Annotated in this window: 48 protein-coding genes (1 of these 48 running past the window's edge); 24 read left to right on the top strand and 24 right to left on the bottom strand. The window is 43.4% G+C overall.

All coding sequences use genetic code 11. From position 1 onward, the window contains the following. The 4 genes from M3085_RS10070 to xerD all read right to left on the bottom strand — a co-directional run. On the bottom strand, positions 1-574 hold the 5' portion of the coding sequence (locus M3085_RS10070) for a YifB family Mg chelatase-like AAA ATPase (protein ID WP_191710129.1). It extends 965 nt beyond the left edge of the window; only the first 574 of its 1,539 coding nucleotides appear in the window; it begins with the start codon at positions 572-574; its stop codon lies off the left edge, out of view. Positions 575-593: 19 nt separating this feature from the next. After that, positions 594-1,601 (bottom strand): thioredoxin-like domain-containing protein, encoded by a 1,008-nt coding sequence (locus M3085_RS10065; protein WP_249052939.1) that lies wholly within the window; start codon positions 1,599-1,601, stop codon positions 594-596. Between the two features lie 274 nt (positions 1,602-1,875). Further along, positions 1,876-3,552, bottom strand: coding sequence for a tetratricopeptide repeat protein (locus M3085_RS10060; protein ID WP_178256561.1), 1,677 nt, complete (start codon positions 3,550-3,552; stop codon positions 1,876-1,878). A 518-nt stretch (positions 3,553-4,070) separates the two neighbouring features. Beyond that, the gene (gene xerD, locus M3085_RS10055) at positions 4,071-5,006 is read right to left on the bottom strand and encodes a site-specific tyrosine recombinase XerD (RefSeq protein ID WP_178256562.1); all 936 of its coding nucleotides are present in this window, start codon (positions 5,004-5,006) and stop codon (positions 4,071-4,073) included. Between the two features lie 67 nt (positions 5,007-5,073). Here xerD and aroQ point away from each other — a divergent pair, with 67 nt between their 5' ends. The 7 genes from aroQ to M3085_RS10020 are packed head-to-tail and all read left to right on the top strand — an operon-like array spanning position 5,074 to position 10,267. Next, positions 5,074-5,493, top strand: coding sequence for a type II 3-dehydroquinate dehydratase (gene aroQ / locus M3085_RS10050; protein ID WP_178256572.1), 420 nt, complete (start codon positions 5,074-5,076; stop codon positions 5,491-5,493). A gap of 25 nt (positions 5,494-5,518) precedes the next feature. After that, complete coding sequence (pyk, locus tag M3085_RS10045) at positions 5,519-6,979, top strand: pyruvate kinase (protein ID WP_178256563.1); 1,461 nt, start codon at positions 5,519-5,521, stop codon at positions 6,977-6,979. A gap of 9 nt (positions 6,980-6,988) precedes the next feature. Next, positions 6,989-7,627 carry an O-methyltransferase gene (locus tag M3085_RS10040; RefSeq protein WP_178256564.1) on the top strand — a complete coding sequence of 213 codons (639 nt, stop codon included), beginning with the start codon at positions 6,989-6,991 and terminating at the stop codon, positions 7,625-7,627. A gap of 11 nt (positions 7,628-7,638) precedes the next feature. Continuing rightward, the gene (rbfA, locus tag M3085_RS10035) at positions 7,639-7,974 is read left to right on the top strand and encodes a 30S ribosome-binding factor RbfA (RefSeq protein ID WP_249052938.1); all 336 of its coding nucleotides are present in this window, start codon (positions 7,639-7,641) and stop codon (positions 7,972-7,974) included. After that, positions 7,971-9,194 carry an FtsX-like permease family protein gene (locus tag M3085_RS10030; RefSeq protein ID WP_204499327.1) on the top strand — a complete coding sequence of 408 codons (1,224 nt, stop codon included), beginning with the start codon at positions 7,971-7,973 and terminating at the stop codon, positions 9,192-9,194. The genes rbfA and M3085_RS10030 overlap by 4 nt, the downstream gene beginning before the upstream one ends. 12 nt (positions 9,195-9,206) lie before the next feature. Continuing rightward, positions 9,207-9,743 carry a methylated-DNA--[protein]-cysteine S-methyltransferase gene (locus M3085_RS10025; RefSeq protein WP_204499325.1) on the top strand — a complete coding sequence of 179 codons (537 nt, stop codon included), beginning with the start codon at positions 9,207-9,209 and terminating at the stop codon, positions 9,741-9,743. Continuing rightward, positions 9,740-10,267: a nitroreductase gene (locus tag M3085_RS10020; RefSeq protein ID WP_249052937.1), complete on the top strand. Its 528-nt coding sequence runs from the start codon at positions 9,740-9,742 to the stop codon at positions 10,265-10,267. The genes M3085_RS10025 and M3085_RS10020 overlap by 4 nt, the downstream gene beginning before the upstream one ends. Before the next feature lie 176 nt (positions 10,268-10,443). On the opposite strand, the gene M3085_RS10015 is transcribed toward M3085_RS10020, so the two are convergent. The 5 genes from M3085_RS10015 to M3085_RS09995 form a co-directional block, all read right to left on the bottom strand. Beyond that, entirely contained in the window at positions 10,444-11,499 is a 1,056-nt protein-coding gene (locus tag M3085_RS10015) for a SusE domain-containing protein (protein WP_249052936.1), read from the bottom strand. Positions 11,500-11,523: 24 nt separating this feature from the next. Further along, positions 11,524-13,107 carry a RagB/SusD family nutrient uptake outer membrane protein gene (locus tag M3085_RS10010; RefSeq protein WP_204499321.1) on the bottom strand — a complete coding sequence of 528 codons (1,584 nt, stop codon included), beginning with the start codon at positions 13,105-13,107 and terminating at the stop codon, positions 11,524-11,526. A 30-nt stretch (positions 13,108-13,137) separates the two neighbouring features. Continuing rightward, complete coding sequence (locus M3085_RS10005) at positions 13,138-16,176, bottom strand: SusC/RagA family TonB-linked outer membrane protein (protein ID WP_191710123.1); 3,039 nt, start codon at positions 16,174-16,176, stop codon at positions 13,138-13,140. Between the two features lie 194 nt (positions 16,177-16,370). Further along, entirely contained in the window at positions 16,371-18,551 is a 2,181-nt protein-coding gene (locus M3085_RS10000; protein ID WP_191710122.1) for a glycoside hydrolase family 97 protein, read from the bottom strand. Positions 18,552-18,722: 171 nt separating this feature from the next. Next, positions 18,723-20,576, bottom strand: a complete 1,854-nt coding sequence (locus M3085_RS09995) for a glycoside hydrolase family 13 protein (RefSeq protein WP_178255586.1) — start codon at positions 20,574-20,576, stop codon at positions 18,723-18,725. 128 nt (positions 20,577-20,704) lie between these two features. Between M3085_RS09995 and M3085_RS09990 the strand changes: the two genes are divergently transcribed. Beyond that, complete coding sequence (locus M3085_RS09990) at positions 20,705-22,327, top strand: DUF6377 domain-containing protein (RefSeq protein WP_225230925.1); 1,623 nt, start codon at positions 20,705-20,707, stop codon at positions 22,325-22,327. A 270-nt stretch (positions 22,328-22,597) separates the two neighbouring features. Here the strand turns inward: M3085_RS09990 and M3085_RS09985 are convergent, their stop codons facing one another. The 8 genes from M3085_RS09985 to M3085_RS09950 all read right to left on the bottom strand — a co-directional run bounded on the left by M3085_RS09985 (position 22,598) and on the right by M3085_RS09950 (position 29,629). Next, the gene (locus M3085_RS09985; protein WP_249052935.1) at positions 22,598-23,095 is read right to left on the bottom strand and encodes a hypothetical protein; all 498 of its coding nucleotides are present in this window, start codon (positions 23,093-23,095) and stop codon (positions 22,598-22,600) included. A 17-nt stretch (positions 23,096-23,112) separates the two neighbouring features. After that, on the bottom strand, positions 23,113-23,643 hold the full coding sequence (locus M3085_RS09980) for a hypothetical protein (RefSeq protein WP_249052934.1): 531 nt from the start codon (positions 23,641-23,643) through the stop codon (positions 23,113-23,115). Between the two features lie 7 nt (positions 23,644-23,650). Next, complete coding sequence (locus M3085_RS09975) at positions 23,651-24,853, bottom strand: hypothetical protein (protein WP_249052933.1); 1,203 nt, start codon at positions 24,851-24,853, stop codon at positions 23,651-23,653. Between the two features lie 23 nt (positions 24,854-24,876). Further along, positions 24,877-26,730 (bottom strand): WG repeat-containing protein, encoded by a 1,854-nt coding sequence (locus tag M3085_RS09970; protein ID WP_249052932.1) that lies wholly within the window; start codon positions 26,728-26,730, stop codon positions 24,877-24,879. 10 nt (positions 26,731-26,740) lie between these two features. Further along, positions 26,741-27,673 (bottom strand): hypothetical protein, encoded by a 933-nt coding sequence (locus M3085_RS09965; RefSeq protein ID WP_249052931.1) that lies wholly within the window; start codon positions 27,671-27,673, stop codon positions 26,741-26,743. Between the two features lie 16 nt (positions 27,674-27,689). Further along, complete coding sequence (locus M3085_RS09960; protein WP_249052930.1) at positions 27,690-28,646, bottom strand: DUF6175 family protein; 957 nt, start codon at positions 28,644-28,646, stop codon at positions 27,690-27,692. A gap of 6 nt (positions 28,647-28,652) precedes the next feature. After that, a complete protein-coding gene (locus M3085_RS09955) occupies positions 28,653-29,078 on the bottom strand; it encodes a hypothetical protein (RefSeq protein ID WP_249052929.1) in 426 nt (141 codons plus the stop codon). A gap of 77 nt (positions 29,079-29,155) precedes the next feature. After that, on the bottom strand, positions 29,156-29,629 hold the full coding sequence (locus tag M3085_RS09950) for a hypothetical protein (protein ID WP_249052928.1): 474 nt from the start codon (positions 29,627-29,629) through the stop codon (positions 29,156-29,158). Positions 29,630-30,012: 383 nt separating this feature from the next. Between M3085_RS09950 and M3085_RS09945 the strand changes: the two genes are divergently transcribed. Both M3085_RS09945 and M3085_RS09940 read left to right on the top strand, forming a co-directional pair. Next, a complete protein-coding gene (locus tag M3085_RS09945) occupies positions 30,013-31,023 on the top strand; it encodes a M20 family metallopeptidase (RefSeq protein ID WP_249052927.1) in 1,011 nt (336 codons plus the stop codon). Between the two features lie 16 nt (positions 31,024-31,039). Next, positions 31,040-31,465, top strand: coding sequence for a SufE family protein (locus M3085_RS09940; protein WP_178255584.1), 426 nt, complete (start codon positions 31,040-31,042; stop codon positions 31,463-31,465). A 77-nt stretch (positions 31,466-31,542) separates the two neighbouring features. On the opposite strand, the gene M3085_RS09935 is transcribed toward M3085_RS09940, so the two are convergent. The 3 genes from M3085_RS09935 to M3085_RS09925 form a co-directional block, all read right to left on the bottom strand. Then, positions 31,543-32,112 carry a hypothetical protein gene (locus M3085_RS09935; protein WP_249052926.1) on the bottom strand — a complete coding sequence of 190 codons (570 nt, stop codon included), beginning with the start codon at positions 32,110-32,112 and terminating at the stop codon, positions 31,543-31,545. Between the two features lie 10 nt (positions 32,113-32,122). Then, positions 32,123-34,393 carry a GH92 family glycosyl hydrolase gene (locus M3085_RS09930; protein WP_262921563.1) on the bottom strand — a complete coding sequence of 757 codons (2,271 nt, stop codon included), beginning with the start codon at positions 34,391-34,393 and terminating at the stop codon, positions 32,123-32,125. A gap of 241 nt (positions 34,394-34,634) precedes the next feature. Then, positions 34,635-36,680 (bottom strand): helix-hairpin-helix domain-containing protein, encoded by a 2,046-nt coding sequence (locus tag M3085_RS09925; RefSeq protein ID WP_249052925.1) that lies wholly within the window; start codon positions 36,678-36,680, stop codon positions 34,635-34,637. 89 nt (positions 36,681-36,769) lie between these two features. On the opposite strand from M3085_RS09925, the gene M3085_RS09920 reads away from it, so the two are divergent. Continuing rightward, on the top strand, positions 36,770-37,378 hold the full coding sequence (locus M3085_RS09920; protein WP_178255580.1) for a DUF4294 domain-containing protein: 609 nt from the start codon (positions 36,770-36,772) through the stop codon (positions 37,376-37,378). A gap of 42 nt (positions 37,379-37,420) precedes the next feature. On the opposite strand, the gene M3085_RS09915 is transcribed toward M3085_RS09920, so the two are convergent. Beyond that, positions 37,421-37,969, bottom strand: a complete 549-nt coding sequence (locus tag M3085_RS09915) for an RNA methyltransferase (RefSeq protein ID WP_178255579.1) — start codon at positions 37,967-37,969, stop codon at positions 37,421-37,423. Between the two features lie 453 nt (positions 37,970-38,422). On the opposite strand from M3085_RS09915, the gene nadA reads away from it, so the two are divergent. The 4 genes from nadA to M3085_RS09895 all read left to right on the top strand — a co-directional run bounded on the left by nadA (position 38,423) and on the right by M3085_RS09895 (position 42,987). Continuing rightward, positions 38,423-39,415, top strand: coding sequence for a quinolinate synthase NadA (gene nadA / locus M3085_RS09910; RefSeq protein WP_249052924.1), 993 nt, complete (start codon positions 38,423-38,425; stop codon positions 39,413-39,415). 403 nt (positions 39,416-39,818) lie between these two features. Further along, entirely contained in the window at positions 39,819-41,105 is a 1,287-nt protein-coding gene (locus M3085_RS09905) for a BNR repeat-containing protein (RefSeq protein WP_249052923.1), read from the top strand. Between the two features lie 4 nt (positions 41,106-41,109). After that, positions 41,110-41,814, top strand: coding sequence for a M48 family metallopeptidase (locus tag M3085_RS09900; RefSeq protein WP_249052922.1), 705 nt, complete (start codon positions 41,110-41,112; stop codon positions 41,812-41,814). 96 nt (positions 41,815-41,910) lie between these two features. Then, entirely contained in the window at positions 41,911-42,987 is a 1,077-nt protein-coding gene (locus M3085_RS09895; RefSeq protein ID WP_410554584.1) for a linear amide C-N hydrolase, read from the top strand. A gap of 85 nt (positions 42,988-43,072) precedes the next feature. Here the strand turns inward: M3085_RS09895 and buk are convergent, their stop codons facing one another. Together buk and M3085_RS09885 are read right to left on the bottom strand one after the other, a co-directional pair. Further along, positions 43,073-44,131 carry a butyrate kinase gene (buk, locus tag M3085_RS09890; RefSeq protein WP_249052920.1) on the bottom strand — a complete coding sequence of 353 codons (1,059 nt, stop codon included), beginning with the start codon at positions 44,129-44,131 and terminating at the stop codon, positions 43,073-43,075. A gap of 9 nt (positions 44,132-44,140) precedes the next feature. Further along, positions 44,141-45,061 (bottom strand): phosphate acyltransferase, encoded by a 921-nt coding sequence (locus tag M3085_RS09885; RefSeq protein ID WP_191710113.1) that lies wholly within the window; start codon positions 45,059-45,061, stop codon positions 44,141-44,143. 84 nt (positions 45,062-45,145) lie between these two features. On the opposite strand from M3085_RS09885, the gene M3085_RS09880 reads away from it, so the two are divergent. The 9 genes from M3085_RS09880 (at position 45,146) to M3085_RS09840 (ending at position 57,174) form a co-directional block, all read left to right on the top strand. After that, positions 45,146-46,903 carry a gamma-glutamyl-gamma-aminobutyrate hydrolase family protein gene (locus M3085_RS09880; RefSeq protein ID WP_249052919.1) on the top strand — a complete coding sequence of 586 codons (1,758 nt, stop codon included), beginning with the start codon at positions 45,146-45,148 and terminating at the stop codon, positions 46,901-46,903. A gap of 446 nt (positions 46,904-47,349) precedes the next feature. Next, complete coding sequence (locus tag M3085_RS09875) at positions 47,350-48,000, top strand: PASTA domain-containing protein (protein WP_178255571.1); 651 nt, start codon at positions 47,350-47,352, stop codon at positions 47,998-48,000. Positions 48,001-48,020: 20 nt separating this feature from the next. Next, a complete protein-coding gene (locus tag M3085_RS09870) occupies positions 48,021-49,091 on the top strand; it encodes an RluA family pseudouridine synthase (RefSeq protein ID WP_178255570.1) in 1,071 nt (356 codons plus the stop codon). After that, positions 49,088-50,062: a D-alanine--D-alanine ligase gene (locus tag M3085_RS09865; RefSeq protein ID WP_178255569.1), complete on the top strand. Its 975-nt coding sequence runs from the start codon at positions 49,088-49,090 to the stop codon at positions 50,060-50,062. Before M3085_RS09870 ends, M3085_RS09865 begins: the two co-directional genes overlap by 4 nt. 39 nt (positions 50,063-50,101) lie before the next feature. Further along, positions 50,102-51,256 carry an acyltransferase gene (locus M3085_RS09860; protein WP_178255568.1) on the top strand — a complete coding sequence of 385 codons (1,155 nt, stop codon included), beginning with the start codon at positions 50,102-50,104 and terminating at the stop codon, positions 51,254-51,256. Then, the gene (locus M3085_RS09855) at positions 51,253-51,900 is read left to right on the top strand and encodes a hypothetical protein (RefSeq protein WP_249052918.1); all 648 of its coding nucleotides are present in this window, start codon (positions 51,253-51,255) and stop codon (positions 51,898-51,900) included. The genes M3085_RS09860 and M3085_RS09855 overlap by 4 nt, the downstream gene beginning before the upstream one ends. Positions 51,901-51,903: 3 nt before the next feature. Continuing rightward, complete coding sequence (locus M3085_RS09850; RefSeq protein WP_178255566.1) at positions 51,904-52,302, top strand: rhodanese-like domain-containing protein; 399 nt, start codon at positions 51,904-51,906, stop codon at positions 52,300-52,302. Positions 52,303-53,332: 1,030 nt separating this feature from the next. After that, positions 53,333-56,167 (top strand): leucine--tRNA ligase, encoded by a 2,835-nt coding sequence (leuS, locus tag M3085_RS09845; protein ID WP_249052917.1) that lies wholly within the window; start codon positions 53,333-53,335, stop codon positions 56,165-56,167. Positions 56,168-56,277: 110 nt separating this feature from the next. Then, on the top strand, positions 56,278-57,174 hold the full coding sequence (locus M3085_RS09840) for a YitT family protein (protein WP_178257638.1): 897 nt from the start codon (positions 56,278-56,280) through the stop codon (positions 57,172-57,174). 309 nt (positions 57,175-57,483) lie between these two features. Here M3085_RS09840 and M3085_RS09835 read toward each other — a convergent pair. Further along, positions 57,484-57,671: hypothetical protein (locus M3085_RS09835; RefSeq protein ID WP_249052916.1), on the bottom strand; the 188-nt coding region annotated here is incomplete at its 5' end.

Raw genomic sequence — 57,671 nt, 5'->3', positions numbered from 1 at the left:
AAGGAAAATTTATCTGGTTCCGATAAAACTCTTCGCGGGTATTAACCACAGTGGGTTCCAAGCTGCGTACTCCGTTAAAAAAATCGATTACTTCTGTTATGTTTTCTACCCCATACACCTGAAGCCTGTCTACAACAGCCGCTTCACGAGCATTTTGTTTTGGAAGAATAAACCCTTCGAACCCTTGCTGACGGGCTGCAATGGCAATAGGCAAAGCCCCTCGTATGGGTTGCAGGTTACCGTCTAACCCAAGTTCCCCGATAATCAGATATTTGCTTAACTTATCGGCAGCCACCGTACCGGCAGCCGCCAGTATGCCGATAGCCAAAGGCAAATCGTAAGAAGACCCTTCTTTACGAATATCGGCAGGAGCCATATTGATTACTAACTGGCACGACGGAAATTTGTATCCGTTTACTTGCAAAGCGGAGATAATACGTTCGTGACTTTCTTTTACCGCAGAGTCGGGTAATCCCACCAAGAAGAATTTAATGCCGCGCGAACTGTTTACTTCGATTGTTACAATGGTTGCATCTATCCCCTGTACGGCAGCACCAAATAGTTTTATCAGCATGTTATTCAGGATATTAGTTTTAATCTTTATTTTGGGTCAGTTGCATCACTTTGTCGTAAAGTGCTTCTCCGTAAAGATTGGTACCTAAAATCTTACGGCTACGGTCTACCAGAATATTGGCAGGCAGACGCTTTATATTTTGTTGTTTGATGATTTGGTTCTCCCATCCTTTATTGTCGCATATTTCTATCCACTGTTCGCTATCGTCTTTACAGGCTGACAACCATGATTTTTCGTTGAAATCGAGCGACAAATTCAATACCCTGAATTCATCTTTGGGCAATCGTTTCACCTGTTCTGCCAGCGAATCGCGTCTTATTTTGCTAAGTTCGTTCCAGCTTGCCCAAAAATTAATCAGCGTATATCCTTCTTTCGAACTCCATGAAACATATTTACCGCTGCGGTCTTTACAAGAGAAATAGCTGACATTGGTTAATTGGGGTTCATTTTTCTGAGGAATGGTTTGCAAAACCGTGCTTAACACACGACAATCTTTTATATTTCCGCTCAACGGGTCAATCAGTCCCTTGATGCGTTCTACATCAGGGTCGGGAACTTGCACAAAGTAGCGGTCAATCAGATAAGCCGAGGCAAACGACTGGGGATGAGAACGGATAAAGTCTTCCGCCGCTTTACTCACTGCAGCCGAATCATGCTGTATGGATGCAATACGCTCACGAAACTCCTGATAATCGCGATTCGCTCCGTCGCCGCTGACTTCCGGTTGTTCAAAACTGCCTGTCAGTGTAACCCTATCGCCCTTATCGGCAAAGATAGGAATGGCTCTCCCCGCTTCGTCAACCAAACGGAACAAGTGTATTGTATCAGGAATGAGTTTATATAAGAATTTACCATCTTTCGGGTAAATGGTATCGAGTTTTACCTCCGGGTCATCGTACACGACAAGAATACGTTCCGACTTAAAGTTCTCAAGTTCACCCCGAAGTTCAAAATCCATCTTTTTTTCACACGAGGAAAAGCAAGACAAAAGTATAATCAGCGTAAGTAACGGATAAAGTTTCTTCATGAATCTCTTATTTTCTGCGAATGTACACAATTTTATCAGAACCTTTATCAGAGCCTGTCTAAATTTTCCGATGAAGTCTTTTTATCCGCCCCTTTTTGAGTTTGCTTCCGGTCTGTTTCCCTGTTTTCATCCTCGAAAACAATTCTCAAACCGCAGGCAGAGCAGAATTAAAACAAACTCTATACTTTTCTGATTTTTGTCTTATATAAAAAAGAAAGCCGGGATACCTTTACAGCATCCCGGCTTCAATATCAAAGTTTATACAAGAATCAAATTACTTGATTTCGTTTGCGTATTTAGCAAACTCGCGGTCGTTCTGAGCGCTTGCAGCCAATGCAGCGTCTTTCTGAGCCACTTTATCCATGCTTGATTTAACCAAGTCGGCGTTGTTAGTTCTTGCACCAACGATAGCCATCAGGTAGTCAGTGTAAGCATCCGGATTCTTAACTGCGCTCAGTGTGCTCTTAGCCTTGTTATAGTCTTTAGCAAGGATTTGAGCCAAAGCAGCTGAGTTAGTCTTCGTATCACCGAAAGCCTGAACAGCGCGGTCGTACTGACCTTGTTTGATGTACAGGTTACCCAATGCTTCGTTTGCAGTGTCGGCACCAGTAGATTTGCTCAAGTAAGTTTCAGCTTCAGCTACGTTACCTTTAACCAATGCGCACAAACCGAGGTTTGTATTTACTTCAGGAGCGTTAGCGTTTTTGCTTGCAGCTTGTTTGAAGTAGTTTTCAGCAGCATTCAAGTCACCGGCAGCATAAGCCATCTGACCCAAATCGTTGTAAGCACGGTAATCGTTCGGATATTTCTGGATAGTTCTCTTATAGATAGCTTCCTTACGTGCGTTGTCCTGAGTCAGGGTAGCAGCGTACAGCAATTCGTCTACGCTCAAAGAATCTTCGTTAGCATCGAATGCAGCGTTGATTTCTTCATCGCTACGGCCGATAGCATCGTAGTTAGCTGTCAAGCGTGCACGACGCAACTGCGGCAGGATTTCGTCAGCCAAAGTCTTGTAAACAGAAGAAATGTTCTTGATTTCTGTTTCACGTTGTTCGGGATCAGAATACATAGAAAGAACACGCAAAATCAAATCTTTGTCTTGGATGTTTGATTTAGAAACCAATTCTTGGAAACCGTCCCAGTCTTGAGCTGTGTAAACAGCATCAACTTCTGTTTCGATTTTACCCTTCTTCAGTTGCTGGTTCATGTATTTTTCAGTGTTGTTCTGACGGTTTTTAGCCAACTTATCGTTCAGGTCCAAACCACCATCAGGTGAAGCGTAAGCAGAAATTTCGATGTTATTCAGCTTGTAGTTCTTCGTATCGCCGGCAACAGTTACCACTTGTTTGTGGAAATCTTTCAAGCCTTCAGACTTCAATTCGCTTGCGCGGAGGTTAGCCTGCTGGATCAAGAACATAATCTGAGCTTCTTTAGCCTGCTTGATGATACGCTGGTATTTATCGGCAGCATAAGCAGCGTTAGCTGATTTTACAGTAGGAAGTTCAGAAGTAGCGATTACACCGTCTGCGATTTTTACAGAAGGAATAGTGTATTCTTTCTTTCCTTTCTTAATTTTGAAATCCAAGTAAAGTTCTGATTTAGCCATTTCAGGAATGTAATCGAAAACGGCTTTCATCGTATAAGTACCACCTGCTTTGTAAGAGATAGTCTGGTCGTTTCCTTGTACTTTTTCGCCTTGGAACATAGCGGGCTGAGCTTTAGCTTCGCCTCCGTCCCATCTCAAAACCGGCGTAACTTCAACGGTTGCGTTTTTCTTGAAATATTTTTCAGGGAATTTTCCTGTAATTGTTACAGGTACTTTACCGCCAATCGCTTCCAGAACTTCGGGGTCTGTTGTGAAGTAGTCGGCAGACAATTCGCCCATCTTGCTACAAGAAGAAAGAGCAAGGACCAACAGTGCCACTAAGGGCAAATACAACTTCTTAATCATGATTGTTAATGTTTAGGTTTATATTATAAAATTTTTTCTCAAGTTTTGGTATGCGTCTAAGTTTTGTTATTTGGGGCAAAGATAAGAAAAACTATTATAGTTGTTAAACTTTATCTCTTTTTTTTTTAAACACTCATTAAAAAAAGATTAAAACGTTTTTTCCCAGAGCTTTCTCTGTCTGATAAGCATTATAAACTGACGATTTTAACTTGCGTTTCAGGGCATCGGATCCGGAATCGGCAATCACTATATATAATAAATGTATAAGTAAACCAATCTCATGCTAATCAATTACTTCTCATGCCCTGCCTGACGGAACAAAAAACACGGCACGACAAAGTGTGAAACCTGAGTTTTTGTTGAGTTTCGGCATTGCCTGAACCCTGAAAAAACGCAAGCGGTAGAACCGGTCGGTTCTATGGGTAGCGTCAGTCAACGCTACCGCATGGAACGAGCAACACTAACGGTAGTGTTTTTCGGTATGTTCCGACAGAGAATTTCTTCCGTTGAAGCCGGTTTTACGGCTTGTTCTCATACAGTTCCCTGCTTCTTTTGTTCCTCGGATGATGTTCTATGATTTCTTCACGCAGGCGGTTGCGGTCGATGTGGGTATAAATCTCCGTAGTTCCGATGCTCTCATGTCCCAACATACACTGAATGGCACGCAAATTCGCACCGCCTTCCAACAAATGAGTGGCAAACGAATGGCGAAAGGTATGGGGGCTTATGCTTTTCTTCAGCCCGATTTGATTCGCCAGTTCCTTTATAATATGAAACACCATAATACGCGAAATGTTCTTGCCGAAGTTACTTATAAATACATAATCTTCGAATCCGGGCTTTATCACCTTTTCTCCCCGGACAAGAAAATAGTCGTTCAACTCGCTGACGGCTCGCGGAGAGATGGGCACAAGGCGTTGCTTGTTTCCCTTTCCTTCTACTTTTATGAAGCCTTCGTTCAAATATAAATCGGAAATCTTCAGATTACAGAGTTCAGACACACGCAATCCGCAGCTATACAACGTTTCCAGTATGGCACAGTTGCGCTGCCCCTCACGGCTTCCCCGGTCTATCGCCCCTATCAGGCTGTCTATCTCTTCCACGGTAAGCACATCGGGCAAGTGTTTCCCTATCTGCGGAGAATCCAACAATTCGGTGGGGTCTTGCCGGATGTAATCTTCCAGCACCAAGAACCGGTAAAACGAGCGTATGCCCGAAAGGATGCGGGCTTGGGAACGCGGATGAATGCCGATGTCATGCAAGCCTGCCGAAAACGTCTCCAGATTATCGGTCGTTACCTCGGCAAAGTCGATCCCCTCCAGCGTAAGAAAAGCAAACAGTTTGTCTAAATCCGTCAGGTAAGCCTCTACCGTATTGTCGGATAACGCTTTCTCTAATTTGAGATATTGCTTATACTTTATTATAATCTTCTGATTTTTATCCTGACTTTTCATTCTTTTTTCGTACCTTTGTCCCAAATTTTTCGACAAAAGTATTAAAAGTTCAGAAAAATATACGATGATGAGGATACAAATTATCAACGGCCCTAATATCAATTTATTGGGGAAACGTGAACCTTCTATTTACGGCTCAGAATCATTCGAAGATTATTTGGTACGCCTCCGGGCACGCTACCCGGAAGTAGAAATAAGCTACTACCAATCGAATATAGAGGGGGAAATGATAAACAAAATACATGAAGTTGGGTTTAATTATGATGGAATCATTCTGAACGCGGGAGCTTACACACATACTTCCATTGCGCTGCAAGACGCAATACGTGCCGTAACGGCTCCGGTCATCGAAGTGCATATATCAAACGTACATCAACGGGAAGAGTTCCGTCATAAGTCGATGATATCATGCGCATGTAAGGGGGTGATTTGTGGTTTCGGACTTGATTCTTATCGCTTGGGAGTAGAAGCTCTTATAGTAAGGTAAAAAGTAATAATTAGTTTTTTATAATATGATGCTTAAACAAACAAAAATCGTTGCGTCCATCTCGGATTTACGATGTGACGTAGATTTTATCAGAGACCTTTTCAATGCGGGTATGAACGTAGTACGTATGAATACAGCTCACGCCAACCGCGAAGGCTTTGAAAGACTGATAACTAACGTGCGCGAAGTATCCAATCGCATTGCCATCCTGATGGATACCAAAGGACCTGAAGTCCGCACAACAGCCAGTGCCGAAGGTGCTATCGACTTTAAAACGGGAGACAAGGTCTGCATTGTGGGTAATCCTGAACAGGAAACAACGCGGGAATGCATCGCCGTTACATATAAAAATTTTGTACAAGACTTGTCGGTCGATACCGATGTTCTGATAGACGATGGCGAATTACAGCTGAAAGTAACCGATAAAAACGAAAACACCCTGTTTTGCGAGGTTTGCAACGATGCCACTTTGGGAAACCGCAAAAGCGTAAACGTACCGGGAGTCCGGATTAACCTTCCTTCACTGACTGAGAAAGACCGCAATAATATTCTTTACGCTATCGAAAAAGATATCGACTTTATCGCTCACTCTTTTGTCCGTAACCGCCAAGACGTATTGGATATCCGTGAAATACTGGACGCTCATAACAGCGACATCAAAATCATTGCCAAAATAGAGAACCAAGAAGGCGTTGACAACATCGACGAGATTCTGGAAGTGGCAGACGGAATCATGGTAGCCCGTGGAGACTTGGGCATCGAAGTTCCTCAAGAACGTATTCCGGGCATTCAGCGCCATTTGATAAAAAAATGTATCTTGGCAAAAAAACCGGTAATCGTAGCCACTCAAATGTTGCATACGATGATAAACAACCCGCGTCCTACCCGCGCCGAGGTGACCGACATTGCCAATGCCATTTATTATCGTACGGATGCTTTGATGCTGAGCGGGGAAACGGCTTACGGCAAATATCCGGTAGAAGCGGTGAAAACTATGACCAAAATTGCAGCGCAGGCAGAGAAAGACAAAATGGAAGAAAACGATATTCCTATTCCGTTGACTCCCGAAAACACCGACGTTACCAGTTTCTTGGCTAAACAGGCTGTGCTTTCTACCACGTTGATGCCTATTCGCGCGATCATTACCGACAGTTTCAGCGGACTGACAGCACGCAATCTGGCTGCTTTCCGTGGCAAATATCCGGTTATGGCTATTTGCTACAAAGAAAAAACCATGCGCCATCTGGCTCTGTCGTACGGAGTAGAAGCCATTTACATGCCGGAAAAAGCCAACGGACAGGAGTATTACTTCACGGCACTCCGCAAACTGATTAACGATGGCGTACTGAATGAAAACGACATGGTGGCATATCTGAGCGGCGGAAAGAAGGGTACACATACTTCATTCCTTGAAATCAATCAGGTAGGCGATGTATTACAGGCAGGAGACGACTATGTATTGCCTAACCGCCACCGCTACTTATAAATACAGACAATGAAAGAAACGGACGCATTGGATGAATATATCCTTCGCCATATCGACGAAGAAAACGATTACCTGAAAGCATTATACCGGGCGACGCATGTAAAACTCTTGCGTCCCCGTATGGCTTCGGGGCATCTTCAGGGAAGGATGCTGAAGATGTTCGTACAGATGATACGTCCGAAACAAGTGCTTGAGATAGGCACATACAGCGGATATTCTGCACTGTGTCTGGCAGAAGGACTCGAAGATGGAGCCGTGCTCCATACATTCGAAATCAATGACGAACAGGAAGATTTTACACGTCCGTGGCTGGAGAACTCGCCGTATGCCGACAAAATAAAGTTCTACATCGGTGATGCCCTGACCATGGTTCCGCAGATGGATGTAGTATTCGACTTGGCTTTCATGGATGGAAACAAGCGTTTCTATGTAGAGTATTATGAGATGATTCTCAGTAAAATGCACTCCGGAGGATATATCATTGCCGATAATACGTTATGGGACGGACATGTACTCGAAGAAACTCGTCCTGCCGATACACAGACGCTCGGCATTAAAAAGTTTAACGACACGGTGGCTGCCGATACACGTGTGGAGAAAGTAATCCTACCGTTGCGCGACGGATTGACTATTATACGTAAGAAATAAATAAAAGAATTATGGAAACAACCAGACAAAATAAAATTGCCCGCCTGATTCAGAAAGAACTCAGCGAAATATTTTTGTTACAAACCAAGATGATGCCGGGCGTATTGGTGTCAGTAAGCGCAGTACGTATCAGTCCTGATTTAAGCTATGCCCGCGCTTATCTAAGCGTTTTCCCTTCAGAGCGTAGCGAAGAAATCGTTAAAAACATCAATGACAACATGAAGTCTATCCGGTACGAACTGGGAAAACGTGTACGCTTTCAGTTGCGCATCATCCCTGAATTGAAGTTTTTCGTAGACGATTCGCTGGATTATGCGGCACACATCGACGAACTTCTGAAAAAATGAACTTTTCTTTTTACATAGCCCGCAGGTATCTTTTCTCGAAGAAATCTCACAATGCCGTCAATATTATCTCTTGCATTTCGGTGTGCGGGGTAGCATTAGCGACAATGGCTATGGTATGCACGCTTTCGGTCTTTAATGGCTTTCAGGATTTGGTCTCCACGTTTTTTACGGCGTTCGACCCCGAACTGAAGGTCATGCCTGCTGTGGGGAAGGTGTTCGACGGGCAAGACCCGCGGGTGCTTTCCATCCGTCAGATGCCGGAAATAGAAGTCTGCTCCGAGTCGTTGGAAGACAACGCGATGGTGCAGTATCAAGGCAGGCAGGTGATGGCAGTAATCAGGGGAGTGGAAGATAATTTTGACAGCCTGACACCCATAGACAGCATCCTCTTCGGAAGGGGGGAACTGATACTGCATGACGAGGTGGCTAATTATGCCATTCCGGGTATTCAACTTCTTTCGGCACTGGGTACAGGCATACGCTTTCTCGACCCGTTGGAGGTGTATGCACCCAAGCGAGGGGCGAAGGTCAACATTGCCAATCCTTCGACTGCATTTACCACAGGAAACTTATTCTCGTCCGGATTGACTTTTGTCGTAGGGCAAGAGAAATACGACAATGCTTATATACTTACCTCGCTTGATTTTGCCCGACAGTTATTCCGATACACTACCGAAATAAGCGCACTGAACCTGAAACTGAAGGCAGGGGAGGACGTTGAAACAGTAAAACGGATGTTGGAAAAGCGGTTGGGAAAAGAGTTCGTCGTGCAAGACCGTTACGAACAGCAAGAAGACACTTTCCGCATCATGAAAATAGAAAAGTTGGTTTCGTACCTGTTTCTGATTTTCATCCTGCTCATTGCCTGCTTCAATATCGTAGGACCGCTTTCGATGCTGATTATCGACAAGCGAAACGATGTGATGTCTTTACGGAACATGGGGGCAAACGACCGCCAGATTACCCGTATTTTCCTTCTCGAAGGTTATATGATTTCTTGCTTCGGAGCTGTTTCGGGCGTGGTGCTGGGCATTCTGCTCTGTTTCCTCCAGCAGCAGTTCGGACTGATATCATTAGGCTCGTCGGGCAGTTTTGTGGTCGAGGCGTATCCGGTAAGCGTACATGCCGGCGATGTGATACTGATACTTCTCACCGTGCTTGCCATCGGTTTTGCCTCAATATGGTATCCTACACGTTTCCTTAGCAAACGTTTATTATAATCTATCTCCACTATGAAAACCATCTTTTTACAAACTTATCACTCGCCTTGCGGAGAAATCCTGCTCGGCTCGTGCGACGGACGGCTTTGCTTATGCGACTGGATGACAGACGCCGGGCGGAGAGAGGCGGTAGACAAACGCTTGCGTCACCTGTTGGATGCGGCGTTCGAGCCGGGTTCATCCGATGTCACAAGGCAGGCTTCCGAAGAGCTGGATGCGTATTTCGCTCATCGGCGGACGGCTTTCAACGTACCGCTTTTGTTTGCAGGGACAGACTTCCAGAAGCGTGTATGGAGTGAATTGCTCACGATTCCCTACGGAGAAACCGTCTCGTATGCAGAACTTGCCCAGCGAGTGGGAAACCCGAAAGCAGTCCGTGCCGTAGCGTCTGCCAACCGTATGAATGCGCTTTCCATCTTCGTGCCTTGCCACCGCGTCATAGGCAGCAACCGCCAACTTACGGGATACGCCGGAGGACTTCAGGCTAAGGCGTATTTGCTGAACTTGGAACAAGAAAACATGAATCTGTTTAATCCTTATAAAGTATGAATGCAATAATCGAAAACATGAAAACGCGCCGCAGCATACGCGGTTATAAACCCGACCGGATGCCGGCACGTGAGTTGATAGAACAGGTGATAGAGGCTGGTACATACGCACCTACGGGCAGGGGTATGCAATCGCCTGTTATTGTTGCCGTTACAAACAAGGCTGTACGCGACCGTTTGTCGAAACTGAACGCCGAGGTGTTAGGAACAACTTCCGACCCTTTCTACGGCGCACCCGTGGTACTTGTGGTATTGGCAGACCGCAACCGGCCTACGTATCTTTACGATGGTTCATTGGTGATGGGAAACCTGATGAATGCGGCACACGCCGTAGGCTTGGGAAGTTGCTGGATTCACCGTGCCAAAGAAGTATTCAACTCACCCGAAGGAAAAGAACTGCTGAAAGAGTGGGGGATTGAAGGCGATTACGAAGGCATCGGACATTGCGTTCTTGGCTATCCTGCCGATGAAAACGCACCGGCGGCCAAGCCCCGCAAACCGGATTACACGGTATGGGTAGAGTAAGGTAACTCGTTTATACACAATCTGATAGAATAACAAAAAAACGTGGATGATTCAGAGAAGAATACATCCACGTTTTTTTGTTTATTTTCTACCCATAGGAACGGTCAACGCTACCCATAGAAACAACTAACGCTCCGAATAGAAATACTCATCTCTATGGGTAGAAATTTTGCCTGTTATTCCACCGGAATCAGTTCGGCACGATAGGTAGGTCCGTTCAGATACAGACGGACGGTATAACGGCCCGGAGACACTGACATATTACCACCATCGTATACCAATTCATCCAAACTGCTACCTAACGAATAAGCCCAATCACCATCCTGACGGAATTTGAATTGTCCGGCAGAGAATTCCACTTCGGCTTCCAACGCTCCGGTAGATGAATTATAAGTCAACTGCACGTCATTGTCCCAACTACCGACAGCATCGCCCACGATTCCCCATGTACAAGTACGGAGCGAATAAGTCATCGTATTCAGATTCGCATCTATCTGATAGAATCCGGGAGTTGCAGTGATGTTTCCTCCACCTAACGCCAACGTGCCGCTTCCGCCACCGTAATTCGGGTCAGCCCATGAGTCGGTAGTCATAAACTTAAATTGCGTGTTCAACTGTGCATAGCCGTGGAATATCATGCCTGCTTCATCGGTAGCGATAAGGCGGGGCGCATCGTCGTTGGCAGCCCATCCATTATGGTCGCCCACTACATACATTGTTTTCGGCTCAAGCGAAACCTCCATGTAGTAAGGCAAGTAGCGGATTTCTACCGGTTCGGAATAGGCTTCGTAACCCGATACCGTTGAGATAGACGACATGATGCGCACGAAAACAGTCTGTTCGGTAGTGGGGAAGGTCTCCGCATCGAACCATTCATTTAAGATAATGAGCGAGCGGTCCATCTCAGCCGCACTTATTTTCAGCTGGTTGGTAGAATAAGTAGCTTCCAGCGTAACATACGAAACTGCGTTTTCTCCTTCGGCATCTACCCAGTTATTATCTTTGTTGATTTGCACCGAATAAGTAACGGCTGCGCTGTAACCGTAATCAGGAACATCGCACGTCCAGTCGATCGTCTCAATGTTCTGCAAGTCGTATACAGTTTCCGTAGAGGCATTCAGTGTGAAAGTCTCCGGATGAAGAATGGTAGGATTATCGTCTCTATCGTCTTGGCAGGAACTGAAAGCCAGCATTCCGGCAAGACAGTAAGCAAATATATTCAGTTTTTTCATAATGTTTATCAGTAAGGTAAGTTATTAATATCCGGGGTTTTGGTCCAAATTACCGTTCACGTTCATGTCTGATGACGGGATGGGGAAGAGGTTGTAATTCGAGCTGACAGCCGTACCGTTTGCCGTACCGCCTTTCCAGTCCCATACATAGCCGCTTCCGGTAAAGTATCCGTAACGTACCAAGTCGGTTCTTCTTTGTCCTTCAAAGTAAAATTCGCGGGCTTTCTCGTCCAAAATCTGGTCGAGCGTAACAGACTGAAGTTCGGTAGCGTGAGCACGGCGGCGCAAAGTATTCACAGCCTCTAATGCGTCTTTCTGCGAACCTCCGTTGCGCAACGTAGCCTCTGCCAGTGTCAGGTAAGCTTCAGCCGTACGGAACAGCGGAGCATCGGTATCTACCCACGTAGCATCGTGTGAGGGTTGCCCGTCGGAACGTACATTCGTCCATTTGGCGATAGAGAAACCTTCTTTAAAGGTAGTCGGCTTGGTGATTTCCAGCGTGCGTTCGTCACTGGACGTACCTGAGAAGAACAAGGCGCGGTCATCGTTTGCGGCAGCAACCATTTGAGTTTCATCCACTCCCAGCGGAGCGTCGCTATCGTTCGGGAAGAACTTATTAACCAAAGCCTTGCGCGCTCTTACGCCTCCCCAGCCTTCTGAAGTGCCCCACGGGGTCATGCCCGATGTATGGGTAGCAGCGATGGCAAACTGTGCGCCACCGTATGAGCGTGCGTTTGCTCCGTCCAAGCGGATGGGCAGGATGATTTCTTTCAGGGTTTCTTCGTTCTCGTCGTTATCTGCCATAAACAGTTCCTTGTACGTATCTGCCAGTCCGTAGTCTGAGCTGATAACCTTTTGCGCATACGTAATGGCATCTGCCCAACGAGCCGTTCCGGTGTACACTTCGGCATTCAGATACATACGCGAAAGCAACAGCCATGTGCAGGCTTTGTCTACCTGACCGAACTGTCCGGTACGCGGGTCAACCAAGTCGGCTTCTATTTCTTTCAGCTCATTTTCAAGATAATCAAACAAATCGGCACGCTTGATTTGCTGAGGAGCTTCGTTTAAAGATACGGTTTCGGTAAACGGCGGATTACCGTATGCATCCATCAGGTAATAATAGTTCAAGGCGCGGAGAAAGCGTACTTCAGCCCGCTGACGCACGGTTTTTTCGTCGGTCAGTTCGGCAGTTCTTTCCATGAAGTGGTTACACAGCGTAACATCGTACATCAAACGGCTGTAAAAACCGGTCAGCGGAAGGTTGGAAGAACCCCAGTTCATCTGATAAAAGTCGGGGATACCTGCGTCTGTCCAGCTACAGATTACTTCGTCGGTAGGATACTCGTAAGCGGTAAGAATCATGCGGTAGAAAGGTGACGCACTACCTTCATCAACACCGGCTACATCGCCCGAACCGGCAGCTCCCTGCTGTCCGGTAAGGCTCAACGTGGCATATATCTTATTGTAAACCTCATCTTGCGAAAATTCTTCGGTTACTTGCGGATTTATCGGACTGATGTCCAAATCATTTAAACAAGACCCCAAGCTGCACGCAACTGCTATTGCAGTCAACGGAATCAATGATTTTAATCTATTGAATGTCATAATAATAGTTTGCTTTTAAGTTTAACATGATTAGAATTGAAGGCTCAAACCGATAAGGAAGGTTACCGGACGCGGGTAGATGTTATTGTCGATACCCGGAGTGTCGGCAGACCCTTGTACTTCGGGGTCAAGACCATCGTAACCGGTGATTACGAACGGATTTTGTACAGTGGCATAGATACGTCCGCCCACTCCGTTATAACCGTTTGTTTTAAACAGGTTCTGGAATGAATATCCCAACGTAATGTTATCGCAGCGCAAGAATGATGCGTTCTGTACAAAATAGTCGGACATGTAGTAGTTACCTACTCCGCTGAATCCCAAATCGAGCGCAGCCGTCGGACGGTTTGAATAGAATCCGGAAGTAGACCAAATACCGGTAGTGCTTACGTCAGAACGGTTTGCCAATACGTCGTTATAAACATAGTTACCGATGCTTGCACGGAGTGCGAAACTGAAGTCCCAGTTCTTGTAAGTCATCTTCGAGGTCAATCCCATCAATACATCGGCACTGGGTTTCTTGTAGATATAGCGGTCGCTGTCGTTAATCATTCCATCATGGTTACGGTCAACAAACGTGTTTTCAACCGGTTTTCCGTTTTCATCATACACCTGTTGATAAACGTAGAAAGAAGAAGCGGCATAACCCACCTTATGAGCCTGAATGGTAGAACCCGTAGCAGTAGAGATACCTCCTGTTGCCACGTAATAATCAGAATCATCGGAAGCGGTCAGTTTGGTAATCTTGTTGTTGTTCCACGTAATGTTATATCCCAAATCCCAAACAAAGTCATCGGTTACAATGGGTTTGGCGTTGATTGAAAATTCCACACCCTGATTACGGAGCGAACCTACGTTGCTGGTAAGCATGTTACTGAAGTTCATTCCCGTAGGGATATAAACCGTATTAATCAAGTCGTTTGTTTCGCGGTAGTAGTAATCCAACGTACCGGTGATACGTCCGTTCAAGAAACCGAAGTCGATACCGGCATTCCAAGTAGTGGTTTCCTCCCATTTCAAATCGGGGTTATACGCACCCGGACGTAAAGTAGTAAGATACTGGTCGCCCATAGGCAGGTAAGCAAACTCACGGTTGGCAGTATAAAGCGCCATGTAAGGGAAGTCCATCGTATTGCTCAAGTTCTGCTGTCCGGTAATACCCCATCCCAAACGGAGCTTCAAATCAGATAAGAAATCAACATCCTGCAAGAAACTTTCTTCTTTCATCTTCCATCCGAATGCGAACGACGGGAAAGTACCCCAACGGTTGTTGCTGTCGAAACGTGATGTACCATCCTGACGCAGCGTAGCGGTAAGCAAATAGCGGTTCAAGAAAGTATAATTGATACGGCCGAAGTAAGAAAGCAACGTGCTATGATAACCATAAGCCGTATTATCTCGTTTTCTTTCATCGTAAGCATCGCCGGTAACGGGGTCGGTACCCTGACCAATCTCATATCCGGTACGGTGGAAGTGTTGCTCTTCCATACCCACCATTACATCCAAAGCATGTTTGCCTTCGTTGAAATCTTTGATATATTGCAAGTAAGCACTTCCTGAAAGGTTATACTTATACTCGTAAGAAGTTCCATTCCATCCGTAGTAGTTGTTTGAGTAAGAATACGGAGAAATGATGGTAGTCTGACGTCCTTCCGAATAATCGGCACCTAAATTGGCGTGGATACGCAAATCGGGCAAGAAATGGAACTTATAGTCAACTTCGATATTCCCTATAAAACTCTTTGATTTGGCTTGATCGTCTTTCAAGTCGAGCAAAGCCACCGGGTTCTGCGGAGCCAGTGAATTCTTAGTAAGCAACCAATCAGGATTATTAAATTCGGCTTTTGTACTCCATTGGTAGTAACCGCCGAATACATTCGTACTGTTATCGTATACCGGACGTGTGGGGTCCATCGTAATGGCTGAACCTACTACTCCTCCGTCTGCGTATTGATTCCAAGCCACCATGCTCTTGGCATTGATGTTAAACTTCAAATAATTATCGAAGAACGCCGGAGCCAAGTTCACTGAAGCCGTGAAACGTTCGAAATTAGAAGTCTTGATAATACCGTTTTGGTTGGTATAGCTCAACGATACACGGTAAGGCATGTTCTTCAATCCGCCCGAAATAGTAATGTTATGGTCGTGGCTTATGGCAGTGCGGTAAATTTCATCCTGCCAGTCGGTATTTGCTGTTCCCAACTCATGAGGCAACTTTTCTTCGCCATACAAATTGGTTACATACTCACGGTATTCGTCGCCTGTCATTACATCCAATTTAGAACGCAGTTTACCGAAAGAAACGTTTCCGTCGTAGCTAACCTTCGGTGCTGAACCGGCACTTCCTTTCTTGGTGGTGATGATGATGACACCGTTTGATGCACGCGAACCGTAGATGGCAGTAGCCGAAGCATCTTTCAATACAGTAAAGGTCTCGATATCATTCGGGTTGACCAATGAAAGCGGATTCGACATACCTTTCACACCGTCGTTATCCATCGCCAAACCATCGATGACAATCAGCGGGTCGTTGCTGGCGTTCAGTGAAGAACCTCCACGGACACGTATCGTAGCTCCTGCACCCGGAGTACCACCCGTAGACACTACATTCACACCGGCTATCTTTCCGGTAATCATGTCTTGCGGAGATGTTGTGATACCTTTACTAATCTTATCGGGTTTGATAGCCGTAACCGAACCGGTGGCATCGTCTTTCTTGACCGTACCGTAACCGATAACCACCACATCGTCCAGCAGCTGGCTGTCGTCTTTCAAAATCACATTCATATTAGCAGCAGCAGGAAGTTCCTGAGGCTGATAGCCGATAAACGAAATAACAATGATATCTCCCTTATTGGCAGTTAGTGTAAAGTTTCCGTCGAAATCGGTAATCGTACCGTTCGTTGTTCCTTTTACTACTACGTTTGCTCCGATAACAGCTTCTCCCATGTTATCTTTTACCACTCCTGTCACTGTAAGGCTTTGTGCAAAGGCTTGCACGGATAATAACATGCCTAACATCATTGCTATCAGGAGCTTATTCCGTTGTTTGATAGTTTCTATTTTCATATTATTAAATTAAGTTTTATTATTAATCTGTTCTAATTCGTATATGATAAGACCTATTGAAAAAGCAAGTGTGTGTTATTCTGAAAGGAAGGAAGCAGCCTCCGCGTCCCTCCGTACCTGTGAGGGACGCCGGCTACTCATCTTTTTAACTGAAAACAATAATCTGTGTGTATCCGTATTGCTGAGACCTTAATTTATTTTACTTCTTTAATAGAGATGGCATAACCTCCGCCTACGGCAGCTTTCAGGTTCAGCTTGGTTTTGTTAGTTACTTTCTTCTTTGTAATGGTGTATGCTTGCGGATTCTTATCCCAGCTTGCATCTTTAGCATCCGCATAAATGATTGCTTCATACTTCTTGTCAGGATCAAGGAAGTCAAGAGTCAGTTTCGACACATGTCCGTTATAACCTGCCGTACAACCAATAAACCAATCGCCTGTATTCTTAGCACGGCGGGCAATGGTAACATATTCTCCCGGTTCGGCTTCCAAGTATTTGGTTTCATCCCAGTCGATGGCTACATCTTTGATAAACTGGAAGGCATCCATGAAGCGTTCGTAGTTTTCAGGTACGTCGGCAGCCATTTGAAGCGGACTGTACATGGTTACGTAAAGTGCCAACTGGCGAGCCAATGTAGAACGCACATGTGATTTGTTATTCGGGTTCATCTTACTGCAATCCATTTCAAAGATACCCGGCGTATAGTCCATCGGACCACCGATAAGACGGGTAAAGGGCAGGATGGTAGTATGGTTCACATTGTTTCCGCCGAATGATTCGTATTCGGTTCCGCGGGCAGATTCATTACCAATCAGGTTCGGATAAGTACGGCACAATCCGGTAGGACGTACTGCTTCGTGCGCATTGACCATAATCTTATAGTCGGCAGCTTTGGTTACGGCATAGAGATAGTGATTTACCATCCACTGGCCATAGTGATGTTCTCCGCGAGGGATGATGTCGCCTACGTAACCACTCTTTACAGAGCTGTATCCGTTGTCTACCATAAACTGATAAGCCTTGTCTAAATGGCGTTCATAGTTACGTACAGATGCCGATGTTTCGTGGTGCATTATCATTTCTATACCTTTGCTGGCAGCGTAACGATGGATTTCCTGTACGTCGAAGTCGGGATAAGGAGTTACGAAATCGAACACATAATCTTTGCTCTTTCCAAACCAGTCTTCCCATCCCTGATTCCATCCTTCCACCAATACGGCATCAAATCCGTGTTTGGCTGCGAAGTCGATATAGCGTTTCACGTTGGCTGTATTGGCAGAGTGTGTACCGTTCGGTTTGGTTTGCGAATAATCGGTTTCGCCCAGTTTCACACTGTATACATCGTTCGTATAAGCCCATGTACCTTTATTGGTTATCATGTCCCACCAAATTCCGATGTATTTTACCGGATGAATCCATGAAGTATCTTCAATCTTGCAAGGTTCGTTCAAGTTCAGTGTGATGCGTGAAGCAAGAATATTGCGGGCATCGTCACTTACGATGATGGTACGCCACGGCGAGTTACAGGGAGTCTGCATATATCCTTTGTCACCTCGTGCATCGGGAGTCAGCCATGATTCAAATACCAGATTCTTATCATCAAGGTTCAAACTCATGCAGGCATAATCTTTCAGAGCCGCTTCGTGAAGGTTGATGTATAACCCGTCATCGGTTTTCATCATCAACGCTGTCTGCACGCCGGTAGGCGAGAAAACATATTGAGAAGAATTTTCAGTTACGGCAGAGTCCATCTTTCCACGAATTTCTGAAAGGCGTGAAGTGGTATAGTCGTATTCCTGAGTGTCGTAATCTCCCGGAATCCAGAAAGCAGTATGGTCGCCCGTCATGGCAAACTGAGAGTGTTCTTCCTTGATAACGAAGTAGTTCAGATTCGCTTGCTGAGGAAATTCATAACGGAATCCCAACCCGTCATTAAACAAACGGAAACGGATTACGATGTAGCGGTCATTTGCCGGTTGTTCAAGCGTTACTGCCAATTCATTATAATGATTGCGGATTTCGCTTTCTTCTCCCCATACCGGACGCCATGTTTCATCGAAAGTCGACGTTTGCGTATCTTTTATCTTAAAACCTGTCATCAGATTCGTACGCCGGTCCACTCCCTCTTTTTGTTTCATTTCAGTCCATTCAAAACCAATTTTCTTTTCAGGGTCCTCGCGTTTCAGTTCCAATCCTAATGTACTGGGCTTGATTACGGGTTTATTTTTAAAAGTAAGCTCGTAAGTAGGGGCACCTTGAGCATTCAGACTGAAGTCCATTACCAGATTCCCATCCGGTGAAGTCAGCTTTTGTGCATCTGCGGCAAAAGCACAATAGCATAAAGCTACTAAGGTAAAGGTTTGTTTCAGGTTCATAATAGATTGTTTTAGGTATTACGATTAATGAATTATTAGCTTGTGATGCAAAATTAGATTTCTTGATAGCCTCTTTTTCGGACAAGGCTGAAAATATAAACCATTATAGATATTAAACAATTACTAATCAATTAATTAAAGCAGATACATGCCAATAGAAATATAAATGGTTTAGAAACAAATCAACAACGTTTCACGTTCTTTCAATGTCAGTTTTCCTGTAAGATTAACAGTTTTCCCACCCAAAACATCCACGGCTTGCGTCTTGGGCAGTATTTCTTTATACGGAGTGAGGTCAAGCTCTTTCTGTTGGTCGGTTCCATTCATGATAACTACCGCCGACTTACCGTTATATTCACGCTGGTAAACATAGATTCCGTTATTGATAGAATAATGTTTCAGCGTCCCTTTTCCAATCACTTCGTTCCCTTTGCGCCAGTTTAAAAGTTGACGGGTAAAGTCGAAAGCCTCGTTCTGTAAATCCGTACGCCCCTCGCGCACAAAGCTGTTTGTCGCATCGCCTGTCCATCCGCCGGGAAAATCTTTACGCAACTCTCCGTCGCCATTCGCCTTGTCGCCTGTCATCAGTATCTCGGTGCCATAATAAATCTGGGGAATGCCGCGAGTGGTAAGCAGGAAGGTCATGGCTTGTTTATAACGGTTCAGGTTACGTGCCTTGTCATCGTTCGTAGTAAAACGAGAAGTATCGTGATTGTCGAAGAATATCAGCAAATTCATCGGATTGGCGTACACCAAGTCTTGTGTCTGATAATCGTACAACTTATATAAGCCGCCTCCCCAGTCACCGGTTTCTTCATCGAACGCCTGATTCATCAATGCCTGTAAAGGGAAATCCATCACCGTAGGCAGGTTAGAGTTTTTCGGGGCAGCCAGTTTGCTGTCTTTCTGCCAATAAGAAACCAATACGTTGCTGTTAAGCCACGTTTCACCTACAATATTAAAATAAGGATATTCATCGAGCACCTCTTTACACCATTGGCTCATGAAATCAAAGTCGGCATACGGGTGGGTATCCTGACGGATTCCGTTGATACCCGCATATTCTATCCACCAAATGCTGTTCTGAATCAAGTAACGAGCCACATGACGATTGCGTTGGTTCCAGTCGGGCATCACCGAAGCAAACCATCCGTCCGTAGCGATTTTCTTTTCATAGTTGCTGGCATGGATATCCATTACCGAAGCCGTTTTAAAAGAAGTAGGTACGTATTCGCCCTTGAAATTAAACCAATCTTTCGAGGGCATGTCTTTAAACAGATAGTTTTCGCTGCCGCAATGATTGAAAATCATATCCATAACAACTTTCAATCCTGCCTCATGAGCGCGTTCGGTCAACTGTTTAAATTCTTCATTCGTACCCAAACGCCTGTCTATCTGATAATAATCAGTGATGGCATATCCGTGGTAAGAACCTTCTTTCATATCATTTTCCTGTGTAGGATTCAGCCAAATGGCAGTAACTCCCAAGTCGGCGATGTAATCCAAATGGTCGGCAATGCCCTTCAGGTCTCCCCCGTGACGGGCATAAGCGTTCGTACGGTCCACTTTGTTTTCCAGCATACCTTCTATTACGTCATTGTCCGGATTTCCGTTGGCAAAGCGGTCGGGCATAATCAGGTAAAGTACATCTTCCGAGGTAAATCCCTTGATGTCCTCGCCCTTACGTACACGGCTTTTCAGTTCGTAAGGAATGGTTTCGGTCTTTTTCCCTTGTTTCAGCAGAATATCAAACTTCTGTGCTTTCGCCTCCGAGAGGTCAAGATAGAGCAGCAGGTAGTTCGGATTATCTTGCTTCACTACTTCTTTCAGCGTAACGTCTTGTCCCGATACGCTAACATCAGCCGAAGCAATGCGGTCTCCATACAATAAAATCTGTAATTCGGGATTTTTCATACCTGCCCACCAGTAAGTAGGAGCAATCTTCTTCATATTGACAGCATGAACTGTCTGGCACAACCCCAAATAGGCAAGTGCCGCCATTACGATAAGCCATTTATGTTTCATGATATAAGCGGTTAATGTTTTTCAAAGCAAAAGTAGATTGTTGAAAAAACTTTTTTTATCTTTGGAAATAAAATATAAATGCGTATAAACAATATTATTCAGATAATAAGGTATTTAGCTTGAGTTTAATGATGGGAAAATATAAATCAAACACTATCAGGAAGGCTTTGTGGAGAATATGGATTATTGCTCTGTTCACCCCAATATGGGCTTATGCCGAGTCACATTCGTACGACGGAATACTGAATGAACTGGACGAGGTTATAGCACGGAAGCATGAATACCGGGCAAAGCATGAACAAACCATAGCACAGCTCAAACAACAGTTGGTTGCCGAAACAGACAATGCTGAAAAGTACAAGCTGTGCGGCGAACTCTTTAACCTGTATCTGCACTATCAGGCTGATTCAGCCCTTCACTACGTAGAAGAAAAACAAAAATATGCTTCGGCTGTCTCTGACGAGGGAGTAGAAACCACACTGATCATCAACAGGGCAGACGCTATGGGGGTCATGGGAGCATATAACGAAGCACTGACGGAACTCCAAAAAATCAACCGCCAATCTATCACGCCTGAACTTCTGCTGTCTTACTATTATGCGTTACGCACATACTACGGATGGATGGCAGATTACACCATTGTAAACGAAGAAAAACAAAAATACATAGAAAAAACAGCATGTTACCGCGACTCGGTTTTGCTGCTTGTGCCTGAAGGGGCAAGCAAAAGCATCTCACTGGCAGAAAAGATGATTCTCGACTCGCAAGCAGAGCAAGCCATCCCCATCTTAAACAAAGCTTTATCGGAACCGCTCGACATGCGAGAAAAGGCGTACGTAAACTACACGCTGGCATTGGTGTATGAAACCAAAAACGATGTAGACATGCAGATTTATTACCTTGCACAAACAGCCATTCTCGACCTGACAGCTTCGGTACGCGAGTATGCCTCTCTGCAAAAATTGGCTCGCGTACTCTACCAACAAGGCAACATCGAACGAGCTTACGAATATCTGAGCTGCTCGATGGAAGATGCCGTGGCATGTAATGCCCGCTTACGTTTTTTAGAAGTAACGGAATATTATCCCATCATCGACCAAGCCTATTCGGAAAAAGAAGTCCAAGAAAAACGGATGGGATGGATTTTGTTCCTAACCGTCAGCATACTGGCAGTGGCACTGGTTATTTTAGCCTTATACCTATACCACGGAATGAAAAACCTGTCGCTGGTACGTCAACATTTATCGCTGACCAACGGACAACTGAAAGCAGTAAACGAGAAATTAGAGCAAACCGGAAAAATAAAGGAAGTCTACATTGCCCGCTACTTAGACCGCTGTGTAAGTTACCTGAACAAGCTGGAACAATACCGCCGTTCGCTTGAGAAACTGGCTATGGCATCGCGTATCGAAGAACTGTTTAAAGCCATCCGTTCGGAACAGTTCCTGCGCGACGAACGTAAAAATTTCTACACCGAATTTGATAAGTCGTTCTTGGAACTGTTTCCCAATTTCATCGAAGACTTCAACAACTTATTAACCGATGACGCCCAAATATACCCCAAGCCCAACGAACTGCTGAATACAGAGCTTCGTATTTTCGCCCTTATCCGTTTGGGAGTGACAGACGCCAACAGCATCGCCCATTTCCTCGGCTATTCACTCGCCACGGTATATAATTACCGCAGCAAGATTCGTAACAAAGCCAAAGGAGATAAAGAAAATTTTGAGCAAGAGGTGATGAAGCTGTAATATACTATTAAAATGCAGGCAGTGTAGTTTTACCTGTTTTCATGACCGGAAAACGCAAGAAAACGCTACCGTTAGTGTTACTCATCCCATGAGGTAGCGTCGACTATTTCTATTCGGAAGACTTGGTTGCTCTCCGAATAGAAATTTTCATGCCTCAAACCGGATATGAGCAGCATTCAAATACTCAAATAAAATAACAGCGATAGCCTGCATTTCAACATACAAACTATCGCTGTAAAGTGAATACTATTTATAATTTCTCAAATCCAATTAAAACAAAAAGCCAATGCGAGCAGCATGATAGTTAGCAGTATAATCTACATATTTATAATCATAACTATCACCATCACCACTTTGATGGTTGAAAACATAACCAATATAAACATGCTTCGTAAGGTTAATACCTGCACCAACTTCAAAACACACATCGCCTGATTCTCCTTCAACCCAATAGCCGTATCCGCATCTTGCTATCACATAAGCTGACATTCCTGCAAATTCGGGAGAAGTCAAATGAATACCTGTCATTACCTGTGGCGTGATTGTACTTCCCAATTCTTCAGGACATCCTACTGCCTTCACTGTAAGCACATCCCAACTTACATTCGGATGGAAATTTGTTTGCCAGCGAAGCCCAAAATCAACAGCGGTCATACCGTTTCCACCCACACCCAATTCTATACCAAACTGATGTTTCTTCTCCACATATTGCGCATTAATCATCAACACGCACAATAACATTCCTACTAAAACTAAAAATCTCTTCATATAAACAACTATTTACATTAAAATACAAATCCCACTCTCAAACCGTTAAACTTATATTTTCCGGACAACCCTCCGCCAAAGTTTATTTTCTGCATATTGAACACATAGCCTACGATTAAAGTATTGGTAAGATGGACACCTACGTTAAATTCTGTAGCCAATCCGCCCTCTTCCGTCCAAAAATCATGACCATAACCCAACCTGACACCTAAATAGCCGGCTATATCTTCATAAATAGAAGGTGTCTTTCCACGCAAACCTATCATAGCCTGTAATACATTCGGTCCTAAACCTTCTCCATCAACCATTTGTCCGATATAATTCACGCCAATCAAGTCAATTCCCACAAAACGATGAACATTATACTGGTAACGTACTCCTCCTGAAAACCCTACGCTTCCATTTACGTCTGACATTTTTCCTACTCCAAGATCAATGCCCCACTGGTTTCTTTTCATCTCCGAACCGCCATCGTCTGAAAACCAACTTTGAGCAAAACCCACTGATGACACACACAACATCAGCAACGAAATGATAAAATGTTTCATAGTTATTTTATTTAATTTCACGAATCAACATACCGGGATAAAAATCACGTCCGCTTATTTTCTTAAACGTAGTGTACTTCAAATCAGAGCCAGAAGCTCCCTCTTCTAAAGCCATGTATCGGTTATCCCGGATCATGCCGGCTACCGGTTTGATTTCTCCTACCTTTTTATATTTAACTTTATTATCTTCTATCACTGTTTCCAGCACTTCAAAACGCGAATCTTCCGTAATCCCTTCTTTCATCCCTATATCAGCACACAGAGGTTCGGTACTGACAAGAGGAGTCTTTACCTTAAATGCTTCAAAGTTTTTCTGAAGCGAAGCGATGTTTTCGTCAATTGCACGCTGACAGGCTTTACGAATCATTTGCTCCGGTTCGTCTAAATTCACCCCGATAAACGATACATTTTTTCCGCTGCTTTTTTGGCTGCCAACATATTTCAAATGAAACTTGCCGCGATTATTTTCAAACGCATTTTTCTTAGCCTCATCAGGAACAGAACAGTAATAATCTTTATAAAAAGTCATAGCAGTTTCTTCATCCCATACTAACTGATATAAATGCGTATTGACATTTACTTTGAAACCTTTAAGCGTTTCCATCATACTACCCATCGAATCGCCCAAGTCAGAAAAAGTATTTCCGCCAGTCGCTATATCGGCTATCATGCCTAATGTACGTAATCCGATTCCTAACGCCTTACCTGTTTTTTCCCTATCAACGTAACGTATATCGTTTACCACTAAAAAAGTATTATTGATAAGATCTTCTCCGGCATCTTCCAACATGGCAATGCCTCGCTGAGAACGTGAAGCCAATTCCTTATCGAACTCATTTGCATCATACAAACCACGGCTTTTTACCAAATCAACGTTACATACCCCTGTAAAAGGGTCACGTTCGAACCAACGTGCTACCAAACGAGAAGCTATGCCGTTATTTTCAATAAACCTTTGAACAACCTCCGTATCTTTCAACTTGGTATCCATTGAAACAACCCTCACTGAAAGATTATGATCATTGTATTTCTCAGGTGTAGGAATCTGAAGAAATACATCGCTGATTTCTTTGGCAAACTTCTGATCATCGTGATTAATCAACAAACTATATAAAGAACTGCGACGGTAATCCATTGTAACAGAATCTTTTTGCGCAAAAGATGAAATAAAATACAATGCCGCAACAAAAAATAAAATAATCTTTTTCATAAAGTGTAAGCTGGTTTATATTATTAATAATCCCACTTCATACTCGGTATGATATCTATGATTCGATAAGAATTAACAGAAGGGTCTTCATAAATATTCAAACGGTAGGCATCTGTTTCAGTAAGTGATGATTTTCCTAATGATTTCATATATTCTTCTGCACGTTTCAACCGCATAGGGTTGGCTAACTGACAAGGGACAATAACATTTCCTTTTACATCAATCATACCATATCTGCCATTTTGAGCTACAATAGCTTTTCCATCCTCAAAATTAAAGGCATCATCAAAACCTTGTTCAAACGCCAGACTTTTTGCTTTCCTATTATAACAAAACCATAATTCTTCTTTCTCACCCCATATCAAATCAGGTTCGGTACAAGTAATGATTTTCAAGTCATCCCAATCAAAAGGTAGCACGATTTGGTTGGTTTTATCAATGATTCCCCATTTTCCCTTGTCGTCAAGGGCACATGCCCATCCGTATTTGAATATATTTAATTGCGAATAAACAAACGGTATCACTTCTGTTCCCGTTTTATCTACCGCACCCCACTTTCCGGCTTTTGACACACTTAACAAACCATCGCCGAAATATTTATTCGCATTATCATATTCAAAAGGTATCACTGCTTTTCCTGTATTGTCTATAACGCCGAACTTCTCATTTTTATTCTGCACAATACATAATCCGTCTTCAAACCTCATTGCCGCAAGAAAGTATTCCGTAATTTTTTTACCAGACTTATCCGCAAAATAAATGCCTTTGCCATCTGCCTTTTGGATTTTGGCAACTCCGTTCCGGTAAGATTCCAAAACCTCACCATCTTCATATCCTTTAAAGAAACCAGATTGTATATTATAATATCCGGATATAATTTTCTTTCTGCTCTTTTTTCGAACCATCGCGATGCCTTCCGACGGACAATAGATATCGTTAAATTCTTTTTCAGAAATAACAATACCACCAACAGAAGCATCCACAACACCAACTTTCAACGCATTTTTACCAAAATATAAATAATTACTATCTACATAAATTTCCATATTCCGGTATGCTTCTCTCAAAGAATCAGCACTATCTTTGGTTTGCGCCGTACTAATAAATGAATCCAATATATTTCGAGGATTATAAAGTTTACTCAAAGGTCTTTGTAATGAATATTTGTTATAAATATCCGATACTGAGGCACTATTATCAACTTGGAACCCGTTTTTATATTTCCAATTATAAAAATATCCTACCGTACCATACCGAGGTTCTAATACGATTCGCCCATCTTGGTTTACAATTCCATATTTGGCATTTTCCAACTTACCACTGGCTTTATTAATTTTTCCGGATGCTGCAAACCAAGCATGACCAAATTTATCGGGAAGTCCTACTGCTATATATACAGGTTCTAACAAAAACTCCATGCGTTCGTTTACCAAACCATATTTTTTACCTTTCAATACATAAGTAATACCATTTTCAAATTCACCAATTTCATCATATTCAGGTTTCAGTATTTCTTCTCCTTTTTTATTTAAGAATCCCCATTTCTCACCTTTCAATATTCCATCTTTATAAGAACCTCCCACTGCCACACGACAATATGTTCCGGTAAACGGAAGTATCAAAGTATATTTTATCTTACCTACTGTTTTGCCTTTCGCATTAATAAAACCATACTTGCCTCCCTTTTTCACTTTGGCTATTCCTTCTTCAAAAGGACCGGCTTCATCGTATTTATAAGAAATTACTTTTTTCCCTTGTTCATCTACATAACCAAATTTCCCTTTCTCGTTTGCCTGAGGCATCAAATTTTGTGCATGTAAACCAGCAGCAATAAGAAAAATTCCCAATAATAACAAAAAACGATATGCTGTTCTCATATTAAAACATTTATTTCATCCATAAAATATTTGTGGTTTTAGGCTGCTGACCTTTCCCGTAAGCTGTACCTACTGCCCGTGCTGCTTCAATGATTTGTTTACGGATTTCTATCTGGTCATTATATTTTTGACGCATTTGGAAATCCCAATCATCTTTCACTTTAGCTTTTACTTCTTTGTAAAGCGACATGGCTTCATCATAACATGACGCATCGGGTTCTAACTGATTCAAGATTTCTCCCACCTGTTTTGCTCCATATTTATCAGGATGTGCAGCCCATGCCGTACGAGCCTCCATCAATAAACGGTCACAATTATAGTTAATATACTTACGATAAACCTCTTCTAATTTATCTGATACCATATTATAACCTTCACAACATGTGGGCACTGCTGTCAATAAAAACAAAGCACGCTCATGATTACGTAATTGAACAGCACGTTCGGCTTCTTTCAATATATTTCTATATTCTGTGTTATAATAATCCAAGATGTGTTTTTTCCCCTCGGAAAGGAACGCCACTATTTCAGCGTTATTTTTGTTTAATGACCGAAAAGCATTCAAATAGGCACGCTCACGACTTTCGCCCACTCCACGGATTTCCATTGATGTATGACTGAATATTTTTTCTCCCCAATCATCACCAATATAAAGATTTAACGATAAAGTCAAAGCTGTTCTAACTGGAGCACCGGGAACAACTTCTTCATAAATAGGCAACGCTTTAGCTGCAACAAAGAATTGAGAATAATCACCCGACGCACTGATTCCGTCACTGGTTACAGCCGAACATAATTTATTCACCAAATATTTATTGGCAGCGGCCGGGGCACCACCTTTTTCACTAAGCGCCACAGCCATCAAGTGTATTTCACAATCTTGTGCAAAAAGATGTATAATCCCTAAACAAGAAAGCAAGACGAATGATAAAATAGCTTTCATACTACATCGTTTTATATTATTTTTCACCAATTACCAATATAGCTTTGCCAAGCCCTTTAGTCAACAATTTACATTCCACATTATACGGAGCCTTACGAAGAAAACGTCTCAAATCATTAGCAAAATTACGTGTGTCCATAGGTCTCCCTTTTTCATTATACAAAGGAATACGGACTTGTTCAAGCAACATGTGGTTCTCTGTTGCATCCGACAAGTTATAACGGTGTTCCATCGTGTTGTTATACATCCATTCGTCTATGATATCTGTCAACATCTCACCGTCAAACTCAGATTCCAAATTTGTTCCCAAACCATTATCAAACACTTGCACTTCTACCGTTACCTCACGCCCGTTAACCATTAAATCGTCAAAATGAGCTTGCAGTTGTGAAGCGAAATTATCCATGTTGTTCAATACCGCTTCTTCCAACAAAACCGGAGTCTCGGCAGACAAAGAGGGTTCTCCTGTCCCGGTAGCAGCAGCAACCTGCTTATTAGTATAGGCATCTATACCACGCAGTGTATATGTAACCGAACGTTTTGGTCCCGTTGTATTAATTTTCCAAACCAATTCTATCAGAATGTCTGCTTTAGCACGATTCAACAATTTTTCATAAGGGGTTTCGGCAAGCAAAGCACCCGATGTTGAGCTGGTTAACATTTCATTTTCGGCAGCAGATTGTTCCAAATCGCGAATAGTAGAAGACAAATCTTTCAACGGAAATCCTCGTTCTGCCATCAGTTCACCGATTTTTGTAATGACATTTAACAAATCAATATCATTTTGCAAAGCCGCTTTATAATCGGGAACATCTTTTTTTATTCCCTGATTCATATAAGATGTCATGTAGTTATTATTCGAACACCACGCATCGGCAGGAATTACCATGATAGTAGGTTTCTTTACTTGAGCTAAAGCTGTACTTCCTATAAAAAAGAAAACACAAAAAATACTATAAAAAAATGATTTCATATTGCATTATTTTTTAATGATATTATCTGTTATCAATTTTCTCTCCAAATTGGCTCTTAACACACGTACTACCACAGCATAAGAATCACGTGTTTTACTTTCTGCCTTTACGCCCGAACCCATTTTGGTTGCGTCCATCTTCAAAAATTTTTCATACTCGCCTCCATCACGAAAAAAGTCATTGAAATAGCTCTCATACTTTTCTTTCGCATTCACCTCAAAAACTAATGGTTTCAAATTACATTGCCCAATACGTATTCCGCTAAATATCACATCGTATACAGCTTGTCTTTTCGCTTTCTCCATGGCCTCGGAACGAGAAGAACCTTGCCCCCATGCACGAAGAACCACACTGCCGTCCATCTCATTGCCCATACATTCTGTATCAAACGTATAAAAAGCATGAACCGATGGCGACTTACATCCACTCATGATAAAACTTATCAATAGTACTGAACAGATTATACAAAACTTAGCTTTCATTATTCCATGTATTTAATTTGATTCTTTTAAAAGCCTGCGCCTAATGATTTTATAACTCCGGCTTGTTCTAAATCTTTACGCAACTGGTCTTTCAATACCGAAATTGTAGCACCTATACGATATTGCTTTTTAGCCATTTTTATAATTTCATATTGTGAAGTAACCATATCTGCATAATTCTTATAAGTCCCTTCTTCGCTAAAAAAAGGTTCAAAAAAATCTGAATGTTGTTGTTCTGCAAGTGGGCTTCCCGCCAACGCTTTTTGCCGAAGCCTAGAATTTTCCCCAGCGAATCCTTTAAATAATACACCATGAACAGCACATTTTTTCAGCAAATCTATATCGGGTTTGTTTTTCTTTGAAATAACATACACCTTTACCAAATATGTACCTTGTGCACCACTTCCAGCTCCCATGATTTCATACTCTAAAGGTTCTGCTGCAAATGCCAATGAAAACGTAAAAAATAAAATAAACGACAAGCAATAGTTCAATTTCATACCACTACAATTAATATTATAAAATTTTATGCAAATATCTAATATAAAAAATTGAATCACTTGTCGAAATAACAATATTTTAAAAAGAGTGACCATTTAATAAATATACAAAACAAGTAGAATTAATTTACAAGCTATTTAAAGTATGAAATACCAACTCGATTAAAAGAAACTAAAAATCCATGCGGTAACATTCTGTCGTCTGTCAGTACGCCTTTATTCATTGATGATGAAATAAAATACTGAAAAAGAGACAGAAACAAGAGGTTAAAACACCAATATTTCTTACAGCGGCATCAAAGATTTAACCGACTGCAAACATTCATATAAAAATTTGACTACCTTTGCAGGCAAAGCTAACTTATTTATATAGACAGAACGCCATGAATTTTTTAAGAAACACGTTGGTTACTACCGTATTGCTCACCGGTACAGCACTGATTTCTTGCGGAAACAGTTCGAAGAAAGACAGTGGCTCAAGCGAAGAAACGACCGAAAACGAAACGATTATTACAGCTCCTGCTTTTTCTTCCGACAGTGCTTATCAGTATATAGCCGATCAGGTAGCTTTCGGACCGCGCGTGCCAAATACTCCGGCGCATAAAGCGTGTGGGGATTATCTGGCAAAACAGCTTGAAAGATTCGGGGCAAAGGTGTATAACCAGTCTGCCGACTTGATAGCTTACGATGGTACGATTTTAAAAGCACGGAATATCGTGGGAGTATATAATCCTGAAAACAAGAAGCGTGTGTTGCTTTGCGCACATTGGGACAGCCGCCCGTATGCCGACCAAGACAAGGAAGAGAATCACCACCGTGCGATAGATGGGGCTAATGATGGGGCAAGCGGTGTGGGCGTATTGCTGGAAATTGCCCGTCAGATTCAGATGCAAGCTCCCGCAATAGGGATAGACATTGCTTTCTTCGATGCGGAAGATTACGGTATTCCGGAGTTTTACGAGGGCAGCTATAAACAGGATACGTGGTGTTTGGGTTCGCAATATTGGGGACGCATTCCGCACGTTACCGACTACAAGGCGCGTTTCGGGATTCTGCTTGACATGGTAGGCGGAAAAAATGCAACTTTCTATTACGAAGGTTATTCGAGCCGTACCGCAAACCGTGCCATGAAGAAAATCTGGAAGATGGCGGAACGTTTAGGATTCAGCAATTACTTCATAAAGAAAGATGGAGGAGAGGTTACCGACGACCACGTGTATGTAAACCAGTTACGACAATTTCCATGCGTAGACATTATCCATTACGACAGTGAAGGAAATACCGGCTTCAATCCTACATGGCATACGTTAAACGATAATCTTGAGCACATTGATAAATCAACGCTCCAAGCTGTAGGACAAACAGTGATGGGAGTCATTTATAACGAAAAATAATTTATTCTATCTGACAATGAAAACGATAAACGAATTACAAGATGAAGTTATCGAGGAGTTCAGCGACTTCGATGACTGGATGGATAAATATCAGTTGCTGATTGACTTGGGTAACGAACAAGAACCGCTCGACCCGAAATATAAAACAGAACAAAACCTGATAGACGGTTGCCAAAGCCGCGTATGGCTTCAGGCGGATTACATAGACGGAAACGTGGTATTTCAAGCCGAGAGCGACGCGCTGATAGTAAAAGGCATCATTGCCTTGCTTATCAAGGTGGTGTCGGGGCACACGCCGGACGAGATACTGAATTCCGACCTTTATTTCATTGAAAAAATAGGTTTAAAAGAACATTTGTCGCCCACGCGCAGCAACGGATTGCTGGCTATGGTAAAGCAAATTCGAATGTATGCTTTGGCTTTCAAGGCAAAACAAGGATAAAACGATAATCGCTGTTGTTTCCGGCTCTCTGAAAAACAACAGCGATTTTGGTTTGCTTTATACGATAAAAAAGCGTATTACTTGAGTTTTGTATATACAGCCGAAGGATGCTCTACCTGCCAGTTAATATTCAATGGATTATTCTGCATCCGCCATACGATGGGCAAACCTTCGTTATCCAATATCCACATCTCTCCGCCTTCGTTTTGGTCTACACAATGAAGCAACGGGAAACCTAACGCTTTGCTCTCTTTGTCTTTTAAAACGTAGGTTGTTTTATTGAATTGAAACATTCCTTGCTGTTTCAATTCCTTATAAGCCTTGCGAGACAAGACATACGCGGTTTCTTCGGGTACCAACAAACAGTTTACTCCGTCTTCGGGCTGAAGGAAACAGAGGCTGCTGCCTTGTTCTCTGCCTGCGGGTGTGGTGATGTAACTGCCCGACTGCCAGCGCAGGTTACGCAAAATCTTCCAGTTCAGATATAGCGTATCTTGCTTTTCATGAAATGCCATCTGATATTTCCGGGTCTGTCCGTGTAGCTTAAAAACAAACAGCAATGTGTCTGGCATCACATTCTGCGCTGCCCAACAACCCATACTTGCTCCCATTGCCAACCATAATAACAGAATATATTTTCTCATCATTCTTTTTTGTTTAATTGTTCAACCCTAATTCGTTTCCCCATGCTCCGGGACGGTCTCCCATAACCAACACCAATTCACCGCCAGCCATTAAGTCTTTATGGCGCAAAGCCGAATACGGATAATCTTTGCCGTTGAGAGTAACAGACTGAATATAACAGTTCGTATCCGATAAGTTCCGGGCTATGATTTTAAATTGCTTTCTGTTGCTCAAATAGAAAGTGGTCTCCTCCAATAACGGAGCATGGATAAGGTAATAATCTTGTCCGGCGTTGGGGTACAAGCCTATCATGTGGAAAGCCAACCATGAAGACATGGCACCTGAATCGTCATTACCGGGCAACCCCATCGGAGTGTCATTATAATTATCGGCGATGATTTGACGGATACGTTCACCGCTTCGCCACGGTTTCCCTATCCAATGGTAGAGGCAAGGAGTAAGGAATGAAGGCTCATTGTTGACATTGAAGAAGCCATCGTCGAAAAAGATATCCAGACGTTTTTCAAACGCTTCGCTGCCTCCGCATTGCGCTATCAGCCCCGGAACATCGTGCGGAATACTGAGCGAATACTCCCATGAACTGGCTTCATAGAAAAACATATCCCACCACGGTGTGTACCACGGACCTTCAAACGTAACAGGTGTATAAGTAAACGTAGGTTTCTGCAACTTTGAATTTCCGAACGGTAATTGGTCGAGCCAGTTTCCGTCGGCATCGCGGGGCATGATAAATCCTTTTACTCCGGCATGTTCGTAATCGCTGCGCCATAAGTTTTTCCAGTTGCCGGATTGTTTCAGATACTCCTGATACAAGTCTTCTTTACCCAATCCGCGGGCTACCTGAGCGATGGCGTAATCGCAATATGAGTATTCTATTGTACGGTTTCCGGCACGCGGAATCCCGTAAGGTATGTATCCCAATTCTCTGTAAGGCACTAAACCGCCTCTTCCTTCGGCTTCCTCATTGCCTCCGGGCGGAACAGTGGCATCTTTCAACATGGCTTGCAGTGCCTGTTCATAATCTATCCCTCTCAGCCCTTTAACGAAAGCATCGGCAATTACGATTTCTGCGTTCGAACCGCCCTGCGTCCGCCCGTTGCAGTTTCCGCTACGGGCATCGGGCATATATCCGTCTCGTTTATAAATATTTACCAACGAGCGTATGATATCTACTTCCCGCTGCGGATCGATAAGCGTAATCAGAGGAGAAGAAGTACGATACGTATCCCAAATAGCATAGAAATCATCGTAATAAGGTTCAGGGTCGTTCCACAGCGGATTTTCACCCGTTCGGTCGACAGGCATCAACATGGTGTGATACAAGGCTGTGTAAAACATCCTTTTCTGTGCTTCGGGAGTACGGGGAGATATTTGGATGGTACGGAACAGTTGTTCCCACTGACGTACCAAATCACGGCGTACGGTTTCAAACGACCAATGCGGTATGTTGGCATGTGCGTTTACCTGAGCACGGCGTGAACTGATAAAAGAAATACCTACTTTTACTTGTACCACCGTATCCGAGTCGGCAAAACGCAGCAACGCACCTGTTTTTTCGTACGAATCATACTGATATGCATCATTCGTAATGCGGTCTCCTTTCCATGTGGCCGACTTGACGAACGGTTTATCCGTTTCAGCATAAAAATACACAGTATAAGCACGTCCGTTATTCCACCCGCCTCGTATGCGTGTATAACCTGCCACTTCCCGGTCGGAAAGGATTTCAATCTCCGACCCTACGAATTGCTGTGCTTCGCGGGCATCGGGTACAGGACTTTCGCCCAAAAAGAATCCGGCATCGATGGCGAGCGATTTCAAAGAATCTGCAGGATAAGTAAAACGATAAAAAGAAGCTCGCATGGCAGTAGTTATCTCGGTACGAATACCGCTCTGCTTAAAGCGTGTATCGTAATATCCCAACCGGATGTTCTCGTATTCCCGATAATCGATGTGTTCTGTTCTGTCCATCCCTGACCCGAAAGGAGTTATCAACACATTGCCATACTTGGGTCCGCCTCCTGTTCCGCTAACATGTACCTGCGCGAATCCGTTGACCTGTTCAGGCATGGGCAACCATCCGCTATTGGGATGAACCGTACAGTCGGGCGAGGGCTTCACCATCCCGAACGGACAGGAAGGACCGACAAACACACGCCCTAACCCTTCAGAGCCGATACGCGGATCGACATACTCCGATAACAATTCACCTTGAAATGTTTGTGCCGACATCGAAGTCAGCAACATCCCAAACAACGCAACCAAAACATAAAATTTCCTCATGACATCTTATTCTGTGTATAAAAACAAAAGCTGTGTCAAGAGGAACATAGCGTACCGCTTAACACAGCTCTAAAATATACTTTTTCCCGGAAATAAACAACCCATACGGATGATTAATCACAACCATCGGTGGGTTATCATCCGAATAGTACATTTCTGTTTCAAAAAACTACCGCATAAACCATATAAAACTACCGCATGAGTTCAGGTAAACATGCGGTAGTTTTAAAAGATTCATCCGCTACCATTTTAACCGCGCTTGAAATTGTAAATCATACTTTTTATTTCCCATGATTTCTTCCGCACCCGAACCGATTTTATCGCGATCGGAATAGTTTGTCATGCCCCACTTTGCCTGAATTATCAACCGCTTGTTAACAGCATAACGCAGATTGACTGCCATCCGCAAACCTTCCCCGTAAAACGAAGTCATCGAAAAAGCATACAGCAAACCGGGTTCGTACATATATACACGCGAACTGTAATCGGATGTTTTAAACCAAACGCCACTGAGTACAGCTTGAACAGGAAATCGTTTCCATCCCGTTTTAACCGTACCTCCCAAAGCCAGTCCGTGGGAAACCGACTGCTTCCAGCGAGAAGAATGAACATATTCAACCACTGTTTTCAACAGGGTTTGTTCATTCGGCGAATACGTCAGTTGATAGTGTAAACGCTGGCGTATATCAGGTATCACATACTTGGAATCAGAAGGCGATGTATAGTTTTTCGCTTTATTCTTATAACCGTATTTTATTAACATTGACAGTGAATTTACCGGTGAATAACTCAGTTGAAATACTCCTTCCATTCCTACGGTTTTATCTTTATCTACTTGATATTTCCGATAAGGGAAATAAAAAAAATCGGCATAACATAATAGTTTAACCCGACTAAATAAATTGGTTTCCAATCCGATATAAGTACCCGCTTCATTTTGAATTCTTGAATTCTCGGAAAAAGCATTTGCATAAATCGACTGATAACGCTTATCGTAATAACGGTTGATAAGTGTAAAAACAGTATTAACCGATGGTGAATAACTTAAAGCTGACAGTGTAGCTAAACTTCCTTGCTTGTCGATAGCCGTTTCGCCGGAAAAAATAAATTTGTGGAAAAAGAATTTGTAGAATATCCCCATATTATAAAAATCCCTACCGCGAGGATAGTAACGATTATACGGACGAAAGTCGGGATTTAATGGCATGTTAAAAATATTATAAACAGCAGTTAATCCGTATTCAACATATTTGCCATTATAAGTTAAATTACTGCCTACCAAATGATTACTAATAGTATTCTTTTTATCTATATCTGATTTCAACCGATGATATCCATCCGTTTTCAACGAGTTTATAAACAGATTATCCACACGAGCATCTTGGTTTCGGAAAGAATACCAAGCCGATAAATTCCATTTCGCAGATAAGCGGTAAGTTGCTCCGATGCCTTGCAGGTAGTTAGCTTCATTCACGGAAGTATATTTACCGATACCGCTTCCGTATCTGTGGATATTGTTTCTATTTCCTGACTTTCCAAAACTGAATCCGGTGTTCATAACCAATCCATAACCAAAGCTTACTTTATAATTTCCTGCCACCAATGTTTTCAACTGCTTTATATCCTGTAAAAACACGTATGCCGAATAAAAGTCATATCCTTTCCGATTATACAACTTAAAGAATGGTTCGCCTGCATCTTTTTCAGCCGTAAATCCTATAAACACTTGATTACGATACTGAAACCTATACCGAAGGTTATGATAAAACGCATCGCCATAATATTTCTTGTTTGGGCTTTCTGCAAGTTCTTCCGGAGGATAAGGCGCATATCCTGCTTTCTTGTTTAATGGGATATCAATACGTGTTAATAACTCTTGTTTGTTATATTTCAACAGATTCTTCAAGGTCAACTTCTGTTTATTTTCGGTAGTTTCTCCTACATAAATAAACTGCCGCAATAAATTCTGTGTCTGATAATCCATTCCTTCTATTCCCCATAACTCGTTTTCACTTTTTATCGGATTATACTTATATACGTAATACAAGATGTTTTCAATAAGTCTGTCGGATAAAAACGGAAGCTGTTCAAGCTGTTCTTTAGTAACCGTATTGATGTTAAAAGGATGTTCAGCCAGTTCACTCAGTTCTTCATAATGTTCTTGCCAGTAAGCCAAATCCTTTTCATTATCTACATACGTTTCCCAAGCCGTTACTTCAGATTGAGCCAACAAGGTTGTCAACACACAATTACTTAATATCCAAAAGATAATTATACTTTTCAACATACTGTTTATATTATTGTCAACATCCGTTTATACGTTAAATATTCATAGCAAATCACCATCCAACCATTATTATTTCTATTTTTGCGAAGATGAAAAAAGGTATCTGCATAATCCTCTTGTTTCTCGTTGCTTTCTTAGTAAAGGCAAACGCGCAACAGCAATCTCCAACGCATGAAGGAAAGACTTATTACAGAGTTCCTGCCTACGTATATAATGGAGATACTATACCTCATATAACGTTAAGAACGGTTTATATATACCCTGAGCTGAAATTTAAAAACAAAAGGGAAAGAAGATATTACAATAAACTGGTGCGCGATGTGAAAAAGACACTTCCTTTGGCAAAAGAGGTAAGGCGTGCCGTTATCGAAACATACGAGTATTTAGAAACATTGCCTGATGATAAAGCACGCGAACAACACATCAAGGCGGTAGAGAAGGGCTTAAAGAAGCAATATATGCCTAAAATGAAGAAATTGACATTCGCACAGGGCAAGTTGTTGATAAAGTTGGTTAACCGAGAATGCAACCAGTCTTCTTTTCAGTTAGTGAAAGCCTTCATGGGACCTTTTAAAGCGGGATTTTATCAAACATTTGCGGCTCTCTTCGGAGCGAGCCTGAAAAAAGAATATCATCCGGAAGATGAAGACCGGATGATAGAACGGGTAGCTACATTGGTAGAAAACGGACAGTTATAACTTCCTTATCATAAACCAATTAACAAGTTATCAACACACTTATCAGCTACGGAATCCGATTAGTTTATTTGCAAACTCCCACAATACAATGCCTGCCGTAACCGATACGTTCAGCGAATGTTTGGTTCCGTATTGAGGGATTTCGATACATCCGTCGCATTGGTTTACCACCTCCTGCTGCACTCCTTTTACTTCGTTGCCCAATACTACGGCATATTTTTTCCCGGGTTCTAAATTCAGTTTATCCAGCATCGTGCTGCCTTCGCATTGCTCAATGGCTAACACCGTATATCCGTCTTCATGCAACTGGCGCACAGCTTCTTGAGTATGTTTGAAATAATGCCAGTCTACGGTATATTCAGCTCCCAGTGCGGTTTTGTGCATTTCCGGATGCGGGGGAGTGGCTGTAATTCCACACAGGTAGATGCTTTGTATCAGGAAAGCGTCTGAAGTACGGAACACGGCTCCTATATTATGTAGGCTGCGCACTTCGTCTAATACCACTATCAAAGGAAGTTTTTCGGCTTCCTTAAACTCTTCCGCCGTCAAGCGGTTCATTTCCGTTACCTTGAGTTTTCTTAATTCCGACATACAATCATTAAAATCCGTTTCTGCCGACAAAGATAGCGAAGTATATTAATAACCCTGTGGAAAACGGTTGAAAAGGTGTAAAAAACAAGCGCAAAGAAAATGAAAACTATTTCTTGCATTATCCGATAAAAGCATTATACCTGCTTCATAATCAACTTACCAAAAAAGTTAGCAAAAAAGTTTCATCACGGGTTTAAACAGATTTTTGAAGCAAAAAAGAAAGAGTGTAAACAGAAAGTTTTTAACTTTGTGCGGTTATCAACTAATTGTTAATAATGATAGTAAAAACAATATTATCAGATAGTAAGAGTGTTTATTAAAGATTAATATCTCAAGGCTTATTATTCATAACAGAAAAAGCAAAGAATACGGATGTTTTTTACTAACATCATTAACAGGCAATCATTAGTATCATAGATTTCTTTTAAAAAGAAGAAAAAATATAATCTAATAATGAAAAAAGAAGAATGGTTGAAAAAGGGATATGTCGATGAACCGGTAGAAGAGGGTATCGATTTGAAAGCGGAAATATCCCGACTGAAGAAAGAAAAGAATGCGGTGGTATTGGGGCACTACTACCAAGCCGACGAAATTCAGGAGATAGCCGATTTCATCGGCGACAGTCTGGCTTTGGCGCAGTGGGCTGCCAAGACGGATGCAAGTATTATTGTGATGTGCGGGGTTCACTTTATGGGTGAAACGGCAAAGATTTTGTGTCCCGACAAGAAAGTGTTGATTCCCGACTTGAATGCCGGTTGTTCGTTGGCGGATAGTTGTCCCGACGATAAGTTTGCACGTTTTATCGAAGAGCATCCCGGCCATACGGTTATTTCGTACGTAAATACCAGTGCAGCAGTAAAAGCATTGACCGACGTGGTGGTAACGTCTACCAATGCAAAACAAATCGTAGAGAGTTTTCCGGAAGATCAGAAGATTATTTTCGGTCCGGATAAGAATCTGGGAAATTATATCAATTCGATTACGGGACGGAGCATGTTGCTGTGGGATGGTGCCTGCCATGTGCATGAAAAATTTTCGGTCGAGAAGATTCTGCAACTGAAAGAGCAGTACCCCGATGCCGATGTATTGGTTCATCCCGAATGCAAAGGAGCGGTGGCCAAACTTGCCGACAAGGTAGCATCGACGGCAGGTCTGCTGAAACACGCTATGGCAAGCAGCAAGAAAGATTTTATTGTGGCTACGGAAAGCGGTATTTTGTTTGAAATGCGCAAAAAGTGTCCGCAGAAGAATTTCATACCGGTTCCGCCCGAAGACAGTACCTGTGCTTGCAACGAATGTAATTTCATGCGTCTGAACACGTTGAAAAAACTTTATAATACGCTGAAATACGAATGGCCGGAAGTAGTGGTCGATAAAGACATTGCCCAAAAAGCTGTCTGCCCGATTCGGAGGATGCTGGAAATATCTGAAAAATTAGGTTTGTAATATTTAAAACATGTTATAAAACACGGTTTTGAAGCGGATTTATTTGCACTGTAATCAAAAGTCCGTATCTTTGTACTGTGTTTTTCATAGTATTAGATTTAAGGTTAACAAAAGGTTGGAGTACAGCGGTACTCCTTTTTTTATGTCCGTACTTTAAGTAGGTAAATTCATCCGATGTATCAATTTTACAAAGAGCTTATTTTAAGACTATTACGTTTCGATCGGAAGTCTGAAAAATTCTAACGGTAGAACCGGGCGGTCTTTCGAATAGAAATGGTCAACTCTACCGCATGGAACAAGTAACGCTACCCGTAGCGTTTCGGGCTTTATTTTCAGCGTGACAGCAAGGTTATTCTGTGAATTTTACCTACTTTTGTAAAAGAACCGTATAGATTAGAATCGTATGAAACATGTTTTCCTTTTATATATCGTAGGGCTGATTTTTCCTTTTTCTCTCTCAGCTCAGCGTTTGATTGAAGTAGGCGATGGATATAGCAAAACTTCGGTTAATACGGCTGTGTTTCGGAATAATGCACTTGTTACCGACGGCGATACGCAATACATATCTTATTACGATGGCGAAGGATATGTAGTGTTGGGAAAACGGCAGTTGGGAACTTCGGAATGGACGCTGCAACGCACTCCGTATCAGGGAAACGTAGCCGATGCGCATAACGTAATCAGCATGATGGTAGACGGCGAGGGGTATCTGCACGTGGCTTTCGACCATCACGGCAATGCACTGAATTATTGTCGAAGCATCTCGCCGGGCAGCTTGACGTTGGGAGATAAAGAACCGATGATAGGGCGTGATGAAGCCGATGTTACGTATCCGGAATTTTATCGTTTTGCAGACGGTAATCTGCTGTTTGTCTATCGTTCGGGAGCTTCCGGACGCGGTAATCTGGTGATGAACCGGTATGATGTGAAGACACGCGAGTGGAGCCGCGTGCAAGACGTGTTGATAGACGGCGAGAATCAGCGGAACGCTTACTGGCAACTGTATGTTGATGAAAAGGGGACAATTCATCTTTCGTGGGTGTGGCGTGAAACGTGGTTGGTTGAAACCAATCATGATTTGTGTTATGCGCGTTCTTCCGACGAAGGAAAAACATGGTATACGTCTTCGGGCAGGAAATATACACTTCCCATCCGTCTTGACAATGCCGAATATGCCTGCCGCATTCCTCAAAACAGCGAGTTAATCAATCAAACCAGCATGAGTACGGATGCAGAGGGAAATCCGTATATCGTTACGTACTGGAGGGATAAGGGAAGCAAGGTTCCGCAATATCGTTTGGTGTGGAACGACGGAAAAGCATGGCATCACAGTCGGATTACAGATCGGAAACTTCCGTTTTCTCTGGCAGGAGGCGGTACGAAAATGATTCCCATTTCTCGTCCGCGCATTGTGGTAAACGAGGGAAAAGCATATTTCATATTCCGTGATGCGGAGCGAGGCGGTAAGGTCTCGATAGCCAGTACGGATGATTTGAGCCGAGGTGAGTGGGAGGTACGGGATTTGACCGACTTTTCAGTGGATGCGTGGGAACCGAATTTAGACACGGAGTTGTGGAAAAAACAGAAGAAACTGCATCTTTTTGTACAGGAAAATCATCAGGGCGACGGTGAGAAAACCGTGGATGGAGAGACTACGCCGGTATATGTATTAGAATTTCTTTCATTTTGATGTCATGGCTACGAAGCGAATCATAGCAGACGACGATTTCGGGCAAATCGTATTGCGTTCCCGGCGCGGAGCCCGTAACATTACAATGCGTGTCAAGCCGGACGGATTGTATCTGACTGTTCCTCCGCGAAGCCGTACGGAAGCTGTACTCGAAGCGTTGCGTCCGTTCAGAGCGCGCTTGTTGGAACAATATCTTCAGGTGAAACCCAAACGGATTGATTTTGATTACCGTATCCAAGCCGAATGTTTCCGGCTTTCTTTGGCTCCCGGCTCATGGAAATGTTTTACTATCCGTCATACAGAAGAAGGGATGGTGATATACTGTCCGCCGGGTACGGATTTCGCTCTTCCTGACATACAACTGCTGCTGCGCAATGCGATTATCCGTGCCTTGAAACGTGCGGCAGAAAGCTATCTGCCTTCCTTGCTTGCTACATGGGCTGAACGTTTCAGACTTACTTATAATAAAGTACGGATAACAGGAGCACGCTCACGCTGGGGAAGCTGTTCGGGTACACGTACCATCAGCCTTTCGTGTTATTTGATGTTGGTTCCCGCCCATTTGATGGATTATGTCATTCTTCACGAACTTGCCCATACCAAAGAGATGAATCACGGTCCTCGGTTTTGGGAGCTGCTTGATAGTTTCACTGAAGGACAATCGCTTCGTCTGCGTGCGGAGTTACGCAAATTCCGTACAGCCTTTTAAGAAACTTAAACAGGCTCTAAACGTACAAATGTACGACAGTTTCTAAACATTGTAACTTCTGTGTTTGTTAAATCTTTAAACGGAAAATATATGAATATAAGAAACAGATTATTGCTTACGGCATGTTTGTCGTTGAGTTTATTGTTTGCAGGAAACGCAGAAGCATGTACAGGCATAACGCTGGTAGCAAAAGATAGTTCTCGGGTAGTGGCGCGCACCATCGAGTGGGGTGGAAGCGATTTAAACAGTCGCTATGTCATTGTTCCGAGAGGTTTTGAACAGCAATCGTACACACCTCAGGGCGTAAACGGAATGAAATTTAAAGCTCGTTACGGGTATGTAGGATTAGCCGTAGAACAAAAAGAATTTGTTGCCGAAGGACTGAACGAAGCGGGACTGTCTGCCGGACTGTTTTATTTTCCCGGTTACGGAGCTTACGAATCGTTTAATCCGTCACTGAAAGCCACGAGTGTGGCAGACTTGCAGGTAGTGTCGTTTGTGCTTGCTACTTGTAAAACAGTGGATGAGGTAAAGCAAGCGTTGAAGGAAGTGCAGGTAATAGCCGTCGACCCGCGGGCATCTACCGTACACTGGCGGTTTGCAGACCCTTCGGGACGGCAAATCGTATTAGAGATAGTAGACGGCAAACTCTGTTTTTACGAAAACGAACTGGGCGTACTTACCAATTCTCCGGGCTTTGATTGGCAGTTGACCAATCTGAACAATTACGTAAACTTGTATCCCGGTAGTGCAGACGGACAACAGCTGGGAACGATGAAATTGAAATCCTTCGGAGCAGGCAGCGGGTTTTTAGGTATTCCCGGCGATGTGACTCCCCCTTCGCGCTTTGTACGTGCTGCTTTCTACCAGTCGACGGCTCCGACACAAGATACTGGTGCAGACGCTGTACTTCAAGGCTTCCAGATATTAAACAACTTTGATATTCCGGTAGGTATAGAGTTTGCCGACGGTAAAATCCCGGCAAATATCCCAAGTGCTACCCAATGGACTTCGGCTACCGACATAACAAACCGTGTAATTTATTACCGCACAATGTATAACAGTGCTATTCGGGGAATCGATTTAAAGAAAATAGACTTCTCACAAGTACACTATAAAGTAGTACCGTTGGATGCGGAAAAACGTCAGCCGGTTACTTTCCTGAATGAATGATTGAATAGAATCTGTTACAAAATCTGCCCGCATCTATTACAGTACGGGCAGATTTTGTGTATAAAAGATTGGTTTGCAGGAAAAATCAGTATTCCTGTAAAGGAAGTTCGTTATTTAATGCGCCAAGTGCATTCATAGCCAATGCTCCCATTTCATCTTCTCCCGGCATTACAACGATAGGCGCTATGCTTTCCAACCATTCGCGCAAGGTGCTTACACAATATTCATTGTGGGCAATGCCTCCGGTCAGAATAATGGCATCGGTCTGTGCATGAAGCGCAACGTGCATGGCTCCAACCTGTTTGGCAACAGTGTAAAGCATGGATTCGATAATAAGTTTATGCTTTTTGTCTCCGGCATGTGCCCATCGGATGATGGTAGGAACATCGGTCGTACCCAAGTGTGCCACCAGTCCTCCGCGTCCGTTCAGCATCTTACAAAGTTCCTTATGCGTATATTTCCCGCTGAAACACAGGTCAACTAATTGGCGTGCAGGAATAGTTCCCGCACGTTCGGGACTAAACGGACCCTCTCCGTTCAGTGCATTGTTAACATCTACTACCTTTCCGTAATGATGCGCACTGACAGAAATTCCGCCTCCTAAATGAGCAACAATGAGGTTCATGTCCTCGTATTTCCGTCCGATTCGGGCAGCATACCGACGGGAAACCGCCCGGCTGTTTAAAGCATGAAATACGGAAATGCGCGGTATTTCAGGGATTCCCGTCAGGCGGGCAATATCACGCAATTCATCAGTCACTACCGGATCGGCAATGAACGACGGACATCCTACGGCAGAAGCTATGTCGTCGGCAATCCATGCCGCAAGGTTTGAAGCATGTTCCATTGTCGAATGCCAAAGGTCATGCTTGATACGTTCGTTAATACGATATACACCCCCCGGCGTAGGCTTCAACATTCCCCCGCGAGCAATGACAGCATCAAATTTTAAAGCGATATTTGATTTCTCTAATGCTTCAAGCGTATGCGTACGGCGGTATTCATATTGTTCATTGATGTGGTGGAAGTGTGCCAAATCTTCCGTAGAGTGATAAATACTTTCGCGCCACACCTGCTTGTCGTCTTCATAAACAGCAAGTTTGGTCGAAGTTGATCCCGGATTAATTACAAGTATCTTTTTCATAAATAGATTTTAATCATTTTGAGTGCTTGCCAAGCAAGCCAATGCCAAACTGTAATATTTTGAGTTGCCCGAATCGCTGCGTGAAGGAACAACTACGGGAGCGATGGTTCCGGTCAGCATTCCTGCCATATTCGCATCGCCGAAAAGCGAGAGCGTCTTATAAAAAGTGTTTCCCGATTCGATGTTCGGGAAAATCAATACATCCGCATTTCCCACTACGGGCGATGACAACCCTTTGATTTCTCCGCTGTGTTTGTCACACGCTGTTTTGGCATCCATTGGCCCGTCAATAAATACATTGCCGAATTTGCCTTCTTCGGCTTCCTTTTTCAACTCCACATAACTCAGCGTGTGAGGAAATTTTTCATTGATTTTTTCCGTGCAATGAATCAATGCGATACGGGGTTCTTCGCAGCCTAACTTTTTACACAGTGCAATGTCATTGGCTATCATGGAGCGATATTGCTCCAGCGTGGGGCGTGGAATTACCGCCGCATCCGAAAAGAAAAGCAATTTATGGTATAACGGAATTTGAGCTACGGTTACATGGCTCAGCACGCTTCCCGCAGGCAATAGTCCATCTTCTTTTTTCAATACGGCACGCAGCAGGTTATCGGTATTGATAAGACCTTTCATCAGAATATCTGCTTCGCCCATGCGTACTAATTGTACGGCGTATGCAGCTGCTTCGTCGGGGGTAGCGGTCTCGTAAATCCGTACAAAGTCGGGCGATGCCGAACGGATATGATAAGCGGCTTCCCGGTGTGCAACATCAGTTACTAACAGATATTCGGCTATTTCTTCGCGCAGACTTCTTATTATTACGTATTCTGTATGTGGGTCGTTGGGACAAACTACCGCTACCCGCCTACGAATTTCGCGCGAGCGCAGAGCGTTTACCAACTGAGATAGCGTTCCAATTAATTCCATAATCATTAGATTTCCTAAACAAATATGGGAAATTAATCCGGATTAATCTCTATCTTTGTATAGTTTCCAATCAATATTTAACTTATGAAAACATCTTGCACGTTTGATATAAACAAATCGTATGCTGCGCTTCATAACCGCTTCCCAAATCATACCGACCATCCGGTTATCGGAATTACCGGAAATTTCAATGACGGAACTTTAATGTTGCTTTCGGGATATTATACATCCGTTTTGAAAGCAGGAGGTATTCCGTTTGTGATTCCGCCCTTCGAGGATACTGACATTTTGATAAATCTGTTGGATAATCTGGACGGACTTCTATTGACAGGGGGAGCGGATATTAATCCGCTTTATTTAGGAGAAGAACCGATAAAAGAATTACATAATATTAACCCTTACCGAGACTGTCAGGAATTACTGCTCACCCGTCTTGCTGCCAACCGTCAGATTCCTATATTAGGTATTTGCCGGGGGATTCAGGTAATGAATGCAGCCTTTGGCGGAAAACTGTATCAAGACATAGATGCACAAATGGAGGGAATGCACCTCAAGCACAGTCAGGATATGGACCGGGCGTTTGCTTCGCATACAGTAAGCATCGAACCGGACAGTCTGCTTTCCCGAATCATGAATACCGGAACGCTGCCGGTCAATTCGTTTCACCATCAGGCGGTGGCAGAGCCGGCTCCCGGATTCCGTGTTTCGGCAAGAGCTGCCGACGGCGTGATAGAAGCCATCGAAAGTACAGAATACAAATCAATGTTGGGGGTTCAGTGGCATCCCGAATGTTTCATCCTGAACGGTGACAAGTGTATGATGCCGCTCTTCGGCTGGTTTATCCGCGAAGCCAAATCTTTCCGTGCAGCCAAGCGCTTGCATGAGCGGATACTTACACTGGATTCGCATTGCGACACACCCATGTTTTTCGGTCAGAACATTAATTTTGCCACGCGCGACGAGAAGATAAAAGTAGACCTTCACAAAATGACCGAAGGACGGCAAGACGCTACCATCATGGTGGCTTATATTCCTCAGAAAGAACGGACGGATGAAGCATTGCTGGCAGCTACGGCAAAAGCCGACCGTTTGCTGAACGACATTGAAGAAATGGTAGCCAATAATTGTACGGCGGTAGACATAGCACGCACTCCTGCCGATTTGTACCGGTTGAAAAAGGCAGGGAAAAAAGCCATTATGTTGGGGATTGAAAACGGATACGCCATCGGGAAAGATATTCGTAACGTAGAGCGTTTCCGAAACAGGGGAGTAGTATATATGACTTTGTGCCATAACGGAAACAACGATATTTGCGGCTCTGCGCGCTATAATGATGAAGGTTTGGGGGTAAGTGAATTTGGCGAACAGGTAATACGTGAGATGAACCGCGTGGGGATGATGGTCGACCTTTCTCATGCCGGGGAACGCAGTTTTTATGAAACGCTTGAAATAAGCCGTACTCCCGTCGTGTGTTCTCATTCATCTTGCCGTGCGTTATGCGAGCATCCCCGGAATCTTACCGATGAACAGTTGAGGGCCATCGCTCGCCGAGGAGGTGTAGTTCAAGTCTGTTTATATGGAGGATTTTTACGGTCGGACGTTCCGGCTACTATTTGCGATGCCGTCGAACACCTGCACCATATAGTTAATATTATGGGAATAGAGCATGTAGGAATAGGGACGGATTTCGATGGTGATGGAGGCATCATAGGATGTAATGATTCATCGGAATTGATAAATTTTACGCGCCGTTTGCTTTTAGAGCGCTATAGTGAAGCAGACATTCAGCGTATTTGGGGAGGTAATTTCTTGCGTGTGATGGAAGAAGTCCAACGCATATAAATAAAAAAGGAGTACCGCTGTACTCCAACCTTTATTAACCTTAAATCTAATACTATGAAAAACACAGTACAAAGATACTGACTTTCGGCTATGCTGCAAATATTTCCATGTCAAAACCTTGTTTTATAACATGCTTTAAAGGTTAAGTTGTTAAAATTAAGAAAAACAGGCTCTAAGTTTTTTAAGCCGTTATATACGGGAATTTCCCCTGTTTTGAGGGCTGAAAAATTCTATTCGGAAAGCAGGTGAACGCTTCGGGTAGCACCGGAAGGTTTATCCGCATAAGTTACCCAAAACTAACGGTTGCGTTTTGAGCCTGTGTTTCATTGGTTTTCCAAGTGCGTAAATAAAATTAAAATCGCCTCTGAATGAATCTTCTGGAGGTAAGTCAGAGGAATATATACAAAAAGTTGTATCTTTGCCCAAACTTCCAAACAGTATGTAAAATGATAACACTGAAAGAGTTTTTTTCTTTTAAAAAGAACCGCTTCTTCTGGCTCAATCTGGCCGGAATGATTCTGGTTATTGTCGGAGCGGCATGGGGTACGCTATTGTGGCTTGACAGCTACACACATCACGGCGAGTCGTATGTGGTGCCCGATGTGAAAAACAAAACCATCAGCGAAGCAGAAAAAACACTGAAAAACCAGCTTTTCAAAAGTACCATCATAGATTCTGTTTATGTAAAAGGTATGCCCGACGGGGTGGTGTTGGAACAGAAACCCATAAGCGGGTCGCGCGTGAAAGAGGGAAGAACGGTTTATCTTACCGTTACTACAACCGATGTTCCGCTCATAAAACTGCCCGACCTGATTGATAACAGTTCTTTCCGTCAGGCAGAAGCTAAACTGAAAGCAATGGGATTCCGTTTGACAGAGCCGGAGCTTGTACCCGGCGAGCAAGACTGGATTTACGGCATCAAATATCGGGGCAGCTCTTTGAAGGCGGGAGATAAAGTGCCTCACGAAGCGTTATTGACGTTATGCGTGGGGAGTATCGTGCTGCGCGATTCGCTCACTGTAGACTCTGCCCAGCTTCAGTTAGACTTGGCTCCTGATTCCGGAGAAAAACCTCAGGTAGATGATTCTTGGTTCTAACCGATTATAAACGTACATTCATGGCAGAAGATTATATCGACGAATTGGATGAGTCGTTTGACGATATTGAACCGGTAAGTGAGTCGCCCGAACTGTACGAACATTTCCGGGTGGTGGTGGATAAAGGACAAACCCCGGTGCGCATCGACAAATATTTGTTCGAGCGCATCGTCAATGCTTCACGCAACCGTATCCAGACGGCGGCAGACAACGGGTTTGTAATGGCGAACGGAAAGCCTGTGAAGAGTAGCTATAAGGTAAAGCCGCAAGATGTGTTGACCGTAATGATGGACCGTCCGCGTTACGACAATGACATTATCCCCGAAGACATTCCTTTAGACATTGTTTACGAAGATGCCGACCTGATGGTTATAAACAAACCTGCGGGACTGGTGGTACATCCGGGATGCGGCAACTATCATGGTACGCTGGTCAATGCCATCGCATGGCATCTGCGCGACGTTCCTACCTATGACCCCAACGACCCCCAAGTGGGATTGGTGCATCGTATCGACAAAGATACTTCCGGTCTGCTGGTAGTGGCTAAAACTCCCGATGCGAAAACAAGCCTCGGATTACAGTTTTATAACAAGACTACCAAGCGCGAGTATAATGCGCTGGTATGGGGAAACATGGAGCAAGATACGGGCACCATCGTGGGAAACATCGGACGTAATCCGAAAGACCGTATGCAAATGGCGGTGATGGCAGACCCCGAACAGGGCAAACATGCCGTGACGCATTACGAAGTATTAGAGCGTTTGGGTTACGTGACACTGGTAAAATGTGTGCTTGAAACGGGGCGTACCCATCAGATAAGGGTTCACATGAAATACATTGGGCATACGCTGTTCAACGACGAACGTTACGGCGGCAATGAAATATTGAAGGGAACCCATTTCAGTAAGTATAAACAATTTGTAAATAACTGTTTCGACATCTGTCCCCGTCAGGCGCTTCATGCCAAGACGTTGGGCTTTGTACATCCGCGCACGGGTGAAGAAATGTTTTTCACTTCCGAACTGCCCGATGACATGACACGCTTGTTGGAGCGATGGAGAACGTATATCAGTAATAGAGAAGAATTATGAAACGTACCATTGCTATTGTAGCAGGAGGAGACTCATCGGAACACGGTGTTTCGATGAAAAGTGCAGAAGGAATTTATTCTTTCATCGACAAAGAAAAGTATAATCTTTATATCGTAGAGCTGACAAAAAAGAGTTGGGAAGCTCTGTTGCCTGACGGGACACGTGCCGCCATCGACAAAAACGATTTCAGTTTTACGGAAAACGGTAAGAAGGTAAAACCCGATTTCGCTTACATCACCATCCACGGAACACCGGGCGAGAACGGCATCCTGCAAGGCTATTTCGAGTTGTTGGATATTCCTTATTCTACATGTGATGTACTGGTATCGGCACTTACGTTCAGTAAATTTACATTAAACCAATACCTGAAAGGATTCGGAATACGTGTTGCCGAATCAATGTTGGTCAACAAACGTCATGGCATCAGCGACGAAGACGTTATCGAAAAAATAGGTTTGCCTTGCTTTATAAAACCCAATGCCAGCGGTTCGAGCTTTGGAGTAACCAAAGTAAAAACAAAGGAACAAATCCAGCCGGCATTGCAAAAGGCATTCGAAGAGTCGGACGACGTAATGGTTGAGGCATTCATGGACGGTATCGAACTGGCAAACGGATGTTACCGTGCAGGGGGAAAAACCGTGGTGTTACCGATAACCGAAGTGGTAAGCAAGAATGAATTTTTCGATTTTAATGCCAAATATAACGGCGAAGTAACCGAAATCACTCCCGCACGTCTCAGCGACGAACTGACCGGGCGTGTGCAGAAACTTACTTCTGCTCTCTATGATATATTGGGATGCAAAGGGCTGGTACGTGTAGATTATATCATTACCGAAGGTGAAAAAATTAATCTGCTTGAAATAAATACCACGCCGGGCATGACTGCTACCAGCTTCATTCCCCAGCAAGTACGTGCTGCCGGATTAAGCATGAAAGATGTTATGACGGATATTATTGAAGATTGTTTTTAAAATTTCGTATATTTGCAATATCACCAAACTAATCAAGCTATGAATATACCTGCCGAGTTTGACGACATTCGCCCTTATAATCCTGACGAACTTCAGGGAATATGCGAAGAACTGATTGCCGATCCTGACTTCCGAAAAGCGATAGAAAGCGTCATGCCGGGTGTACCGGTAGAGGCGTTGGCGGCGCAACTGAAACAATGTAAAACCAGTCTGGATATACAGAAAACTTTTTTCTACGAACTGCTTCATCAGATTATCCGTCAGCATAGCGATGGTTTCGAACTGGATGCTTCGCAACTGACAGATAAAACATGCAACTATACGTTCATATCGAATCATCGTGACATTGTACTCGATCCGGGATTTCTTTCGGTGGGATTGCTTGATAACGGATTCCCCAATACCGTAGAAATAGCCATTGGCGATAACTTGTTGATTTATCCGTGGATAAAGAAATTAGTACGTATCAATAAATCGTTTATCGTGCAGCGTGCGCTCAGTATGAGGCAAATGTTGGAAGCATCTGCCCGTTTGTCGCGTTACATTCATTTTGCCGTTACGGAGAAAGGAGAAAATGTTTGGATTGCCCAACGGGAAGGACGGGCGAAAGACTCAAACGACCGTACGCAAGACAGTGTGTTGAAAATGCTTGTGCTGGGCGGAACGGGCGATGTCATCGACCGTTTGAAGGAGTTGAATATTGTTCCGCTTGCTCTTTCTTACGAATACGACCCCTGCGATTATCTGAAAGCTACGGAAATGCAGTTGAAACGGGATGTGGAAGGTTATAAGAAAAGTCAAGCAGACGATTTGCTCAATATGCAGACAGGTATCTTTGGCTATAAAGGACACGTCCATTTTCATGCGGCAAAATGTATAAGCAACGAGTTGGAAGCATTCCGCGGACTGCCGAAGACCGAGGTATTCGCTAAAGTGTCTCATTTGATAGATTTGCATATTCATCGCAACTATCGTCTTTATCCGGGCAATTACGTGGCGTGCGACTTGCTGGATGGGACGGATACATTTGCGTCGCATTATACGGCAGATGACAAATTGCGCTTCGAAACTTACCTGCAAAAGAAGTTGGATATGATTGACATTCCGAATAAAGACGAGGCATTCTTGCGCGAGCGGATGCTGGTGATGTATGCCAATCCTGTTATTAATCATCAGAAGGCTGTCGAAGAATGAAACTGAAATACCTTCTTCCGCTGTTGTGGCTCACTCTGCTTGCGGGGGTGTCGTGTAAAGAAGACGATTACGTGTATCCCAGTGTCGTGACCGAATTTATCGACGGGCAGACCGACAGTGAAGGAGTTCTATCGCGTTTGATTACCGATGAAGGTGAAGTGTATACCATTCAGCTACGGGAAGGTTTAGACGGACTGACGCCCGATTCGCTTTATCGGACCGTTTCCGTCTATCAGCCTTTAACCGAGTCGGGCGAAGTATATCTTTATTCTGCCCAGTTGATAATGGCGCTCGACCCGCTTCCTGCCGAGAGTTTTACCGAAGGAGTTGTAACCGATCCGCTTGATGTTCGGAGCGTATGGCGGTCGGGCGATTACATCAACTTGATTCTGAAACCGATGGTGAAAGATAAAAACCATGCGTTTCATTTTGCCGATTACGGGATAACGGAAGAGGGCGGGGCAAATACGCTTCACCTCACCCTTTACCATAATCGCAATGACGATTACGAGGCTTTCACACGCGAGGTTTATCTCTCCATTCCTCTGCGGGGATATAAAGACAAACTCCGGTCGGGCGATACGATAGCTTTACAGATAAATACCTACGAAAAAGGATTTTCCACCTATACATTTACCTACTGAGATATGATAAAAACCATTTATTTTACGCTTTTCGTATGTGCTTTTGCATTTTTTCTTTATGCGTGTAGCGACAAGGCAAAAGATAATTTCAAGAATCTTTCTGCCGATGAATTCGAACGCCTGATCGAAGACGAGAATATTCAGTGTGTTGATGTCCGTACGGTTGCCGAATACTCGGAAGGACACATCGGAGGAAGTTTGAATATCAATGTGATGGATGACAAGTTTTCGATGAATGCCGATGAGCTGTTAGATAAGGCACGTCCCGTAGCTGTTTATTGCAAAAGCGGACGCCGGAGCCGGAATGCCGCACGCCTTCTTACCGAAAAAGGTTTTGAAGTATACAATTTGGATAAAGGTTTCGACAACTGGAAAGAGTTAGGAAAAGACATTGAGCGATAGATTAAAAAAAATTAATCTACCTTCTGAGACTTAGTGTAAGTCGAATTCATAATATCTTTATTTTAAGGCTCTTACGTTTTATAGAAACGTTTGAAAAATTCTTCCCATAGAATCGGTCGGTTCTATGGGAAGCGTTGGTCAACGCTACCGCATAAGATGAGTGACACTAACGGTAGCGTTTTAATGCGGGTTCAGACTGCAATTAGTATTAAAATAGTTTAAAAAATGCAGCTGCGAATAAATAAGAACCTGTTTAAATTTTGCTCTGCCTGCGGTTTGAGAATTGTTTCGAGGATGATAGCGGTCTATCTGACGAGTAAAAACGGGGAAACAGACCGGAAACAAACTCAAAAAGGGGCGGATAAAAATACTTAATCGGAAAATTTAAACAGGCTCTAAGTAAAGAAGAGCCGATAGCAAGAATTTCTTAAATAAAATCCGGATAAAATTAGAACAGACTAAAAAAGTCTGATAAAAAATAGCATTTTAAAAGTAGAATATATATTTTTGTGCGGTTTTTCGAGCGAAGATTAATTTTATTGACAAGTAACGTATAGCTGATTCCGTGCCGGAGAAAAGTCGAAATAATTTCTATGCACACGAAACAGTTTTACGTCCTTCCCTATATATCTGCGGAGGGCGTTTCCTGTTTGTGCATAAAGGGCTTCGACTCCCTCTCCAGCAAATAGGCAAATGCTCTGCCGCTTTTTATTTTTCGGGTTGGCGGAAAATAGCCAGAAGGAATGCTCCGGTTTTAAACTCCGCAAGAATTTTCGTTAGTTTATTTCCTCATCAAAACTCTCTCATCCACACTAATGAGCTTGCGGAGTTTTTCCGTTTTTTTGTTTAGAGTTTGTTTACCCCTTTCAAGAGCAAAAAGAATTTTTTAGAATTATCAGGGAAAACAGATAAAATCGAAAGCAGACGCTAACTTTTAATTCAAAATTACTTCCTTTTATTCCCGAAGTCTTGTTATCTTTGCAGAAATTTGAGAGAAATACGTAAAAATCAATTAAATAAAACCCTCATTATGGAATATAATTTCAGAGAGATAGAAAAGAAATGGCAACAAAAATGGGTGGAAAATCGTACTTATAAAGTTACTGAGGACGAATCAAAACAAAAATTTTATGTTTTGAACATGTTCCCGTATCCATCGGGAGCTGGACTTCACGTAGGACACCCGTTGGGATATATTGCCAGCGATATTTATGCACGTTACAAACGCCTGCAAGGATTCAACGTTCTGAATCCGATGGGGTATGATGCTTACGGACTTCCTGCTGAGCAATATGCCATCCAAACCGGACAACACCCGGCTATTACGACCGCTGCCAATATCAATCGTTACCGCGAGCAATTAGATAAAATAGGGTTCTGTTTCGACTGGGACCGCGAAATCCGTACCTGTGAACCGGGGTATTATCATTGGACGCAATGGGCATTCCAGAAAATGTTCAATAGTTATTATGATAATGACAAGCAGCAGGCTCGTTCTGTCGCTGAGTTGGTGGCTGCCTTTGAACAGCAGGGAACAGAGGGACTGAACGTTGCTTGCAGTGAAGAACTGAGTTTTACGGCTGATGAATGGAAAGCTAAGACTGAAAAAGAACAGCAGGAGACTTTGATGAACTACCGTATTGCTTACTTGGGTGAAACGATGGTAAACTGGTGTCCGCAGTTGGGAACGGTATTGGCTAACGATGAAGTGGTAGACGGTGTATCGGTGCGTGGCGGTTATCCTGTGGTGCAGAAAAAAATGCGTCAATGGTGTTTGCGCGTGTCGGCGTATGCACAGCGTTTGCTCGACGGGCTTGATACGATCAACTGGACAGAATCTTTGAAAGAAACCCAGCGTAACTGGATTGGTCGCTCTGAGGGTACGGAAGTACGCTTCAAGGTAAAAGACAGCGATTTGGAATTTACCATCTTTACTACCCGTGCCGATACGATGTTCGGTGTAACGTTTATGGTATTGGCTCCTGAAAGTGAGCTGGTTACGCTGTTGACTACCGAATCTCAGAAAGCAGAGGTAGAGGCTTACCTTGACCGGACAAAAAAACGTACCGAACGCGAACGAATCTCCGACCGTCGCGTAACCGGCGTATTCAGCGGTTCGTATGCCGTTAATCCGTTTACGGGCGAAGCTGTTCCCGTTTGGATTAGCGATTATGTATTGGCGGGATACGGAACGGGAGCGATTATGGCTGTTCCGGCACACGACAGCCGCGACTATGCTTTTGCTAAACATTTCAATCTGCCGATTATTCCGTTGATAGAAGGTTGTGACGTAAGCGAAGAAAGTTTCGATGCGAAAGAAGGCATCGTTTGCAACTCACCGAAAGCCGGAGTTACGCCTTATTGTGATTTGAATCTGAACGGACTGACTGTAAAAGAGGCGATTGCTGCTACCAAAACATACGTAAAGGCGCATAACTTGGGACGTGTGAAAGTAAATTATCGCCTGCGCGATGCCATCTTCAGTCGGCAGCGTTATTGGGGCGAACCGTTCCCGGTTTATTACAAAGACGGTATGCCTTACATGATCGACGAAAGTAAATTGCCGCTCGAACTGCCTGAAGTAGACAAGTTCTTACCCACCGAAACGGGTGAACCGCCGTTGGGACATGCTACCAAGTGGGCTTGGGATGTAGAAAAAGGCGAAGTGGTTGAAAACGCTAAGATAGATAATGTGACTGTATTCCCGCTCGAACTGAATACCATGCCGGGATTCGCTGGTTCAAGTGCATATTACCTGCGCTATATGGATCCGCATAATAACGAGGCTTTGGTTTCGGAAAAGGCAGACCGTTACTGGCAGAGTGTTGACCTTTACGTGGGAGGAACCGAACACGCTACCGGTCACTTGATTTATTCTCGCTTCTGGAATAAGTTCTTACACGATTTGGGCGTAAGCATCACCGAAGAACCCTTCCAGAAACTTATTAATCAGGGAATGATTCAGGGACGCAGTAATTTTGTCTATCGTATAAAAGACACCAACACGTTTGTTTCATTCGGCTTGAAAGGCGAGTACGATGTTACTCCCATCCATGTGGATGTAAATATCGTATCAAACGATGTGTTGGATGTGGAAGCCTTTAAAAACTGGCGTCCGGAATATAACAATGCCGAATTTATTCTTGAAGACGGCAAGTATATCTGCGGATGGGCGGTTGAAAAGATGAGTAAGTCGATGTATAACGTAGTAAACCCCGATATGATTGTTGAGAAATACGGAGCCGATACATTGCGTATGTACGAAATGTTCCTCGGCCCGGTAGAACAGTCAAAACCGTGGGATACGAACGGTATAGATGGAGTTCACCGTTTCTTGAAGAAACTTTGGAATCTGTTCTACGATCGTCAGGATAACTTCTTGCCGGCAGAAGGTGAAGCTACTAAAGAAGAGCTGAAAGCCATTCATAAGCTGATTAAGAAGGTAACAGGCGACATCGAAGCCTTCTCTTACAACACATCGGTCAGTGCGTTTATGATTTGCGTAAACGAGCTGACGTCGCTGAAGTGTCGTAACAAAGCCGTATTGAGTAACCTGATTGTCGTACTGGCTCCGTTTGCTCCCCATTTGGCGGAAGAGCTTTGGGAAGCATTGGGCAACGCTACTTCGGTATGCGACGCACACTGGCCTGCTTACGATGAAGCTTATCTGAAAGAAGATACGGTGAAATATACTATTTCTTTCAACGGAAAGGCGCGTTTTGTGATGGAATTTCCAGCCGATGCAGATAACGATACCATCCAGTCGGCAGTAATGAGCGAAGAACAATCACAGAAATGGATTGCCGGAAAAACTCCGAAGAAAGTGATTATTGTTCCTAAGAAGATTGTTAATATTGTACTTTAACAAATAAGTATTCTTGCATACGGGGGTTACACGAATGATACGGTCAAAAGCAATATCGTAAGTTTGTGTAATCCCCGTTTGCGTTTCGTATAACTTAATGTCAATAAAACGTGGAAGCATTACTAAGAAAAAAATTGGGGCGGGAGTCAAGAGATTACCTTGCCATTACCTTCGGTTTGATTTGTTACTCCATCGGGTGGGCGGCATTTCTGTTGCCTTATCAGATAACAACGGGTGGCGTTACCGGTATTGCGGCAATCATTTATTACGCCACGGGTGTCGAAATTCAGATTTCTTATTTTATTATCAATGCCGTGTTCTTGGGCTTTGCCTTGAAGATATTAGGACCGAAATTCAGCGTTAAAACCATCTATGCCATCTTTATGCTGACTTTCTTGCTTTGGTTCTTCCAAATGATTTTGAAAGACGACGACGGGAAACTTCCTCGTTTGCTTGGTGAAGGACAAGATTTCATGGCGTGTGTGATAGGAGCAGGACTGTTGGGTTTCGGACTTGGGATTGTGTTTTGTAACAACGGAAGCACGGGAGGAACCGACATCATTGCTTGGATTATTAATAAGTACAAAGACATTACGCTGGGGCGGATGATGATGTACTGCGATATTGTGATTATTTCGTCTTGTTACCTAATCTTTCACGATTGGCGCCGGGTATTGTTCGGTTTCTGTGTATTGTTTGTTATGAGCATTGTGATTGACTACGTGGTAAACAGTGCCCGTCAGTCGGTTCAGTTCCTTATTTTTTCGAAGCAGTACGAAAAAATAGCCGAAGCCATTGCAACAAAAGTAGACCGTGGCGTAACCTTGCTCGATGGGCAAGGATGGTACAGCAAGCAAGAAGTAAAAGTAATCGTGGTGTTGGCAAAGAAAAGAGAGTCGCTTGATATATTCCGTTTGGTGAAAGATATCGACCCCAATGCGTTTATTTCGCAAAGCAATGTGGTAGGTGTATATGGCGAAGGTTTCGACCAGTTGAAGATAAAATAAAGTCTTCTCAGAAATTTTTTCACACATTATTACTGCCCTCTTTGGTGAGAAAGCAATCTTTTTTTCACCAAAGAGGTATTTTTATGCCCTGTTTTCCCGCCCCCTAAAAACGCAAGCCGAAGTGCAGTTTGTTCCTACCGCATGGGACGGGCAACGCTCCGAATAGAAATTCCCTTCCTTTCGGGTAGAAATTTCGCCGTGTTTGTGCCGCATAAATAAATGTAATCGCGTACGCCCGTATATATAGATGTGCGGTTTTTCCTCCTTCGCTTGTCCCCTTCCAAAAAGTTTCCGTTGTAAAACCCTGTTTTACAGCATATTTCCCACGAACATCAAAAAAATATGAAAAAAAGTGTGTGGAGTGTGTTGCGGAATCGGATAAAGTGCGTACTTTTGCACCCGCTTTCGGGAGCGAAAGCCTCTGAACGATGAAAGGCTGGCATCTTTCCCCGCTTCGGGTGGTATCTTTCGTGTCGCGGTCCGACCGCCCCGAAAAA

This window comes from Bacteroides caecicola, assembly GCF_023337095.1.
Lineage (GTDB): Bacteria > Bacteroidota > Bacteroidia > Bacteroidales > Bacteroidaceae > Phocaeicola > Phocaeicola gallinarum.
This window is presented reverse-complemented; position numbering and strand designations above follow the sequence as displayed.

What these genes read in the sequence shown, in the direction of transcription:
- M3085_RS10065 (WP_249052939.1), bottom strand. Translation starts at nt 1,601, where the DNA reads ATGAAGAAACTTTATCCGTTACTTACGCTGATTATACTTTTGTCTTGC.
- M3085_RS10060 (WP_178256561.1), bottom strand. Translation starts at nt 3,552, where the DNA reads ATGATTAAGAAGTTGTATTTGCCCTTAGTGGCACTGTTGGTCCTTGCT.
- xerD (WP_178256562.1), bottom strand. Translation starts at nt 5,006, where the DNA reads ATGAAAAGTCAGGATAAAAATCAGAAGATTATAATAAAGTATAAGCAA.
- aroQ (WP_178256572.1), top strand. Translation starts at nt 5,074, where the DNA reads ATGAGGATACAAATTATCAACGGCCCTAATATCAATTTATTGGGGAAA.
- pyk (WP_178256563.1), top strand. Translation starts at nt 5,519, where the DNA reads ATGATGCTTAAACAAACAAAAATCGTTGCGTCCATCTCGGATTTACGA.
- M3085_RS10040 (WP_178256564.1), top strand. Translation starts at nt 6,989, where the DNA reads ATGAAAGAAACGGACGCATTGGATGAATATATCCTTCGCCATATCGAC.
- rbfA (WP_249052938.1), top strand. Translation starts at nt 7,639, where the DNA reads ATGGAAACAACCAGACAAAATAAAATTGCCCGCCTGATTCAGAAAGAA.
- M3085_RS10030 (WP_204499327.1), top strand. Translation starts at nt 7,971, where the DNA reads ATGAACTTTTCTTTTTACATAGCCCGCAGGTATCTTTTCTCGAAGAAA.
- M3085_RS10025 (WP_204499325.1), top strand. Translation starts at nt 9,207, where the DNA reads ATGAAAACCATCTTTTTACAAACTTATCACTCGCCTTGCGGAGAAATC.
- M3085_RS10020 (WP_249052937.1), top strand. Translation starts at nt 9,740, where the DNA reads ATGAATGCAATAATCGAAAACATGAAAACGCGCCGCAGCATACGCGGT.
- M3085_RS10015 (WP_249052936.1), bottom strand. Translation starts at nt 11,499, where the DNA reads ATGAAAAAACTGAATATATTTGCTTACTGTCTTGCCGGAATGCTGGCT.
- M3085_RS10010 (WP_204499321.1), bottom strand. Translation starts at nt 13,107, where the DNA reads ATGACATTCAATAGATTAAAATCATTGATTCCGTTGACTGCAATAGCA.
- M3085_RS10005 (WP_191710123.1), bottom strand. Translation starts at nt 16,176, where the DNA reads ATGAAAATAGAAACTATCAAACAACGGAATAAGCTCCTGATAGCAATG.
- M3085_RS10000 (WP_191710122.1), bottom strand. Translation starts at nt 18,551, where the DNA reads ATGAACCTGAAACAAACCTTTACCTTAGTAGCTTTATGCTATTGTGCT.
- M3085_RS09995 (WP_178255586.1), bottom strand. Translation starts at nt 20,576, where the DNA reads ATGAAACATAAATGGCTTATCGTAATGGCGGCACTTGCCTATTTGGGG.
- M3085_RS09990 (WP_225230925.1), top strand. Translation starts at nt 20,705, where the DNA reads ATGATGGGAAAATATAAATCAAACACTATCAGGAAGGCTTTGTGGAGA.
- M3085_RS09985 (WP_249052935.1), bottom strand. Translation starts at nt 23,095, where the DNA reads ATGAAGAGATTTTTAGTTTTAGTAGGAATGTTATTGTGCGTGTTGATG.
- M3085_RS09980 (WP_249052934.1), bottom strand. Translation starts at nt 23,643, where the DNA reads ATGAAACATTTTATCATTTCGTTGCTGATGTTGTGTGTGTCATCAGTG.
- M3085_RS09975 (WP_249052933.1), bottom strand. Translation starts at nt 24,853, where the DNA reads ATGAAAAAGATTATTTTATTTTTTGTTGCGGCATTGTATTTTATTTCA.
- M3085_RS09970 (WP_249052932.1), bottom strand. Translation starts at nt 26,730, where the DNA reads ATGAGAACAGCATATCGTTTTTTGTTATTATTGGGAATTTTTCTTATT.
- M3085_RS09965 (WP_249052931.1), bottom strand. Translation starts at nt 27,673, where the DNA reads ATGAAAGCTATTTTATCATTCGTCTTGCTTTCTTGTTTAGGGATTATA.
- M3085_RS09960 (WP_249052930.1), bottom strand. Translation starts at nt 28,646, where the DNA reads ATGAAATCATTTTTTTATAGTATTTTTTGTGTTTTCTTTTTTATAGGA.
- M3085_RS09955 (WP_249052929.1), bottom strand. Translation starts at nt 29,078, where the DNA reads ATGAGTGGATGTAAGTCGCCATCGGTTCATGCTTTTTATACGTTTGAT.
- M3085_RS09950 (WP_249052928.1), bottom strand. Translation starts at nt 29,629, where the DNA reads ATGAAATTGAACTATTGCTTGTCGTTTATTTTATTTTTTACGTTTTCA.
- M3085_RS09945 (WP_249052927.1), top strand. Translation starts at nt 30,013, where the DNA reads ATGAATTTTTTAAGAAACACGTTGGTTACTACCGTATTGCTCACCGGT.
- M3085_RS09940 (WP_178255584.1), top strand. Translation starts at nt 31,040, where the DNA reads ATGAAAACGATAAACGAATTACAAGATGAAGTTATCGAGGAGTTCAGC.
- M3085_RS09935 (WP_249052926.1), bottom strand. Translation starts at nt 32,112, where the DNA reads ATGATGAGAAAATATATTCTGTTATTATGGTTGGCAATGGGAGCAAGT.
- M3085_RS09930 (WP_262921563.1), bottom strand. Translation starts at nt 34,393, where the DNA reads ATGAGGAAATTTTATGTTTTGGTTGCGTTGTTTGGGATGTTGCTGACT.
- M3085_RS09925 (WP_249052925.1), bottom strand. Translation starts at nt 36,680, where the DNA reads ATGTTGAAAAGTATAATTATCTTTTGGATATTAAGTAATTGTGTGTTG.
- M3085_RS09920 (WP_178255580.1), top strand. Translation starts at nt 36,770, where the DNA reads ATGAAAAAAGGTATCTGCATAATCCTCTTGTTTCTCGTTGCTTTCTTA.
- M3085_RS09915 (WP_178255579.1), bottom strand. Translation starts at nt 37,969, where the DNA reads ATGTCGGAATTAAGAAAACTCAAGGTAACGGAAATGAACCGCTTGACG.
- nadA (WP_249052924.1), top strand. Translation starts at nt 38,423, where the DNA reads ATGAAAAAAGAAGAATGGTTGAAAAAGGGATATGTCGATGAACCGGTA.
- M3085_RS09905 (WP_249052923.1), top strand. Translation starts at nt 39,819, where the DNA reads ATGAAACATGTTTTCCTTTTATATATCGTAGGGCTGATTTTTCCTTTT.
- M3085_RS09900 (WP_249052922.1), top strand. Translation starts at nt 41,110, where the DNA reads ATGGCTACGAAGCGAATCATAGCAGACGACGATTTCGGGCAAATCGTA.
- buk (WP_249052920.1), bottom strand. Translation starts at nt 44,131, where the DNA reads ATGAAAAAGATACTTGTAATTAATCCGGGATCAACTTCGACCAAACTT.
- M3085_RS09885 (WP_191710113.1), bottom strand. Translation starts at nt 45,061, where the DNA reads ATGGAATTAATTGGAACGCTATCTCAGTTGGTAAACGCTCTGCGCTCG.
- M3085_RS09880 (WP_249052919.1), top strand. Translation starts at nt 45,146, where the DNA reads ATGAAAACATCTTGCACGTTTGATATAAACAAATCGTATGCTGCGCTT.
- M3085_RS09875 (WP_178255571.1), top strand. Translation starts at nt 47,350, where the DNA reads ATGATAACACTGAAAGAGTTTTTTTCTTTTAAAAAGAACCGCTTCTTC.
- M3085_RS09870 (WP_178255570.1), top strand. Translation starts at nt 48,021, where the DNA reads ATGGCAGAAGATTATATCGACGAATTGGATGAGTCGTTTGACGATATT.
- M3085_RS09865 (WP_178255569.1), top strand. Translation starts at nt 49,088, where the DNA reads ATGAAACGTACCATTGCTATTGTAGCAGGAGGAGACTCATCGGAACAC.
- M3085_RS09860 (WP_178255568.1), top strand. Translation starts at nt 50,102, where the DNA reads ATGAATATACCTGCCGAGTTTGACGACATTCGCCCTTATAATCCTGAC.
- M3085_RS09855 (WP_249052918.1), top strand. Translation starts at nt 51,253, where the DNA reads ATGAAACTGAAATACCTTCTTCCGCTGTTGTGGCTCACTCTGCTTGCG.
- M3085_RS09850 (WP_178255566.1), top strand. Translation starts at nt 51,904, where the DNA reads ATGATAAAAACCATTTATTTTACGCTTTTCGTATGTGCTTTTGCATTT.
- leuS (WP_249052917.1), top strand. Translation starts at nt 53,333, where the DNA reads ATGGAATATAATTTCAGAGAGATAGAAAAGAAATGGCAACAAAAATGG.